This window comes from Mangrovicella endophytica (assembly GCF_002893625.1).
Taxonomy (GTDB): Bacteria; Pseudomonadota; Alphaproteobacteria; order Rhizobiales; family Rhizobiaceae; genus Mangrovicella; species Mangrovicella endophytica.
The window spans coordinates 1-57,671 of sequence record NZ_PKMZ01000003.1; the positions used below are offsets into that span (position 1 = coordinate 1).

Genomic DNA, 57,671 nt, shown 5'->3' on the forward strand with positions numbered 1-57,671 from the left:
TACCGACCTCAGAGCCTCTCGCAGACAATCCGCCGCCCACGCTTCTCTTTCTTCTCATATATGCAATTGTCAAAGATCACGGTCACAAACGTCACCGTCGGGGAAGCGAGACATCTCGCCCAGCTACCCCTTGCGAAGATCGCCGTTGCCGGCACTCTCTTCTGATTGTCTGCGGCTGGGCTGAACTCCGGAGCGAGCTTTTCTGCTCGCCGGCGGCGCCCTCGCCGTCGATGAGTGGCTTATAGGCCCTAGCTCGGATCGAAGTCAACACGGTTTTTCGAGAAAAATGCGGGAGGCCGATTTTTTCTCAGATTGACCCAAGCCGTTGATAACAAACGTCTCCTTGCGTCAGATATTTGTCTTACGCCCATGATCTGCAAGGCCTTGGCGCGAATCTTTACGCCGCCGGCACACCCCGCCGGAGCCCCTCATAGAGGCTACGAGGGACGCGCAAATTTTCCTCGCCGCAGAGCGTTGCCGTCTCTGCCGCCGCCGGTCGGACGAAGAATCAGGCGGTCATGAGGAAGTCGATCACCAGCTTGGCATTCAGGCCGACAATGAGCACGGCGATCAGGATCGCGAGCCCCAGCGCCCAGACCGGCGCCCGCAGCGCACCCATCTTCCGGCGGTCGGCGGAGAACAGCACCAGCGGCACCACGGCAAAGGGAAGCTGCAGCGACAGCACCACCTGGCTGAGGACGAGGAGCTCGGCCGCACCCGCATCGCCATAGAGGATGATGATGACGGCCGCAGGGATGATGGCGAGGCCCCGGGTGATCAGCCGGCGCAAGGCTACGGGGATCTTCAGCCGCAGGAACCCTTCCATGATGATCTGCCCGGCGAGCGTCGCGGTCACGGTCGAGGAGAGGCCCGAGGCAAGCAGCGCGACCGCAAAGAGAATTGGTGCGAGCGCCGTACCGAGGAGCGGCGCCAGCAGCGCATGCGCATCAGTCAGATCCTCCACCGTTCCGGTGCCCTGCCCGTGGAAGGCCGCCGCGGCGAGGATCAGGATCGAGGCGTTGACCAGAAGCGCGAAGCCCAGGGCCACCGTCGAGTCCACCGTGGCGAAGCGAATCGCCTCGCGGCGCCCGGATTCGTCGAGATCGTAGGCGCGCGTCTGCACGATCGAGGTATGGAGATAGAGGTTGTGCGGCATCACCGTCGCCCCGAGGATGCCGAGAGCGAGGTAGAGCATGCGCTCATCGGCCACGATCGCCGGCGCCGGGATCAGCCCCCCGACAATGGCGGCGATGTCCGGCTGCGCCAGGAGAAGCTGGCCGACGAAGCACATGGCGATGATGAGAATCATCGTGGCGACAAAGGCTTCGATCCAGCGAAATCCCCGGGACTGCAGGTAGAGAACCAGGAAGACATCGAGCGCCGTCACCACGACGCCCCAGGCGAGCGGCAGGCCAAACAGCAGCTTCAGCCCGATGGCGGTGCCGATGACCTCGGCAAGGTCGGTCGCGATGATGGCGAGTTCGGCCAGCAGCCAGAGGCCGATCGCCACCGGCTTGGGATAGGCGTCGCGGCAGGCCTGGGCGAGATCTCGCCCCGTCGCGATGGCAAGGCGGGCGCACAGCGCCTGCAGAAGGATCGCCATCAGCGAGGACAGGAGCACCGCGGCGAGCAGCGTGTAGCCGAACTCCGAACCGCCGGCGATGGATGTCGCCCAGTTCCCCGGATCCATGTAGCCGACCGCAACCAGGAACCCTGGACCGATGAAGGCAAGCAAGCGCCGCATGGTGCTGCCGCGATCGACACGGACACTGCGATGGGCGCCGGCCAGCGTCGCCTCGCCCCGGCCGTGGCGAAAGCCATCCGCCTGCAGCCCATCCTCGTCATGGCCGTATCGCATGCATCCGCCCCGCGTTCCCCGCACCAGGCAACCGGGCGGCTTCAGAGTAGCAAGCTAGAGGCGGTCCCCCATCACGTCAATGCAATTGCAAATCGTTTGCATCAAGAGCCGGCGAGCAAATGCGGTGTCGTGGCTGCCGACGAACGGACCGAATTGGCACGCTATCCGGCGTCGTCACCGGGACAGCGGTTGGGATCATTCGCGGAGAGCGCCCGCCTCTTCCGCCGGCAGCCGTGTCGTCACGCCTGCCTCGTCGAAAGCCTCGTCGGCGCCTCCGCGCTTGTGCTTCCGACAGTATGAGGATGGCACGCCTCACCGCGATCGAGCCGACTGGATGCTCGCCCGGCGTCTGGCTCTCCATCTTGCGAGGATCACGCTTCCGCACCGCGCCTTCGGGCGGCTAGACTGGCCGCATGACGGCGAATCGAAAGAAGCGGGATTATGAGGCTGAGCTGCGGGATGCGGGTGTTCGCATCACCCGGCCGCGCCGCACCATCCTCTCGATTCTGTCCTCGGGCGAGGACCATCCGGATGCGCTGGAGATCTATCGCCGCTCGGCGGCGCTCGATCCCAGCATTTCGCTGTCCACCGTCTACCGGACAATGAAGCTCCTCGAAGAGCGCGGCGCCATCCACCGTCATGCCTTCGAGGGCGGCCCGTCGCGCTTCGAGCAGGCCGGCGGCAGCCACCACGACCATCTGATCGATGTCGACACGGGGGATGTCATCGAATTCAGCTCCGAGCGCATCGAGGCGCTGCAGGAGGAGATTGCCCGCGAACTGGGTTACGAGATCGTCTCGCACCGGCTGGAGCTTTACGGCCGCAGGCGACAGTCGCCCTAGCGCCGGGAACTTGGCAGTCTGCCGGCCGACCACCGGCGAGGATCCTTGCGATCGAAGTGAGCTTCAGGCTTCATCATCGCTCGTGAGCGGCGCAGGCGGCGGGGAGGCATGGCGATGGACTGGCAGCTCTGGGTCGGCTTTGCCGTGGCGAGCGCGGTGATCGGCGTCGTTCCCGGGCCAGGCGTCCTCGGCATCGTCGGCTATGCCGTGAGCTCCGGGCGAACCGTTGCCCTTGCAGCGGTCGCGGGCATGGCCATTGGCAACGCCACGGCCATGACGCTGTCGCTCGCAGGCGTCGGGGCGCTTCTGGCCGCCTCGGCACTCGCCTTCTCCATCGTAAAATGGGCCGGGGCGCTCTACCTGATCGGGCTGGGGCTGATAACGCTCTTGCGCAGCCGCGGCACCGCAGCCGGGGCGACGCAGCAGCCGCTGCGACCTCGCGCCGCCTTCTTCGGCAGCGTCGCGGTCGGAACGTTTCATCCCAAGACGATCGTCTTCTTCGTCGCCTTCGCCCCGCAGTTCATCGCCGCCGACGGCGACTATGTCACTCAGGCGGCAATTCTGATCGCGACGTTCACCGGCATCGTCGCGATCACGGATGCGACCTATGCCGTCGCGGCCGCTCGGGCGGCGCGGCTGCTGAGGAGTCCGAGCGCCCGCCTGTGGTCGCGGCGGGCAGGCGGCGGTGCGCTGATCGCCTCAGGCCTTGCGACGGCGGCAGTGCACGGCTGATCGACGAGCACGGGGAGCCAAGAGGACGGCCTGCCGGAACAGCAGGCCGCCGCAGTCACTGGCTCAGACGAGCTTGGCGTCGAGCGTCAGCTTGATGGCGCCGAGCGCCTTGGAAACCGGGCAGTTGTCCTTGGCCTTGGCGGTCAGCTGCTCGAAAGTCGCCTGGTCGATGCCGGGCACTTTGGCCTCCAGCGTCAGGGCGCTGGTGGTGATGGAGAAGCCGCCGTCCGACGGTTCCACGGAGACGTCCGAACGCGCCTTCAGCTCCTCGGCCGGCGTGCCGTTCTCCGCCAGGAAGTGCGACAGCTGCATGGCGAAACAGCCGGCATGCGCCGCCGCCAGCAGCTCTTCCGGATTGGTGCCGGACTTGCCGCTCTCGTCCTCAAAACGCGCCTTGAAGGAGTAGCCATTGTCCTTCAGCGCACCGGACTGCGTGGTGATCGAGCCCGTGCCGGTTCCGAGAGCACCGTGCCACGTCGCCGTCGCGTGTCGTTTCATGAAAATTCTCCCTCTTGAATGGGTGCTGCGAGGGTATGGTCCCACCGCAAGCGCGACAACCCGCCACGACACGACCTTCTTCGGTCGGGCAACGAAGCGTTCATCGCGACCAAGCACTATCTAGGCGATGACGTGGCAGAATCGAACGAGGGATGGATGAGCGAGACGATCCTGATCAGTGCCTCGCGTCCGCTCCTCGACGAAAAGGCAGCGTGGCTGACCGCACTGGAAGCCGAACGGCGATCCAGCCCGCACACGCTGGCCGCCTATGAACGGGACCTCCGCCAGTTCCTGGAATTCCTGACCCGCCACCATGGCCGCCCGGCCGAGACCGGCGATCTCGCCGATCTGAAGCCGGCGGAGCTGCGCGCCTTCCTCGCCGCCCGACGACGCGACGGCGCCGGCACGCGCACCCTCGGCCGCTCGCTCGCCGGCGTGCGCTCCTTCATCCGCCATCTCGAGCGCAAGGGGCTCGCCTCCTCGGCCGGCGCCAAGGCGATGCGCGCACCCAAGCAGCCCAAGGCGCTGCCGCGCCCCTTGAGCGTTCCCGATGCGATGGCCGTCGCCGACGAGGGCGGCGCGCTGGCGGCCGAGCCGTGGATTGCGGCTCGCAGCGTTGCGGTGCTGACGCTGCTCTATGGCTGCGGCCTGCGCATCTCCGAAGCGCTCGGCCTGCCCGGCGATGCGCTGGCCGATCCACGGGCGCGATCCATGCCGATCGAGGGCAAAGGCGGCAAGACGCGCCTCGTGCCGCTGCTCCCGGCCGTGCTGGAGGCGGTCGCGGACTATCGGCGTCTCTGCCCCTTCCACCTGACCGCTGCCGAGCCGCTGTTTCGCGGCGCCCGCGGCGGCCCGCTGAGGCCGCAGATCGTCCAGCGCGAGATGGCGCGCCTACGCGGCGCGCTCGGCCTGCCGGACTCGGCGACACCGCATGCGCTGCGCCATTCCTTCGCCACCCATCTCCTGGCGGCCGGTGGCGATCTGCGCACAATTCAGGATCTCCTCGGCCATGCCAGCCTGTCGACAACGCAGAACTACACCGCCGTCGACGCCAACCGGCTTCTGTCCGTCTATGAGTCGGCGCATCCTAGGGCGCGTCGCAGCCGGCGCGCCGACGCGGCGTGAGATTGCAAGGCCTCCGCCCTGCAGCGCTCCGCGTCCCGGCTCCACGTCCCGAGGTGATTCGCTGATGCCAATTGTTTCCCACCGCCGCCGCCTTTCTTCCCGGTCCGTCCGGACGCTGCGCGGGATGGCGATCGCGCTTGCGGCCGTCGTATCCATGAGCGTAGCCGGCAGCAGCGTGGCGCAGAGCCAGATGCTGCCTCCCGCCGACGGCAGCCCGGCGGCAGCCGGCACAGTTTCACCGCCCGCCTGCACCGGCATCAACCTCATCGACGGTTTCGCCAGGGACGGCCGCCTGAAGACGATCGAGGCGGCCGCCGCCGCCATTCCCAATGGCGAGGGCAAGTTCTACCGCATCGAACGGGAGGGCGTTGCGCCTTCGTGGCTCTACGGCACCATGCACTTGAGCGACCCGCGTGTCCTGACGCTGCCGGAACAGTCGCAGCAGGCCTTCGATTCGGCCGGCCGCCTGGTGATCGAGACCACCGACATTCTCGACGAGGCGAAGACGCTGGCGGCGCTGTTCAGCCGTCCCGACCTGATGAACTTGCCGGGCGGTCAGACGCTGGAGACGCTCCTCTCGCCGGAGCAGAAGGCGAAGCTCGAGGCGGCGCTCGCCAAGCGCGGCGTGCCGATCGGGACCATCCACACGCTGCAGCCCTGGTTCTCCGGCGTAAGCCTGCTCGCGCCGGCCTGCGAGGCGGCACGAAAGGCGAGCGGCGTTCCCGTGCTCGATGCGAGCCTCGCCCTCACTGCCAAGGCAGTGCAGAAGCCGGTCGAGGGCCTGGAAACCGCGGTCGAGCAGCTGGAGGCGATGGCCTCGCTGCCGATGGACCTGCAGGTGGGGAGCCTGATCGCCACCGTCGAACTCGGGGATCGGATGCCCGACATCAACGAGACGATGCTGCAGCTCTATCTCCAGGGACGTATCGCGATGATCACCCCGACGATCGAAGCCGTCGCGCCCACCGGCGGCACGGCGGAGGAGTCGGCCAAGGCCTATGCCGAGTTCGAGCAGCGGATCGTCACTGCGCGCAACCATACGATGCTGGAGCGCATGCAGCCGATGCTGAAGGCGGGCGGCAGCTTCGTCGCGGTGGGCGCGCTGCATCTCCCCGGCGCTGACGGGCTGGTCGCCCTCTTGCGCACGGGCGGCTGGACGGTGACGCGGCTCGACTGAGGTCAGCGCGCAGGAAGCGAGCTCCGGCGCCGTGTCCGCGGCGACTCACGTGAAACGCCGCGGATGCCGATGGATGGCGGACGGGTGCTGCCGGCCGCCCTATCGTCCTACATATGGATCGGCTTGGCGAAGGTGGCGAGCGCCGCTTCGCGCACCGCCTCCGACATCGTCGGATGGGCGTGGCAGGTGCGGGCGAGGTCCTCGGACGAGCCGCCAAACTCCATCAGCACCGTTGCCTCATGGATCATCTCGCCGGCACCATGCCCGAGGATGTGGCAGCCGAGCACACGGTCGGTCTCAGCATCTGCCAGGAACTTCACGAAGCCGTCCGTATGCAGCATGGCGCGGCCGCGGCCATTGGCGGTGAAGGGGAACTTGCCGACCTTGTAGGCGACGCCGCTCGCCTTCAGCTCCTCCTCGGTCTTGCCGACCGAGGCGACCTCGGGCGAGGTGTAGACCACCGACGGGATGACCTCGTAGTTCACATGGCCGGACTGGCCGGCGAGGATCTCGGCAAGCGCGATGCCCTCGTCCTCGGCCTTGTGGGCGAGCATCGGGCCACGCACCACGTCGCCAATGGCGTAGATGCCCTCGACGCTCGTGCGGAAATGCTCGTCGATCTCGACGCGACCGCGATTGTCGACGGGGATGCCGACGGCCTCCAGGCCAAGCCCGTCCGTATAGGCGCGCCGGCCGGTGGAAACGAGCACGACGTCGGCGGCAAGCGTCTCCGCCGCACCGCCCTTCACCGGCTCGAAGGTGACGCTGGCGCCGCCTTCTGTTTTCGCAACCCCGGTCACCTTGGCGCCGAGCCGGAACTCGATGCCCTGCTTGACCATCAGCTTCTGGAAGGCGGTGGAGACCTCGATGTCCGTCAGGCCCAGCACCTTGTCGAGATATTCGACCACCGTGACCTTGGCACCGAGCCGCGACCAGACTGAGCCGAGCTCGAGGCCGATGACGCCGCCGCCGACGACGATCATCGATGACGGCACCTTTTCGAGCCCAATGGCGTGATCGGAGGAGATGATCGTCTCGCCATCGAAGCTAAGTTCGACGCCGGGAATGCCGGCAACCTCGGATCCGGTGGCGATGCAGATCGCCTTCGCCTGCAGGGTCTGCGTCGTGCCGCCCTCGGCTGTCACCTCGACGACGCCGGGCTTGGTGATCCGTCCCGTACCGGTGACGCCGGTGATCTTGTTCTTCTTGAACAGGAAGGCGACGCCGTCGACATTCGCCTTCACCGTCTTGTCCTTGTGGGCGAGCATCTTCGGCAGGTCGAGCCTGGGCTCCACGGCGATGCCGAGATCGGCGAAGCTGTGCGAGGCTTCCGCGAACATCTCGGAGGCATGCAGCAGCGCCTTCGACGGAATGCAGCCGACATTGAGGCAGGTACCGCCATAGGTCGCGCGCTTCTCCACCACCGCGACGTTCAGGCCGAGCTGTGCCGCCTTGATGGCGCAGACATAGCCGCCCGGTCCCGATCCGATCACCACGAGATCAAAGGTCGTGTTCGACATGGGAGCTTTCTTACCTTTTGGACTTCAGAAGAAACGGATGAGCATCAGCACGAGGCCGAGCGCCGCGACGAGCCAGACGAGGCTGCGGATATAGGGAATGCCGAAGAGGTAGAGCGGAATATAGACGATCCGCGCGATCAGCCAGACGATGGCGCCGATCTCGCCGATGCCGCCGGCGCGGCCGGTGACGGCAAGGCCGAGGGCCAGGGCGATGAAGGCCGGCCAGGTCTCCTGAAAATTCTTCAGTGCGCGTTCGGCGCGGCCGGCTTGAGGGCCGAGCGGCTTCTGCTCCTCATCGCGCGGACCGGCGTTCCAGGCCGAGCCGCGTTCCTTCGTCGCCAGCACGCCCTGCAGGCCGATATGGACGAACAGGAGCACGACGGAGAGGCCGAGGATGATGAGTTCGGTCGAGAGGGTCATGATCGTCGTCTCCACGCCGGCGCGCTGCGGCTTCTAGAGTCCGTCCTTCGGGCAATGGCCGGTCGCCTCTTCGAACGAGGCGTTGGTCTTCTCCAGCCTGCCCTTGACGATGCCGAGCGGATGGAAGGGTGGCTCGATCTGCGCGGCGGGCTGCACCTGCTTCAGCTGGTAGCAGCCGGCATAGACCGTCCGCTCGCCGCCGGTCACCATCGACTGCACGACCACCGGCACCAGCGCGTAGATCGATCCGGCAGCGCCTTCGCTCGTCCCCTTGCCGAGCTTGAGGCTGACCGCAGCGGTATCCTCGTAACCCTTGGCGAATGTCGCAAAATCCGGCCGATCCGGCCCGTCGTCGAAATAGGACCAGGCGCGCGTATATTCGTGGCGCGCCACGGCATTGTAGAGCGACGAGATCACCGCCTCCGGCGTCGACCGGTCGTCGCGATAATCCGGCGGCGTGATCGGCGTGACGGCAATGGCGGCTGAGGCGGGGCAGGCGACGCCGGCCAGCGCAAAGGCTGCACTCCTCCAGGCCCGAAGAACCGGCGACCAAAGGCTTCGGCGGTCGCTCTGATGTCGTTCTACGCGGCTCTGCATCATGTCGCTCTCGCCAGCCGTTCAGGGAAGAACGGCGCGGGCGCCGGACACGTCGAGGATGGCGCCGGAGGAATAGCTGGCCGCATCCGATGCGAGCCACAGGATTGCCCGCGCCACCTCTTCGGCCGTGCCGGGCCGCCGCATCGGCAGCGACGGCGCCATGGACGCAGCCCTGTCCGGAATGCCACCGGAGGCATGGATGTCGGTATCGATGATACCCGGCCGCACCGCGGCGACGCGAATACCATCCGCGGCGACTTCACGCGCAAGTCCGACCGTAAAGGTGTCGATCGCACCCTTTGCACTGGCATAGTCGACATACTGGTTCGCCGCACCGAGCTTGCTGGCGGCGGAGCCGAGATTGACGATGACGCCGCCCTGCCCGCCGCGCGAGGTCGCCATGCGGCGGATCGCTTCACGCGCGCACAGGATGCTGCCGATCGCATTGATGCGGAACATGCGCTCCAGCCGCTCCGCCGACATCTCCACGACCGGCTGGGCCGCATCGACGACGCCGGCATTGTTGACGAGGACGGCGAGGCGCCCGAGGCGGTCCGCCGCCTCGAATAAGGCAAGGATGTCGGCCTCGCGGCCAACGTCACCCGCCACGGCCTCGGCTCGTCCGCCATCGGCCGTGATCTGCGCAACCACGGCCTCGGCAGCGTCGCGACGCTGCGCGTAATTGACGACCACGGCATAGCCGGCTTGCGCGGCAAGGCGGGCGGTCGCCGCCCCGATGCCGCGCGAGCCGCCGGTGACGATCATCACCGGAGCCGCCGTATCGCTCCCGCCCGCTGCCGTCATGTCCGAGCCCCTGCCGATCAGAGGTCGAGCACGAGGCGCTCGGGATCCTCGAGGCTGTCCTTGACGCGCACCAGGAAGGTCACGGCTTCCTTACCGTCGACGATCCGGTGATCATAGGAGAGCGCCAGATACATCATCGGACGGATCACCACCTGGCCGCCGACGGCGACCGGCCGCTCCTGGATCTTGTGCATGCCGAGAATGCCGGACTGCGGCGCATTGAGGATCGGCGTCGACATCAGCGAGCCATAGACGCCGCCATTGGTGATGGTGAAGGTGCCGCCCTGCATGTCGGACATCGACAGCTGGCCGTCACGCGCCGCCTTGGCGAGGCGGCCGATCTCCTTCTCGACCTCCGCGATGGTCATCTGATCGGCGTCGCGCACCACCGGCACGACGAGGCCTTTGTCGGTGCCGACCGCCATGCCGATATGGGCATAGTTCTTGTAGACGAGGTCGGTCCCGTCGATCTCGGCATTGACGGCCGGGATCTCCTTCAGCGCATGGCACACCGCCTTGGTGAAGAAGCCCATGAAGCCGAGCTTCACGCCGTGCTTCTTCTCGAACAGGTCCTTGTACTTGTTGCGCAGGCTCATCACCGCGCTCATGTCCACCTCGTTGAAGGTGGTCAGCATGGCCGCGGTGTCCTGCGCGTCCTTCAGGCGCCGCGCGATGGTCTGGCGCAGGCGCGTCATCTTCACGCGCTCCTCGCGCGCCGCATCGTTCGGCGCGGAGGCCGGGCGCGCCGCGGCCGGCTGGGTGCGCTCCTGCGGTGCCGACGGGGCGCCACGGGCGATCGCCGCGAGCACGTCGCCCTTCAGCGCCTGGCCGCGCTTGCCCGAACCCTGAACGTCGCCGGCCGACAGGCCCTTCTCGTTCATCAGCTTCTGGGCCGACGGCGCCGGCGGCATGGAAGAGCCGCCCGCGGCAGCCTGACCATTGGCCTGGCCGCCCGCCTGAGCCGGTGCTGCGCTCCCGGCGGCGCCGCTGCCGTAGTCGGCAACGGCCGGGGCCGCGGCGTCAGCCTTGGCTTCGGTGCTCTTCGGCTTCTCGGTGGCCGCGACGGTGCCGCTGCCGGCGCCTTCACCAGCCGCGATCGAGCCGAGCAGCGCGCCGACGCCGACCGTCTCGCCTTCCTGAACCACGATCTCCTCGAGCACCCCTGCGGCAGGCGCGGGCACCTCGACGGTGACCTTGTCGGTCTCCAGCTCGGCGATCGTCTCGTCCTGCGCGATGCGCTCGCCAACCTTCTTGTACCAGCGGCCGACAGTGGCTTCGGTGACCGACTCGCCGAGGGTCGGGACTTTGATTTCGGTGCTCATCGGATCGTCAATCTCTTGAAGGATCAGGTCAGGATTGCGCGGCTCAGCCGGCCAGCGCGTCGTCGAGGAAGGCTGCGAGCTCGGACATGTGCTTCGACATCGTGCCGGCCGCCGGCGAAGCCGATGCCTGGCGCCCGGTGTAGCGCACCTTGCGCTTCTCGGCGCCGATATGGTCGAGCACCCACTCCAGATAGGGATCGATGAAGGCCCAGGCGCCCATGTTCTTGGGCTCCTCCTGGCACCAGACGATCTCCGCCTGCTTGAAGCGGCTGAGCTCGTTGATCAGCGCCTTGGCCGGGAACGGATAGAGCTGCTCGACGCGCAGGAGATAGATGTCGTCGATGCCGCGCTTTTCGCGCTCCTCGAAGAGGTCGTAATAGACCTTGCCGGTGCACAGGACGACGCGGCGGATCTTGGCGTCCTTGACGAGCTTGATCGGCCCGTCCTTCTTCATCTCCGCATCGTCCCAGAGGAGACGATGGAAGCTGGTGTCACCGGCGAGTTCGGACAGGTCCGAGACCGCCCGCTTGTGGCGCAGCAGCGACTTCGGCGTCATCAGGATCAGCGGCTTGCGGAAGTCGCGCTTCATCTGCCGGCGCAGGATGTGGAAGTAGTTCGCCGGCGTCGTGCAGTTGGCGACCTGCATGTTGTCCTGCGCGCAGGACTGCAGATAGCGCTCCAGGCGCGCCGAGGAGTGCTCCGGCCCCTGGCCCTCGTAGCCATGCGGCAGCAGCATCACGAGGCCGGACATGCGCAGCCACTTGGCCTCGCCCGACGAGATGAACTGGTCGACGACGACCTGTGCGCCATTGGCGAAGTCGCCGAACTGGGCCTCCCACAGCGTCAGCGCGTTCGGCTCGGACAGCGAGTAGCCGTATTCGAAGCCGAGCACGGCCTCTTCCGAGAGCATCGAGTTGATGACCTCGTACACCGCCTGCCCCTTGGAGAGATTGGCGAGCGGCACGTAGCGGGTCTCGTCCTCCTGGTCGTAGAGCACCGAGTGGCGCTGGCTGAAGGTGCCGCGCTCGGAATCCTGGCCGGACAGGCGAACCGGATGGCCCTCGGTCACCAGCGTGCCGAAGGCGAGCGACTCGGCGGTCGCCCAGTCGATGCCCTCGCCGGTCTCGATCGCCTTGGCGCGGTTCTCCATGAAACGCTGCACCGTCTTGTGGACGTTGAAGCCCTCCGGCACGCGCGTCAGCTTTTCGCCGATCTCCTTCAGCGTCTTCACCGGCACGCCGGTGGCGCCGCGGCGCTTCTCCTCGTCCTCCTCGGCGCGGCGCAGGCCCGACCAGGCACCGTCGAGCCAGTCCGCCTTGTTCGGCTTATAGGCCTGGCCGGCCTCGTATTCGGCCTCCAGATGCTCGCGGAACTCCGCCTTGCGCCGCTCGACCTCCTCCGCGGAGATCGTGCCTTCGTCGACGAGCTTCTTGGCATAGAGCTCCAGCGTCGAGGCGTGGCCGCGGATGACCTTGTACATCTGCGGCTGGGTGAAGCCGGGCTCGTCGCCCTCGTTGTGGCCGAACCGGCGGTAGCAGAACATGTCCACGACGACCGGCTTGTGGAACAGCATCCGGAACTCGGTCGCGACCTTGGCCGCATAGACCACCGCTTCCGGATCGTCACCGTTGACGTGGAAGATCGGCGCCTCGACGATCTTGGCGACGTCGGACGGATAGGGCGAGGAGCGCGAGAAGCGCGGATTGGTGGTGAAGCCGATCTGGTTGTTGATGATGAAATGCACCGTACCGGCGACGCGGTGGCCGCGCAGGCCCGAAAGGCCGAAGCACTCCGCCACGACGCCCTGGCCGGCAAAGGCCGCATCGCCATGGATCAGCAGCGGCAGGACGTTCTTGCGCACGTCGAGCGGCACCACCTCGGTGCGGGTGCGCCCGACCAGCTGGTCCTGCTTGGCGCGGGCCTTGCCCATCACCACCGGATTGACGATCTCGAGATGAGACGGATTGGCCGTCAGCGACAGGTGCACCTTGTTTTGGTCGAACTCGCGGTCGGACGAGGCACCGAGATGGTACTTCACATCGCCCGAGCCCTCGACGTCGTCAGGCTTGTAGGATCCGCCCTTGAACTCGTGGAAAATAGCGCGGTGCGGCTTGGCCAGGACCTGCGCCAGGACGTTGAGGCGGCCGCGATGGGCCATGCCGAGGACGATCTCCTTCAGCCCCATCTGACCGCCGCGCTTGATGATCTGCTCCAGCGCCGGGATCAGCGCCTCGCCGCCGTCGAGGCCGAAGCGCTTGGTGCCCTTGTAGCGCACGTCCAGGAACTTCTCGAAGCCCTCGGCCTCGATCAGCTTGTTGAGGATGGCGCGCTTGCCCTCCTGGGTGAAGGCGACGCCCTTGTCCGGCCCCTCGATACGCTCCTGCAGCCAGGCCTTCTCGTCGGGGTTCGAGATGTGCATGAACTCGACGCCGATGGTCGAGCAATAGGTCCGCGTCAGGATGTCGACCATCTCGCGCAAGGTCGCAAATTCCAGACCGAGCACGTTGTCGATGAAGATCTTGCGGTCGTAGTCGGCCTCGGTGAAGCCATAGGCCTTCGGCGACAGCTCGTTGTAATCCTCCTGCGGCTTGGCGATGCCGAGAGGATCGAGATTGGCGTGGAGGTGGCCGCGCACGCGGAAGGCGCGGATCAGCATCAGGGCACGCACCGAATCGCGCGTCGCCTGGTTCACCGCGTCCTGCGACAGGGCGACGCCGCCGGCGGCCGCCTTCTCCTTGACCTTCGAGCCGACCTTCGCCTCGACCAGACCCCAGTCGCCGTCGAGCGCCGAGACGAGCTCGCCATTGGCGACGAGCGGCCATCCCGGCTGCCGCCAGGACGGACCTTCGGCGTTCTTCAGGACCGCGTCGCGCTCATCCTTCAGCTCGCGGAAGAACGAGGCCCACTCGTCCGCGACCGAGGACGGGTCCTTCTCGTAGCGGGCGTGGAGCTCCTCGATATAGTCGGCATTGCCGCCATAGAGGAACGAGGTTTCGGAGAAGAAATCGTTCGCTTGATCGCTGCGCGCCATGGATCCGTTGCGGCGCCAGCGGACGCCGCCTCCTCGATTTGGGTCGTGAGGCCCGGCGGCCCATCGCGCGCCGACCTCGTCTGTCTCTGCCTTAAGCGTCCTGTTCGCCCCTTATATGGCGATCCAGGACCGTCCTGCCTTGCCGCATCACGCTGTCCTGATCGCCTCAGGACGCCGGGAGCGGCACGACTGCCGGTCCCGAAAGTTGCCGGGGCCCGCGCATCCGACGGGCTCCTAGCCGGGGAGGCTGGCCTCAGCCTTTCAGGACCTCGGTCAGGGTCGTGCCGAGGCGCGCCGGCGAGGGCGATACCTTGATGCCGGCCGCCTCCATCGCCGCGATCTTGGATTCCGCGTCGCCCTTGCCGCCGGACACGACGGCGCCGGCATGGCCCATGGTGCGGCCCTTCGGCGCCGTGCGGCCGGCGATGAAGCCGACCATGGGCTTCTTGCGGCCGCGCTTGGCCTCGTCGATCAGGAACTGCGCGGCATCCTCCTCGGCGGCACCGCCGATCTCGCCGATCATGATGATCGACTGGGTCGCCTCGTCGGCGAGGAACATCTCGAGGACGTCGATGAACTCGGTGCCCTTCACCGGATCGCCGCCAATGCCGACGGCCGTCGTCTGGCCGAGGCCCTCATTGGTGGTCTGGAACACCGCCTCATAGGTCAGCGTGCCGGAGCGCGAGACAATGCCGACATTGCCCTTCTTGAAGATCGAGCCGGGCATGATGCCGATCTTGCACTCCTCCGGCGTCAGGATGCCGGGGCAGTTGGGGCCGAGCAGGCGCGACTTCGACGTTTCCAGCCGGCCCTTCACCCGCACCATGTCGAGGACCGGAATGCCCTCGGTGATGCAGACGATGAACGGGATCTCGGCTTCGATCGCCTCGATGATGGCGTCGGCGGCACCGGCCGGCGGCACGTAGATCACCGAGGCGTCGGCGCCGGTGCGCTCCTTGGCCTCGGCGACGGAGGCGAAGATCGGCAGGGTCTCGCCCTTGGCGCCGGTCCAGGTCTCGCCGCCCTTCTTGGGATGGACGCCGCCGACCATCTGCGTGCCGTGATAGGCGAGCGCCTGCTCGGTGTGGAAGGTCCCGGTCTTGCCGGTCAGGCCCTGCACGATGACCTTGGTGTTCTTGTCGACGAGAATGGACATTGAGCGGACCTTGTGAGCTTACGCTAGGAAGTCTTCTTTGAATGGATTGCACACACGGACAGAACCGTAGAATTGCCCGTGATTGAGGTCTTCGGTGTAGACGAGATCGAGGCCGGCTCGCGCCGCAGCAACGATGATCAGCCCGTCCCAATGCGAGATGTCGTGACGGCGGGCGGTCTCGAGCGCTTCGACCACATCCGACGGCGACAGGGTCACGACGTCATCGTCCTGTAGCGCGCGGACCCACTGGATCGCGGCATCCACGCCGTAGTCGAGCTTGGTGCGCATGACGCTGTAGAGCTCCATCATCACCTGCGTCGAGGTGGTGATCGATCTCGAATACATCAGCTGCCGCGCCTGATCGCGCTTACGCGTATCGGCCGCAGCGGTGTCGGCCGCATAGGCGATGATGTTGGTATCAAAGAAGGCCGCGTTCACGCATGACCTCCTCATAGAAGGAGCCGCGATCAAACAGCGGCTCGCCTTCGCACGAATGCCGCGACCGCCGTTCGACGTCCGTATCAGCGGCTTCGAACAGGCGCGTCCACTTCTCGGCCCGGGCCGAAAGTTGCGCCTCGCGCCTCACCTCTCGATCCAGAAAATCCCGCACCATCGCGTTGACGCTGGTGCGCTTCATCGCGGCGAGCACGCGTGCGCGGTCGAGAAGATCATCATCTATCGAAAGGGTAAGGTTCTTCACCATGGCCGATCCGAACACGGGTTACGTGTTACACATAACCCGTGTTGAAATGTCCTTCAACGTCAGCCGATCGCCGCGACGATCTTCTTGGCGGCGTCGTCGAGGTCGTCCGCGGCCGTGATCGCAAGGCCGCTCTCGTTGAGGATCGCCTTGCCCTGCTCGACATTGGTGCCCTCGAGGCGCACCACCAGCGGCACCTTCAGGCCGACCTCCTTCACCGCGGCGACCACGCCCTCGGCGATGACGTCGCAGCGCATGATGCCGCCGAAGATGTTGACGAGGATGCCCTCGACGCGCGGATCGGCGGTGATGATCTTGAAAGCCGCCGCGACCTTTTCCTTCGAGGCGCCGCCGCCGACGTCACAGAAGTTGGCGGGTTCCTTGCCGTAGAGCTTGATGATGTCCATCGTCGCCATGGCGAGGCCCGCGCCGTTCACCATGCAGCCGATATTGCCGTCGAGCGCGACATAGGCGAGGTCCCACTTGGAGGCCTCGATCTCCTTCTGGTCCTCTTCGGTCTCATCGCGCAGCGCCTTCATGTCCTCGTGGCGGAAGAGCGCGTTGCCGTCGAAGGAGACCTTGGCGTCGAGGACGCGCAGATGGCCGTCCTTCATGACGATCAGCGGATTGACCTCGAGGAGCGCCATGTCCTTCTCGGTGAAGGCCTTGTAGAGGGCCGGGAACAGCGACTTGCCGTCCTCCGCGGCTGCGCCCGAAAGGCCGTAGGCCTTCGAGATGGTCGCGACATCGGCCTCGGTGACGCCCGCCGCCGGGTCGATCGCAACGGTGACGATCTTCTCGGGCGTGTCGTGCGCGACAGCCTCGATGTCCATGCCGCCCTCGGTCGAGACGACGAAGGCGACGCGGCCGACCGAGCGGTCGACGAGCAGCGACAGGTAGAGCTCGCGATCGATGTCGGCGCCGTCCTCGATATAGAGGCGGTTCACCTGCTTGCCGGCTTCGCCGGTCTGCGCGGTGACCAGCGTGTTGCCCAGCATCTCGCGAGCGTTCGTGACGACTTCCTCGACCGACCGGGCGAGGCGCACGCCGCCCTTGGCGTCCGGTCCCAGCTCCTTGAACTTGCCCTTGCCACGGCCGCCGGCATGGATCTGGCTCTTCACGACGTAGAGCGGGCCGGGCAGCTGCCTGGCGGCGGCCTCAGCCTCGTCGGCGGAGGTGATCGCGACGCCGGAGGCGACGGGGGCGCCGTAGCCCTTCAACACCTGCTTGGCCTGATATTCGTGGATGTTCATGAGGGGTCTTCCCGCTTCGCTCGGGTGAGATCGGAAAGGGGCCGCTCGGTGGCGGCCCCCATTTTGATCAAAGGATCACTTCAGGTTCGGCGCGATGCCCTGGCAGGCTTCCATCAGCCCTTGCACGGAGCCGACCGACTTTTCGAACTGCGCCTTCTCGTCGGCATTCAGCTCGATCTCGATGACGCGCTCGACACCTTCGGCACCGATCACGCAGGGCACGCCGACATAGAGGTCCTTCAGGCCGTACTCGCCCTTGAGGGCGGCGGCGCAGGGCAGCACGCGCTTCTTGTCCTTCAGGTAGCTCTCCGCCATGGCAATGGCGGAAGCCGCCGGCGCATAATAGGCCGAGCCGGTCTTCAGGAGGCCGACGATCTCGGCGCCGCCGTCGCGGGTGCGCTGGACGATCTCCTCCAGCCGCGCCGCCGAGCACCAGCCCATCTTCACGAGGTCGGTCAGCGGGATGCCGGCAACGGTGGAGTAGCGGGTCAGCGGCACCATCGTGTCGCCATGGCCGCCGAGCACGAAAGCGGTGACGTCCTCGACCGAGACGTTGAACTCATCGGCGATGAAGTGGCGGAAGCGCGCCGAGTCGAGAACGCCGGCCATGCCGACGACCTTGGCCTTCGGCAGGCCGGAAAACTTCTGCAGCGCCCAGACCATCGCGTCGAGCGGATTGGTGATGCAGATCACGAAGGCGTTCGGCGCGTATTTGGCGATGCCGGCGCCGACCTGCTCCATCACCTTCAGATTGATGCCGAGGAGGTCGTCACGGCTCATGCCAGGCTTGCGCGGCACACCGGCGGTGACGATGCAGACGTCGGCGCCCTCGATCGCAGCATAGTCGTTGGCGCCCGAGAGGCGCGCATCGAAGCCTTCCACCGGACCGGACTGGGCGATGTCGAGGGCCTTGCCCTGCGGCGTGCCCTCGGAGATGTCGAAGAGCACGATATCGCCGAGTTCCTTCAGGCTCGCCAGATGGGCGAGCGTACCGCCGATCATGCCAGACCCGATGAGTGCGATCTTCTTGCGAGCCATGCTGTCCCTCTCGATTCTCGATGTCACGACGCCGGCGGGCTGGCCGGCCTGCTCTCATTGACGATGATCGTAGCGGCCTGCTCCGACGAGCATGTGACGCGCTGCGATGGGCTCGGACCGGCTGCGAGGCGTGATGTGAGGCCAAAGCTGCCCGCCCGCATATAGCTATGGCGCAGCAAACTCAAGCCGAACCCGCCACTTAGCTTAGACGTGGTGAGTAGTTTCAATCGGTTAGCTTATGTGGGACTTACGTAAACGTAATAGCGTTTTCTGAACTCTCTCAAGACTCAAGAGCGGGGAGAGCAGCGGTCCGGAGCACCTTGCATTTTCCATATCGCCGCCATGGTCGGTTGGCTGCAGTCATGGCAGCAAAGGTTGATTAACCCCGTTTCTCCTCATTGGCCTGCTCACAGTTCCGTCATGAAGCGCAACCTCGGTCCGCGCGTTGCCCGCCAGATATCGCCGGCCGGAGAAACGCACGCTCATGCTCCCCCTGCCTGACAGCCAGTTGCCATTCGGCGATCTGGTCACGGTTCTCCTGAACGGCCTCGGGCTGATGACCCTTGTCGCAGTGGCCTATGGCATGCTGCAGCGCCGGCCCCTGCGTCCCCTGGCGCGCTCATTGGCTCAAGGACTGGTCTTCGGTGTCGGCGGCATCGGCGCGATGCTGTCTGCCTCCGAGATCGCGCCCGGCATCCTCGTCGACACCCGCTACATCATGATCGTTCTGGCGGCGGTCTTCGCCGGCCCGCCGGGCGCCGTCGTCGCCGCGGGGCTCGTTGCCGGCTACCGGGTGTCGCTGGGCGGCAGCGCCGTCTGGCTTGGCAGCGTGATGCCCTTCGCCGTCGCCTTTACCGGCCTGGCCTGGCGCGCCCTCGTGCCGGCTCGTCACCGTCAGAGCCTGTCGGCCTTCGCGCTTCTGGGCGGGCTGCTGTCGGCTCAGATCCTGACGCTCTTCATTCTCTCCTCGCGCCTTTCGGCTGAGCAGATGTTGACGACCTGCGTCGTCGTTCCGGCCGGCTGCAGTGTCGCCACGCTTCTGCTCGGCCACCTGATGCGACGCGAAAACATGCTGATCGCCCGCGAGCAGGCCCTCGAGACCTTCGCCTTCAGCGACCCGCTCACCGGCTTGTCGAACCGCCGCCGCTTCGACGCCGCGCTGGCGCGCGAGCTTGAGCTCCAGCGTCGCGGCGGCAAGCCGTTCTGCCTGGCCTTGATCGATGTCGATCGCTTCAAGGCGGTCAACGACACCTATGGCCATCATACCGGCGACGCGGTGCTGACGCGCGTCGCCGCAGCCATGCAATCGGCGCTGCGCAGTCGGGACGTGCTCGCCCGCTACGGCGGCGAGGAGTTCGCGCTGCTTCTGCCCGACTGCGACGCACGGGCAGCGCTGGCGCTCGCCGAGCGGCTGCGCGCCGGCGTCGGGGCCGAGCCGATCGCGGTCGGCGACCAGCATCTGGCGGTGACGATCTCGCTCGGCGTCGTTGCCTCGAACGGACGCTGGAGCGCCGAGGCCCTGCTCACCCTTGCAGATGACGCCCTCTACGATGCCAAGGCGAATGGCCGGAACCGCGTGGAGATCGCCTGCGAGCCGACGGCGGCCGCGGCTCCTACGGAGGCGGTCTCTCGGGCCGCAGCCGGGCTGGGCGGTGCCGGCGAGAGCTTCGGCTATCTCGCTTCGGGCGAGCCGGCCCTGGCGAGGTAGTCACGCGAGCGCATCTCGGTGAGGCGGGAAACCGTCCGCTCGAATTCGAAGGCCTCCGTGCCGTTCCGGCCGGCATAGATCTCCTGGGCCGGCGCGGCTGCGGAGATGACCACGCGGCGACCGGCATCGTAGAGCGCGTCGATCAGCGTGATGAAGCGCTTGGCCTCATTGCGCTCCGCCTCCATCATCACCGGCACATTCTCGATGACGATCGTGTGGAAGCGCTTGGCAAGGGCGAGAAAATCCTGCGCGCCGAGCGGGCGCCGGAGCAGGTCGTCGAAGGTGAACCGCGCCGCGCCGTTGCCCGAGCGCGGCACGCTGACGGTGCGCCCCTTCACCGACAGCGCGGCGGCATGTTCGCGCGCACCCGACAGGAGCGCCGACCAGACCTCGTCCATCTGCTGCGCCGTTTCGGGCCCAAGCGGTGAAATGTAGAGCCGGTCCTCGCCGATGCCGATCAGCCGGTAGTCCTCAGCCGCATCAAGGCGCACGACGTCGACATGGTCCTTCAGGATGGCGACGAAAGGCAGGAACAGCGCGCGATTTAGGCCGTTCGGATAAAGGTCGTCCGGCGCGACATTGGAGGTCGCGACCAGCACCACGCCCTCCTCGAACAGCGCCTTGAACAGGCGGGACAGGATCATCGCGTCGGCAATATCGGTGACGGTGAATTCGTCGAAGCAGAGGAGCCGCGCTTCACGGGCAATCTCGGCGGCGACCGGCGGCATCGGATCGTCGCCCGACGCCGTGCCCGCCTTCACCGCCTCGCGATGTCGGCCGATCCGCTCGTGCACATCGGCCATGAAGGCATGGAAATGGACGCGGCGCTTGGCTGGAATCGAGCTCTGGCGGAAGAACATGTCCATGATCATAGTCTTGCCGCGGCCGACCGCACCATGGATGTAGAGGCCGCGGACCGGCTCGGGCGCATTGCCGCGGCCGAACAGCCAGCCGAGCGCGCTCTTCTTGGAGGCCAGGCCTGCGGCGGAGAGACGGCGATCGAGTGCGTCGAGCCGGTCGGCAAGGCTGCGCTGGGCCGGATCGGCCTCGATTTCACGCGTGGCGATCAGATGCTCGAGCGCGGTTCGCACCGTGCCGAAGCGGACGGGCGCAGCCGGCGCAGGCCTGCCGCTCGTCGTGATCCACGTATTCTTGGCCATCGGCGCCCCCGGACCGCCCCGCGGCCGGCACACCGGCGCAGCGAAGGGCGGCAGGACCTCGTCACCCCGACAGGGCCGGTCCGGCGGGCCGCGGCGAGGGAGCGCCGCGGCTCTGGTTTCCTTAGCGGTAGAGGCTGATCGACTGGCCGCCGGTCGTCTGGCCGTCGTAGCGGCCGGCGCCGGACGAGTTCAGGCTGGCGACGGTGTCGCCGCTGGAGCTCTTCAGCACCACCTGGCTGCCGGAGACGTCCCAGGCCGAGACGTCGGCGACCTGGCCCGGGCAGCCGCGCGAGGCGGCGCGGTAGCCGCCCGTCCATTTCGTCAGCGCCATGAAGATCTGGCAATTGCCGCCGCCCGACGACACCTTCCAGGCGCCGACGAGACCTTCGCGGGAGACCGGCGCTGCGGACGCCGTCTGCACGGGCTGACCGCCGGCGGCGGGCGGCGTGGGTGCTCCAGGCGCACCGGGCGTCGGGGAGGTGCCGGCCGCATTTTGATCAGTGACGGAGGCCATCGCCGGCTCTGGCGGCGGCGGGGGCGCCGGCGGCGGCGGCAGCTGGGTGGCCGAGACGCGTCCGGTCGGGGCTGCTTCCAGCGGCGCGGGTCCGCCACCGCCGTAGCCGCCATAACCCGCCGACGGCATGCTGCTCTGGCAGCCGGCCGTCGCGACAAGCGCCGCCAAGGCCGCACTCGTCATCATCATTCGCGTCATCAGAGCATTCCCCGACCTTGAGCTCACCACGGCCGGGCGCACTCCGCCGCACGGGTTCACCGGCCATTCCTGCTTTAATGCGGTCGATCCGCCCGGCCCGCAAGGCAAAACCGTTCAAATTGTCACGAATATGCGCCGCTGGTGTTGCCGATCCGCACGCCCGCGCCGGCATCGAGGCTTGGCCGCACCGTCGATCCATCCTATGCCGCCGCTCGTCCTCATCTCGGAATTCTCATGCGCAGACCAAAGCTCGACGGGTTCGTCCTCGCCCTCGCCGCCGCCGTGTTCCTTGCCATCCTGTGGCCGGAGCCCGGTCGCAGCGGCGGCTTTCTCCATCTCGACTGGATCACCGGCTATGGCGTCTGCGGGGTCTTCTTCCTGTACGGCCTGACCCTCGACCCGGAGAAGATGCGGGCGGGCTTCTGGCGCTGGCGCACCCATCTCGCCATCCAGCTGACGACCTTCGCCGTCTTTCCCGCAGTCGTTCTCGCCTTCGAGGCGCTGGTGCCGGGTGCCCTCGGCGAAGCGGCATCGGTCGGCTTCTTCTATGTCGCCGCCCTGCCCTCGACCGTCTCCTCTTCCGTGGCGATGGTGTCGCTGGCGCGCGGCGACGTGCCGGTGGCGATCTTCAACGCAACGCTGTCGAGCCTGCTTGGCGTCATTCTGACGCCGCTCCTGATGAGCTGGTACCTGCAGTCGACCGGCGCCCCGGTGCCGCTCGGCCCGACCGTCCTCAAGGTGGTGCTGCTCGTGCTCGTGCCGATCGGCATCGGTCAGATCGCCAGGCGGTGGCTCGGCGGCTGGGCCAGGCGCAACAGCGCGATCGTGAAACTCGTCGACCGCTCGCTGATCATCGCCATCGTCTACGGCGCCTTCTGCGATTCCGTCGCCGAAGGGGTCTGGACGCGCAATGATCCGCTGCTGGTGGCGGAGATCGCTGTGCTGACGATTATCCTGTTCAGCCTCGTCTATCTCCTGACGATGCTCGGCGCTCGGCTCATCGGCCTCTCGCGGGGCGACCGCATCTGCCTGCAGTTCTGCGGCTCCAAGAAGTCGCTGGCCACCGGCGTGCCGCTGGCGCCGGTGATCTTCGCCGGGCGCCCCGATGTCGGCCTCATCATCCTGCCGATCATGCTGTTTCACTTCTTCCAGCTGTTGATCGTCAGCGCCATTGCCGGCCGCTACTCGCGCGACGCCGCCGCGGCGGAGATCCCCTTTGCGCCATCGCCGTCGCCGACGGCGCGCTGAGCATCGCCGAGGCTGAGCCGGCGAGCGCCGTCGCCTGGAGGCCGGTCTCAACGACCGGCCGAAGGGTCGTGCTCGTCAGGCGCGGCGGTTGCCGGAGGGATAGGACAGGCGCCGCATCTGCACCATCGCCATGGGGTGTTTCAGGCTCTCGGCGTCGGTCTCCAGCGTCAGCTCGTCGGCGCCGCGCTTGGCGGTCCGCGCCAGGATCTCGAACACCGCGGCGGTCGTCGACTGCAGCGCCTTTTCCCCGCCGATGCCGGACAGGATGCGGGCGAGAAACACGGCGGAGGTGAGATCGCCGAGGCCGTGCGGGGCGTTCTCGACCAGGCGATGCTCGGCGAGCAGTGCCTGCTCCGCCCCGACAAGGAGGTTGCCGGTGCCGCCGCGCAGCAGCGGATAGGCGGAGGTGACCATCACCGTCTCCGGCCCAAGCGCAGCCGCCGCCTCGATCAGATGGTTGTTGTCGACGAGATCGAGCCCGGTCAGCACCTCCAGCTCGAAACGGTTCGGCGTTGCGACGTCGGCAAGCGGCAGCAGCCGGTCGCGGATCTCCGCCACCAGCGCCTGCGGCTGGTAGAGGCGGCCGCCATCGCCGATGATGGGATCGCAGACGACGACCGCCTTGGGATTGGCGCGGCGCACCGCCGCCACCAGCCGTGCCGTCGGCTCGACCTGATCGACCGCGCCGAAATAGCCGGTGATGACGCCGCCGATCTCGCCGAGCCAGGGGGCCCGCTCCAGATCCGCCATCATCGCCGAAAACTCCGCGGCCGGCGGCACCAGTCGCGTGGCCGGACCGTGGCCGGGATGCCAGGGCAGCGTCACCGTCGGCACCGACCAGACGGGAAAGCCGAGCGATTCCAGCGCCAGCACGATGGCGCGATTGCCGACCGTGCCGCGCACCACATGGCTCGAGATCGACAGGATGGCGGGCTTGTCCTTGACGGCGCTCGGTGAGGCTGAACTCATGGAGCCCCGTCAGAACTGGCTGAGCTGCATGACGAGCAGCAGCGCAAGGACGATGAAGCCGACGACGCCGAGGATGCGCCCGATGCGGGTGCCGAGAACCTCCACCCGGTCGGCCGGATCGACATCGGCGGCGCTCAAGTGCGCCCGCGCACGGGTGAGGATATGCTCGACACCGGCACCGAGCTGCGGCTCCGTTTCCTGGCGCACCCGCTCCAGGATCGCCCGCGCTTCGCGCTGGTTGCGCTCGTCTTCGTCCCGCCGGTCCATCGGCGCCAAGGCTTTACCGAAATGCCGTCCGAGGGCAACCGGGAAAGATGGCCGCTCATCTGTTTGCCGGCGAGCAATGCGCTAGATTGCTCCCCGCCGGCGCCTTGCCGGCCCGCTCGATCGGTTCTTCACCGGCGTCCACGGAGCCTTCGATGAATCTTGCAGCCACCCGCAACCTGCGCGTTACCGGCAACGCTCTCCGCCAGACGGTCGTCATCGCCGCGCTGGCGCTGCTGATGCCGCTCCTGTCCGCCTGCGGCATCAACAATGTTCCGACCTATGAGGAACAGGCCAAGGCTGCCTGGGCCGAGGTGCAGAACCAGTACCAGCGCCGCGCCGACCTGATCCCGAACCTCGTCGAAACGGTGAAGGGCTACGCCCAGCAGGAGAAGGACGTGCTGACCTCGGTCGTCGAGGCGCGCGCCAAGGCGACGCAGACGACGATCACGGCGGACCAGCTGACCGACCCGGCCGCGGTGCAGCGCTTCCAGGCGGCGCAGGACCAGCTCTCCGGCGCCCTGTCGCGCCTTCTCGTCACGGTCGAGCGCTACCCCGACCTGAAGTCGAACCAGAACTTCCTGGCGCTGCAGAGCCAGCTCGAGGGCACCGAGAACCGCATCGCGGTTGCTCGGCGCGACTATATCGACACGGTGCGGGTCTATAACACCGAGCTGCGGACGATCCCGGGCCGCTGGATCGCCGGCTGGTTCTATCCCGACGCCAAGCCCATGCAGGCCTTCGAGGCGGCAGCCGGCAGCGAGGCGCCGCCGAAGGTCAACTTCGGGAACTGACGCCTTGCCCGACGTGGCAACAGCCGGGCGCGGCGGCGTCGCGGCACCCGGCCGGCACGCCGGCAGAGGGGTGGCACGCCTTGCCGGCGCCGTGCTGCTTGCACTTCTCTGCATCGTCGGGGTCGCCGCGGCGCAGACCTTCCCCGCCCTCTCCGGCCGCGTCGTCGATACGGCCGGCCTCATCGATGCCGCCACCCGGAGCTCGATCGAGGCGCGGCTTGCAGCCTACGAGCAGCGCTCCTCCGACCAGATCGCCGTCGCCACCGTGCCCGACCTTCAAGGCTATGCGGTGGAAGACTATGCCAATCGCCTCGCCCGCGAATGGCAGCTCGGCCGCAAGGGCGAGGACAATGGCGTCCTCCTCCTCGTCTCGAAGGGCGACCGCAAGGTGCGCATCGAGGTCGGCTACGGTCTCGAAGGCACGCTCACCGACGCGCTGTCGCGTGTCATCATCGACAACGACATCCTGCCCGCCTTCCGCTCCGGCAATTTCGCCTACGGCATCTCCAAGGGCGTCGACGGCATTCTCGCTGTTCTCTCCGGCAACGCCGCCGAGCTGGAGGCACGGGCCAAGCGCAATGAAGGCTGGCAGTCCGTCGATGCGGGCGATGTCTTCGATCTCGTCTTCTTCGGCATCGTCATCCTCTTCATCGTCGGGCCGATCGTCTTCGCCATGCTGGCGCGCATGTTCGGACGGAAGGTGGGACCAAACCGCTACCGATGGCTCGGCATGAACAGCGGCCGGTCCGGGCGGCGGGGCGGCGGCACCGTGTTCCTGCCCGGCGGCTTCTCCGGCGGCAGCGGTGGCGGCGGCTTCTCCGGCGGCGGCGGCTTTTCAGGCGGCGGGGGCTCGTTTGGCGGTGGGGGCGCGTCTGGCGGATGGTGAAGCAGTTGGCCTTCTCGGCCGCCGATCACGCCCGCATCGCCGAGGCGATCCGCGCCGCCGAACGGCACACCAGCGGTGAGATCTTCGCGGTCTTTGCACGGGCAAGCGACGGCTACTTCTTCGTGTCCGGCTTCTTTGCCCTCGTGCTGTCGATGGGGGTGGCGCTCCTGGTGGCCATCGGGCTCACCATCGCCGACGTCGCGCTGCCGCCGCTGGCGCTGGAGACGGCCGAAGTCGCGAGCGCGGTCCTGCTCCTCATCCTCCTGCGGCTGTCGGCACCGTTCCGGATGCTGTTTGTCCCTGCCGCCATCCGGCACGAGCGGGCGAGCCGTCTCGCCCGGCTGCAGTTCCTGGCGCACAACCTCCACGCCACCGAGCAGCGGACCGGCATCCTGATCTTCGTCTCGGAGGCGGAGCACTATGCCGAGGTCATCGCCGACAGCGGCATCAGTGCCAGAGTTCCGCAAGACGCCTGGAACGGCATCGTTGCCGCGCTGACGGCGGCGGCGGCGCAAGATCGGCTCCCCGACGGCTACTGCGAGGCGATCGCGACGGCCGGCGCCCTCTTGGCGCAGCACTTCCCCGTCGATGAGCGCGATACCAACGAGTTACCGGATCGGCTGGTGGAGATCTGAGCCGATCCCGGCGGGCCTGAAGCCGTGGTCATGTAGCCGTCAGCTTCCTGTGGCTAAACAGAACGGCAAGAAGGGCAGCAGAGGGAGGATCTGATGAGCCTGAGCGACGTCGAAAAGAACGCGATCATCCGTCGCGTGATTGCCGAGCTCGGCACGGCAGGCGGCTCTGAGGCGCGACTCGCCCCGCTCCTGTTCGAGCGCCCGCCCTCGGAGGACCTGAAGGCGCTGCCGACCGCGGCGCTTGCCGCGGCGGTCCGCACCGCGGCCCTTGCGCTCGCCGCCCATCGGCCGGGCGAGCCCGTGGTGCGCGTCGAGCAGCCGGACGGTTTCACCGCCGCCGACGGCGGCCCGCTGCAGCTCATCGACGTCGTCAATGACGACGGCCCGTTCCTTTTCGATTCGGTGATGGCGGAGATCGCCGACACCACCACCGCCATCCGCTACATCTCACATCCCATCCTCGACATCGCCCGCGATGTCGGTGGCAGCGTTGCCGATTTCGGCGCACGAAGCCCCGGCGATGCGAACGCTAATTCCGGTGACGGCGGACGCGTCAGCCTCATCCAGGTCGCCATCGCGCCGCTCGGCGATGGCGAGGCGGCAGAAGCGCTTGCCGAGCGCATCCGCCTCGTTCTCCGCCATGTCCATGATGCCACGGCCGATTTCGCCGCCATGCGCCAGCGGGTTGGCGAGGCCGGTAACGCCATGCGCAAGCGCGCCGCCGCTGCCGGCAGTGCCGAGCAACGCGACCTGATCGAGGAGGCCGCGCGGCTGCTCGAATGGCTGCATGACGACAACTTCATCTTTCTTGGCTGCCGCGAATACGATCTCGTTGGCAACGCTGGCGACGAGGCCCTGGAGCGCCGCGAGGCCGGGGGCCTCGGCATCCTCGGCGATCCCAACGTGCCCGTGCTGCGGCGTGCCGGCCGCCCCGTCTCGATGACGCCGGAGATCCTCGCATTCCTCAGGGCCGGCGATCCGCTGATCGTCACCAAGGCCAATACGCGCTCGCTGGTGCACCGGCGCGGCTACATGGATTATGTCGGGGTCAAGGAATATGACGAAGCGGGCGAGCTGAAGGGCGAGCTGCGTATCGTCGGTCTCTTCACCTCGACCGCTTACACCCGCTCCATCCTCACCATCCCCTATCTCCGGCTGAAGGCCGAACGGGTGATCGCGCGTTTCGGCCTCCGGCCGGGATCGCATTCGGCCAAGGCGCTCCTCAACACGCTGGAAGCCTATCCGCGCGACGACCTCTTCCAGATCGACGCCGAGCGGCTGGAGGACGTCGCTGCCACCATCATGGAGCTCGGCGAGCGGCCGCGCATCCGCGTCCTGCCGCGCGTCGACCGCTTCGACCGCTTCGTCTCCGTGCTCGTCTTCGTCCCGCGCGACCGCTATGATTCGCGCCTGCGCGAGCGCATCGGCCTCTTGCTCGCACAGCGCTATGACGGCCACGTCTCCGCCTACTATCCAGCCTTTCCGGAAGGCATGCTGGCGCGCGTCCACTTCATCATCGGTCGCAGCGAGGGCGCGACGCCAACCGTCGATCCGGCGGATCTGGAGCGGGCGATCATCGATCTCGCCCGCATCTGGGAGGACGACTTCGTCGATGCCGTCGCAGCGGCCGGCCATCCACGTGCACTGACCGCCATCGCACCGGGCATGCCGGAAAGTTATCGCGACGTCGTGCCACCGGCGGAAGCGGTGCTCGATGCGGCACGGATCGGCGAACTGGCCGACACGCAGCCGCTGGAGGTCGACTTCTATCGCCGCGAGGGCGACGCAGAAGAGCTGGTGCGGCTGAAGATCTACCATCTCGGGCAAGCGGTGGCGCTGTCGACCCGCGTACCGATCCTGGAAAATATGGGCTTCCGGGTCGTCTCCGAGCGCACGTTCGCGATCCTGCGGCCGGGTGGCGAGACCGTCCACCTCCACGACATGGACCTGACGAGAGCACGCGGTGGTGTGATCGCGCTCGGCGACACGGGAAGGGAGCTGGAGGCGACCTTCACCGCCGTCTGGGCTGGTCGCATCGAGAATGACGGCTTCAACGCCCTTGTCCTCGAGGCCGGTCTCGGCTTCCGGCAGGCGAACGTGCTGCGGGCCTATGCGCGTTATCTGCGCCAGGCCGGCCTCGGCTATTCGCAGGATTATCTGTCGGACGCGCTGCTGCGCTACCCGGACATCGCGGCGGCGCTGTGGGAGCTCTTCGCCACCGCCTTTGATCCGGATGCCGAGCGCGCCAGCCCATCGCCGGAGAGGGCCGCGACGGCGGAACCCGGTGCCGGCCCCTCTGCGGTGGAAGCACCGGACGCAGCGCTCGCCGCACGCGCGGCGGCGCGGGGCGGATCCGCCATTCTGGAGCGCGTCCTGGCGCGGCTCGACAGCGTCGACAGCCTCGACGATGACCGCATCCTGCGCCGGTTCCTCGGCACGGTGCTGGCGACGCTGCGCACCAACTACTTCGCCGTCGACGGCATCTCGGCCGATCCGGCCGCCGCGCCCGGCGCCGTTGCGCCCGCGCTCGCCTTCAAGCTCGACTCGGCCGCGGTGGAAGGGCTGCCGCAGCCGGTGCCGTTCCGCGAGATCTTCGTCTTCGACGCGCGCGTCGAAGGCATCCACCTGCGCTTCGGCAAGGTGGCGCGCGGCGGCCTGCGCTGGTCCGACCGGGCGCAGGACTACCGCACCGAGGTGCTCGGCCTCGTCAAGGCGCAGCAGGTGAAGAACGCCGTCATCGTGCCCGTTGGCGCCAAGGGCGGCTTCTACCCCAAGCGCCTGCCCGACGCCTCCGCCCGCGAGGCCTGGTTCGAGGCGGGCCGTGCCGCCTATGTCATCTTCGTCGACTCGCTTCTCTCCGTCACTGACACGATCGACGGCGACGCGGTGGTGCCGCCGCAGAAGGTGGTGCGCTACGACGGCGACGATCCCTATTTCGTGGTGGCGGCCGACAAGGGCACGGCGACCTTCTCCGACACCGCCAACGCCATCGCGCAGTCGCGCGGGTTCTGGCTCGACGACGCCTTCGCATCGGGCGGTTCGGCTGGCTATGACCACAAGGCCATGGGCATCACCGCGCGCGGCGCCTGGGAGGCGGTGAAGCGGCACTTCCGCGAGCTCGGCCGCGACGGCGGCGCCTGGGACATTCAGGCCGAGCCCTTCACGGTTGCCGGCTGCGGCGACATGTCGGGCGACGTCTTCGGCAACGGCATGCTTCTGTCGAAGACGACAAAGCTCCTCGCCGCCTTCGACCACCGCGACATCTTCATCGATCCAGACCCCGAACCGGAGGCTGCCTTCGCCGAGCGCCGGCGCCTTTTCGACAAGCCCCGCTCGTCCTGGGCCGACTACGACAAGGCGCTGATCTCCAGGGGCGGCGGCGTGTGGTCGCGGCGCGACAAGCAGATCCGCCTCTCGGATGAGGCTGCCGCGGCGATCGGCTGGGACAAGCGGACCGGCACGCCGGCGGAGGTGATCGCCGCCATCCTGCGCGCCCCGGTGGACCTTCTCTGGTTCGGCGGCATCGGCACCTATATCCGCGCCGCCAGCGAGACCAATGCCGATGTCGGCGACCGCGCCAACGATGCCGTGCGCATCACCGGTGCAGAGATCCGCGCCAGGGTCGTCGGCGAAGGTGCCAATCTCGGCGTCACGCAAAAGGGCCGCATCGAGTATGCCGCCAAGGGCGGGCGCATCAACTCCGACGCCATCGACAACTCCGCCGGCGTCAACACCTCCGACGTCGAGGTGAACATCAAGATCGCCCTGAAGAGCGCCATGGCGGAGGGGCGGCTGGAGCGGCCCGCCCGCAATAGGCTGCTGGCCTCGATGACCGACGAGGTCGCGGCGCTGGTCCTTGCCAACAACTACCACCAGACGCTCGCCATCTCGCTGGAGCAGGCGCGCGGCGCCGCCGCCCTGCCGCTGCAGGCCCGCTTCATGGCCGTGCTTGAAGAGGCCGGCCGACTGGATCGGCAGGTGGAGATGCTCCCCGGTGACGGGGCGCTCGCCGATCTGAAGTCACGTGGCCGTGGCCTGACGCGGCCGGAGATCGCCGTTCTTCTCGCCTATGCCAAGATCGTCCTGTTCGATCAGCTGGTCGACAGCAGCCTGCCCGATGATCCCTACCTGCAGGCGCGCCTGTCGCACTACTTCCCGGCGCCGATGCGGGAGCGCTTTGCCGGCGACATCGCCGCGCACCGGCTGGCGCGCGAGATCGTCGCGACCGACCTTGCCAATGCCGCCGTCAACCGCCTGGGTCTCACCTTCATCCTCGAAGTGCGCGAGGCGACCGGCGGCTCGCCGGCCGAGGTCGTGCGCGGCTTCGTTGCCGCCTATGACGCGCTGGGCGCCGAGGCGCTGTACCGCAGCGTCGATGCGCTTGATGGCACGATCGCCGGCGGCACCCAGAATGCGCTCTATGGCGAGATCGGCGAGACGCTGCGCCTTGTCACACGCTGGTTCGTGCAGAACGAGGCCTTCCCCAATGGCCTTGCGCCGGTGGTTGAAGCAGTCGCGGCCTGCGTCGCGCAGCTGGAAAGTCGCCTGTCGGAACTGGCCTCCGACCGGGCCCGGGAGGAGGCCGCCAGCCGCGAGACGCGCTGGACCGATCTCGGCGTCCCCGCCGACATCGCGGCAACGATCGCCCGCCTGCCGCTGCTCGCTCTCGTGCCCGATATCGCCGCTGTCTCACGTGAAACAGGCGAAGCCTTGGATACGACGGTTTCGGCCTATTTCGCGCTCACCCGGCTGTTCCGTATCGGCCGGCTGGAGACGGCGCTGCGCGACCAGCAGCCGAACGACTACTACGAGACGCTGGCGCTGGAACGGGCCGGCAGCCAGATCTCCGCGGCGCGGCGGCGCATCACCGCAGCGGTGCTGCGCCAGCATGGCAGTGCCACCGAGCCGGTCTCGGCCTGGGCGGACGAGCGCCGCTCCGCTGTCGATCGCATCACCGGGCAGATGGCGAGCCTTGCCGGCAGCGGCGAGACCTCGGTGGCGCGGCTGACGATGGCAGCGGGGCTGTTGTCGGACTTGGCGGTGTAGAGGAAGCGTGGGGCCGCTGCCCCGCGGGCTTGCGTCATCCTCGGCCCGCAGGGCTGGGGATCGATGCCTCCGCCTTCCACCGCCACTCCGGCTCCGACAAGTCATCGGGTGCAAGACAACAGGATGCACGCCTCGGCGGCCAGCGGCTTCTCGAGGTTACCGGCTCCCCGGCACGGCCAATCTCAACCGCCTCTGCCACACCACGGCATCGATCCCCGTGCTGCGCACGGGGATGACGACGTGGTGTGAGTGGCCCGCCGGCGCCTTCGGAATAACGATCGCCGCCCTTGCGGCGCCGGCCTACAGCGCGTTGGCAAAGCGCGTGAGGTCGGCCGCCAGCGCCTCGTCGCCGGCCTTCGACGCCGCGCGCTTCGCTCGTTCCCGCAGGATCGAGGACTCCGCCGGCATCAGGATCTGCGCGATCTTCGGCGCCGCGTCAGCCGCAGCCTTTGCCCGCTCGCGCCGCCACTCGATCGGATAGTCCGGCGCCGCGATCCCCTGCAGGATCGCCGCGAATGTGTCCCTGATGCCCTTGCGCATGTCGAGCGTGCCCTTCTCGACATCCTCCAGCTGCTGCGCGGTCGCGTTGGTGCGGAAACTTGCCATGCCTTCGGCATAGGCGCCCTGCAGATGGGCGGTGAAGTCGTAGACCCGGCCGATCTCCGGCGCGTAACCGACGATATTGGCGTCGATCTTGCGCGCCGTCGCGGCGTCTCTCGGCAGCTGCGCGGGCTGCGAAGCGCCGGTCCCGGCGAGCATGTAGAGGAACAGGACGCGCGAGCCGTTCACCGCAAGCGGTGCGGTGTCGCGAATCTCGTCCAAGGTCAGCGGCGCATCACCGAGCGCGCTGGCGTCGAAGATCCTGTCGAAAAGCGCGCTGACCTCCGATTGCGCGAGGCGCGGCGGCTGCGCGCCCTTGCCGGACTGAGCCACCAGCTCGTCCACCGCAGCCGTGGACGCCGCGATCTTGTCGCGATCGATCTCGGCAGAGGCCGGCAGCGAGGGCAGCAGCATGAGGCTGGCCAGCATCAGCGACCGGAAAGAAGAGAAGCGGCTCATCGAATGGGATCCCATATGGGTGTGCAGACGCTCTTCGGTACGCTTGAACTGGCGGCCGCGGCGACGATCTGAGGCCGGTGCCCGGCCCTTTGTGAGGCCTTGTACCGCGATCGTGGCCGCGGAATGGCAGCCACCTGCGCGCGGCGGACGGACGGCGTCGTCGCGTCGTTGAAGCGCGGCAGAGCTCGGGCAGATGCGGTATGGCCGTATCCGAGGCGCTCCGGACCCGTCCGGAGCGCGGTACCGAAGCGGGGACGGGCCTGGCTGGCGCGGCTACTTGGCCTTGGCGCCACCCTTGTCGCTTGGCGCGAACTTGCCCGGAACAGTCGCCGCCGCTGCCGGCTTCGCCTTGTCCTTCTTCGGCTTGCGCACTTCCTTGTTGCTGCGAAGCTGACCCTTGGCCATGGACGTCCTCCTCTGGAATGATGGTGCGCGGCATCTAGCGCGCCGCATATCATCGTGTAGCACGCCAAAGGCCGAACTGCGGCAGAGAGTTGCATCGCTGATCGCGCCTCGGAGGCGCGGCATGACGGCTTCTTCGTCTGGTCTGTTGCCTCGCTCCGCGGGACAGCGCCCGTCCGTGCGTCTCTCCCCGTGAGGTCCGATGTCGTCCGAGCGGTTGGACGGCAGCCGCCTTGCCAGCAGCCTCGTCACAGCTATGGTCGCGCCACCATGGAGAGACCCTGCCCGATGACCCGCGATGACAGGCCGCCCTTCCGTCATCCGCTGCGCCAGCGCGCCGTCTGGGGCTGGATGACCTTCGACTTCGCGGCGCAGCCCTTCTTCACCGTCGTCCTCACCTTCGTCTTCGGCCCCTATTTCGTCTCGACCCTGGCGCCTGATCCGGCCACGGGCCAGGCCTGGTGGAGTGGCGCAGCAACGCTCGCGGGCATCTTCGTCGCCGTCCTCTCGCCGCTTCTCGGGTCGATCGCCGACCGCGCAGGACCGCGCAAGCCGTGGATCGCCGCCCTTGCTGTCGTTAAGATCGGCGCGCTGGCACTGCTCTGGCAGGCAGCGCCCGGCTCCTCCCTTCTCGTCGCCGCGGCGCTGATCATCGGCGCGACGCTCGCCGCCGAATTTTCCATCGTCTTCAACGACGCCATGCTGCCGCGGCTGGTCGCGCGGGAGGCGATCGGGCGCGTGTCGAACGTTGCCTGGGGTCTCGGCTATGCCGGCGGCATGATCGTCCTCTTCGCCGTGCTGACCCTGCTCGCGGCCTCGCCGCAGACGGGCCTGACGCTGGCCGGCCTGCCGCCGCTCTTCGGCCTCGACCCGGCGACCGGCGAAGGCGCGCGGGCAACCGGGCCGCTGGCCGCCCTCTGGTATCTGGTCTTCGTCCTGCCGATGTTCGTCCTGACGCCGGATCGACCGCGCCTCGAGGGGATCAGCCGCGCCGTCCGCGACGGCGTCAAGGATCTGGCGGCGACCTTCCGCGAGGTGCGGGCGCGCCGGCCGCTGTTCCGCTTCATGATCGCGCGGATGATCTATCAGGACGGCGTCAATGCCCTGCTTGTCCTTGGCGGCGCCTTCGCAGCCGGCATGTTCGGCTGGTCGATCACCGAAAGCGGCCTGTTCGGCATCATCCTCAACATAACCGCGATCATCGGCTGCCTGATTGCCGGCCGCCTCGATGCCCGGCTCGGTTCGCGCGCGGTGATCCTGATGGCGATCGCAACGCTCGTGGTCGCGACGCTCGGCATCGTTTCGACCGCCCCCGGCTCGACGCTGTTCGGGCTGATGCCCCTGGCCAGCGACGATGCCGGCGGACTGTTCGCGACGGGCGCGGAGCGGGCCTATCTCGGCTGGGGCCTGCTGATCGGCCTCGCCTTCGGGCCGGTGCAGGCTTCCTCCCGCTCCTGGCTCGCCCAGTCAGTAAACGAGGACGAGGCGGGGCGCTATTTCGGCTTTTATGCCCTCACCGGCCGCGCCACCTCCTTCGTGGCAACGGCCGCGGTGGCGGGCGTCACCGCGGCAGCCGCCGGGACCACGGACCCGGTGACGGCATCACGCGCCGGCATGGCGGCGCTGATCCCCTTCTTCGTCATCGGTGGCCTCGCCCTTGCCACGACGCCGGCGGCGCGGCGGCAAGGTGTCGAAACCACCAATGAGTGGAACACCCCCTCTTGATGGTCTTCATATCGCTACCGCTTTCGCAGCTAATTCCGACTAGACCCAATAACTGGAACTCCGGACCCCATTAAGGGGAACTCGGATATCGGCATTTCATCCGGTCCTAAGAGGCGATCCGGATTCTTCCGATCATCCTAGGTTCTCCTTGGCCGCCGCTCGCCTCCGCGCAAGGAAGACCACGGCAAGCTGCCTTCATCTTCCCAGCGTCCGAGCATACCTCCATCCCCCTCCAGCAGCACCGCATTTCCGGAGCCCGCCGACAGCGCGGCGTAAAAGCGATTCTTCGCATCGAGGACTCGCTCGGCGTCGTCTTCGGCGTGCGCGGCATACAAGTCCGCGAGGGTTTCCTTCAGCTCGTCGCGCTTGCTCTCGTCCGCGTTTTTTCGCGAACAGCGCGGGCGCCAGACCCTCGAATTCGATGCGGACGACGTAGATCCGCATCGCCTCTCCTGAGAGAGTGCGGTGACGGCGATCCCGCCAAGAGCAGCGGACCCAGGAGCCGTTCCGGCTCAAGCGGACGCCGACAAGTCGAACGATAGCGTCATCGTTGGGAAAGAGGCCGACGTGCGTTGCAGACTCTTCCTGCAGCGCGATGAAAGGGTAGTGGATCGTCGGCGACACTGCCGCCAAGCTACACCGCGCATCGGGACGCCGGGCGCGTCCGGTGAATCAGAGTCGCTAAGGCGACAGGATGCGCCATTGTCAAGTTATAGCTTGACAGAGTACATATTCGTTGGTATTCGCCTACGCTATGTAGGGCGCTAGGTATCAGTACTTGACTCGTATATTAAAGGCGGGTTAAGAGCGAAATTGGATAGGTAGTTACCGCGCCAACGAAAAGGGCCGGACGATTGCTCGTCCGGCCCTTGGTGTGATGTCGATCCGCCTTGAAAGCGGTTTGGCTTCGCCAGCGGAATCGCTTCATCCCTAGCAAGCTGAAGCTAGTCCGTTCCAAGGGGGTTATCAACGCCCTTAGAGGACTGCTGTCTAAATGTCTGCCTACCTGACCTTCTATCCGCTCGGAAACGCGGACACGACCCTGATCCGTCTCGCGAACGACGATCTGGTCCTGATGGATTACGCCAACGTGCGGAATGCGCAGGATCCGAGCGACAAGCGCATCGACCTGCCGAACAGCCTTCGCGACGCGATGGACGACGCCGATCGAGACTCTTTCCGCGTCGTGGCCTTTACCCACCTCGATGACGATCACATCCGAGGAGCGGGAGACTTCTTCTGGTTTGAGCATAGCACGAGCCGTCAATCCTCCGATCGGGTAAGGATGGACGAGATGTGGGTGCCGGCCGCCGCCGTGACGGAGACCGGACTCGATGACGACGCTCGAGTAATCCGTCAGGAAGCGCGTCACCGGCTCAAGAACGGGAAAGGGATCAAGGTCTTTTCTCGACCTGAGAAGCTCGCTGGGATCCTGGCGACGTGGGGCCTCACTGTCGAGCAGCGTCGCTCCTGCATCGTGAATGCAGGGGAGGTTGTGCCGGGGTTCTCGCTCTCGGCCGCAGAGCGTGCGGAGTTCTTTGTCCACAGCCCTTTCGCCTGGCGGACGGACGACGGATTGGAGGACCGCAACCAGAATTCGATCGTCGTTCAGTTGACCATGCGCGAAGGCATCAGTGAGAGCTGCGCCCTCCTCGGCGCCGACATTGACCACGAGACGCTGTCTCAGATCGTGCAGACGACCAAGAAGCACGGAAACGAGCGCCGGCTGCACTGGGACATCCTGAAGCTCTTCCATCACTGCTCCTATACGGCGCTCTCGGATGAGAAGGGTCTGGACATCACCGATCCAGTCGATGACGTGAAGTGGCTCTTCGAGGACCTCGCGCGTGACCGGGAGATCATCGTCTCGCCAAGCCGCCCTATCCCGCAGAAGGCGACGGCGGAAGACCGCGATCCGCAACCACCTCATCGCCAGGCCGCGAATTACTACAAGAAGGTTATCAAGGACTCGGACGGCCAGTTCATCACGACGATGGAGCATCCCACCGCCAACTCCCCCAAGCCGATTACGCTGAAGGTTGCGGCCACGGGGGTGGCAGTCATGCTGACAGGTGCTCCTACCGTCGCCGCTGCCGCGTCTTCGAACACCAGCCGAGCTGGCTGAACATGTGGCAGCCTGAAGGCAGCGTGCAGGTCCAGTTGCCCGACCTGCACGCGAAGCTTGCGAGGGCGTTCGCAATCTACGTGGCGGACAATTGCACCGCCTTCGCGCAGATGCGGGAATGTCGCCGCATCATGGGGTCCGGCTACGAGATCGTTTCCTTCGACCTCAGGATCGCCGTCCCACAACGACCCGTGTATTCAATAAAGCCGATCGAGACCATCTCGGTCGGCTTCCACCCCGAGAACGAAAGGGCTCCACAGGTCGTCGTCACCCGCCCCGACTTCCCGGACACCCCGCATCAGAATATCGTCCCGGAGGGAGAGCCGAACGTCCTCTGCATCGATGACCGGCCATGGCAGGACGCTCGCGCCGACTACGCCCCGTCCGAACTCATGACCCGCATCATCAGATGGTTCGACAAGGCGTGCCAAGGCGAACTGCATGGTGCAGATCAGCCGTTCGATCCGGTCTTCGCCTATAGCACCAGATGTCAGATCATCCTCACTAAAAGCGCCGAGGCGGCCACGGAGGTCGGTCAGCCTCTGGATGTATGGCTTGCTGATGAGAAGCGGCGCTTCCTGATCGTCACCGCAGCCGATCCTAACGTGACCGGCTCCCAATCCGGGGTAGGGTTTCAAGCGATCTATGCGGATGTGAAGCCCGAAGCGATGTTGCGGATCAGGCGAACGCCTGGGAACCTAAAGCGGCTCATCGAGGTGATGGGTGAGCGGGGCTTGGATCTACTGCCATTGCTTCAGCAGGCGGTACTCGACTGGCTAGAGTCATCAAGGACAAGCGGGGACAGGATCTCATGTTTCTGCATCCTCATCACCCTGCCTCAGATACATCCTCTGACGGGGGAGATCGAGACAGCGCCGCCCACAGCTTTCCTCTGCGATGCAGCCAGCTGCGATATCGGCGTCGCCTTGGGACTGCTCTCAAAGAATGTTAGCGGCGCAGCCAACAGTGTCGGCTACGTCCGGTTGTTCGCGATCAATCCAGACTGGCAGGCTCTTGAGCGCATTAGGGTGGATGTGGCGGCGCTCCATCATGAACTGGACGCCGCACGGGCGGGACTCTTGTCCGGGAACGAGATCCCAGACAAGCGGCGCGTCGCCATGATCGGCGCCGGATCACTCGGATCCAGTCTCGCCGAAGTGCTCGTGCGAGAAGGGCTTTATCGCTGGACGATCATCGATGACGACGCCCTCCTTCCGCACAATGTCAGCAGGCACACGCTGACTCGAGAAGATTTCGGCCAACCGAAGGTCAGCCGTCTGGCAAAGCGCCTGTCATCGATCCGTATCGACGCCGAACCCGAGCCGATCCAGGAAAACGTGTTGCACCTCGGACCTGAGAATAGGGCCGGCAAGGCGATCGATGACGCCGACTTCGTCATTGACGCATCGGCGTCCGTGCCCGTTTCACGGTGGCTCGCCGATCGTCCCGGCACCCCGCGGGTGATCAGCGCCTTCTTCACGCCCAGCGGACAATCTGCAGTCCTGATGTGCGAGTCATCCGACAGACGAGTGACACTGCGGGACGTGGAGGCCGCCTATGTGCGAGAAATGCTCGTCAACCCCGCCCTTCAGGATCACCATCAGGCCGGACAGCAGATGCGCTACACTGGCGCATGCCGAGCCCTGACAAACCGGATCCCGACTTCTTCCGTCGCCATTCTGAGTGGTCTCATCGCCGGCGCATTGCCTGATGCTGCGAATGCAAGCGAAGCCTCGCTCAAGATATGGACCATGAGCCACAGCGGGGGCATCGACTGCATCAACGTCCCGGTTACCACCCGTCGAGCTGCATGGGAGGATTGGACCATATTGCTCCCGACCTCATTGGTCGACGAGCTTGCAGCCAAACGGGAACAGGCACTGCCCAACGAGACAGGCGGGCCTCTGATGGGACTGATCGATCATGAAGCCAAGTTCATCTCGATCGTGCACACCCTCTCCCCGCCGAAGGACAGTGCGGGAACACCTACAGGCTTCGAGCGGGGCAAGCGCGGTCTTCACCGTAGCATCGTGGAAGCGCAGGTCAGATCCGGTGGATTGAGCCGATACATCGGCGAATGGCACTCACACCCGGCCGGTCATTCGGCAGCTCCGAGTTCTGTCGACATGAAGCAGATCGAAGAACTGTCGGTGGCGCTGGAGATCGACAGCCTGCCTGCCGTCTCTCTGATCATGGGCGAGGGGGAGATCCGCTTGCTTATCGGAGAGGCGCGCCATGGGTGAGGTCGCGCAAGAGTCTCCGCCGAGAATCGGCCTCGCACTCTCAGGTGGAGGGATCCGCGCTGCAGTCTTCCACCTCGGCGTTCTTCAGCATCTGGCAGGAGCCGGCCTCCTGGAGAGCGTGTCGCACATATCAACCGTGTCCGGCGGGAGCCTTGTGACCGGGGCGATCTTCGCCTGCTCGGGGAACCGGTGGCCCACCTCCAGCGAGTTTCTGGAAACCGTCTACCCTTCGATCCGGACCACCCTGACCACCGGAGATCTGCTCAGCTTCCGGGCGCTGGGGATAGGCGGGATCCTCCGCGAAAACATCAGAATCGCCTCCCACCGGGCTCACGTTCTTTCTGGACTTCTACGTCGGCGCTGGGGTGTTGAGATGAAGATCTCCGATTTGCCGGGGACCCCCGTGTGGTACATCAACACGACCTGTGTGGAGACCGGGAAGAACTGGCGATTCAGCCAGCGGTCCATGGGGGACTGGCGGTTCGGTACCCACTACTCTCCAGGCGTCGCGGTTTCCGATGCCATCGCCGCGTCCGCGGCTGTGCCCTACGCCATTGGTGCTCTGACGTTGACCCTGCCCCTGCATGGATGGTGGGAGACCGACCCTGCGACGAAGGAGCCGATCAAGGAGATCAAACTACCCCGTCGGAAGGTTCACCTCTGGGATGGCGGCGCCTACGAGAACATGGCTCTCGAGGCGCTCTACAAGCCCACCGGCGGCCTGCAAGGTTGCGACATCCTAATCGGTAGCGACGCCTCGGGACCTCTGGGCGAGCCCAAATCGATGTTGCGGTCGCTGGCAACGGGACGACTTGCCTCACCGCGCCTCTTCGACATTGCCAGCGACCAGATCAGGTCCCTTCGATCACGGATGCTGATGAAGGCCATCGAGGGCAAGGAGATCGAGGGCTATCTCATCCGACTGGGGGCTCCAGCGCGCAAATTCGATCGGAAGCTCGCGGAGGCAGGGGAATACCTGACGGACGAGGCATCCAAGACCTGCCTTTACTACCCGACGACCTTGACCAAGATCGAGACCAGCGATTTCGACCTCATCGCTCGCCACGGCTCCGAAACCGCTCGGCTGACCATTGGCACTTACTCCACCAATCCACATCTCAGATCGCGGACGATCGCTCACCCACTCCATAACCAACAGGAGCCGTGATGAGCATTGAGATCAAAATCCACGACGTCGGTCATGGTGCCTGCGCCGTCATTACCTGCGACGACGGATACCGCATCATGATCGACTGCGGACGAGACGATCGATGGTCGCCGTCGTCGCACTACCCCTTCGGATCCATACACGCGCTCCTGATCAGCAACCTTGATGAAGACCATCTCGCAGACTTCGATGCAGTATCGAGTCATGTTCAGCCCGGCATGATTGTCGCGAATCCAACGATAACCTTCGACGCATTGACACGCCTGAAGAGCGCATCCGGAGGAATGGGCTCGGGTGTTTCCGCATTCGCGGAAATGCTCCGATGGCGTCTCCCGGGAATATGGCGTCATAACACTCGCTTCGTTGGAGAGCCCTCCCGGGTACAGATTACATACGGCTGGAATTATGAAGCCGCTTTCCCCAACAACACAAACAATCTGAGCCTCTTGACCGTCGTCCAGCATGGCACCTTCAAAATCGTGTTCGCCGGCGATCTGGAAACTGCCGGATGGCGTAACCTTCTGGTCAATGCAACGATCAAAGAAGCGCTAGCCGGTACGAACGTGCTGATCGCTTCGCACCACGGGCGAGAGAACGGACAGAGCGATGAAGCGATGACGTTGATGAACCCTAACGTCGTGATCTTCTCGGACTCGCGCATGCAACATGATTCGCAGGAGACGAACGAGTGGTATCGCTCTCACGTACCTGGCATCCGGGAAATCACGACCTTTGGGATCGAACCGAAGCGGCGGCACGTATTCACCACCCGGCGAGACGGAACAATCACGATCGAAGCGGACACAACCGGTGTTTATGACCTGTTTCCAGGCGGCGAGAACAGGGTCTTTCGGTATCGCTGGGATCCTGGAGCGTTCAGCAACTCTTGGGACTATAAACAGCTCATGCGAATGATGGCGGCTAAATACAGCCCTTGATACTCGCCGAATACGGGCGTCTTGAAGCTAAGACACCCGCTCCGCCGTCCACCTTCTCGACGGCACCCGCCTCCGGCTTATCTCGCCCTTGATCCGGCGTGATCTGCCCAGCCGTGTCCACCTCCGGGCCGGCTCTTCGTCAGGTTCCGCCGGCACCGCCGAGCGCTGCCCCTTCGCGTCGCGCAGCACCTCCGTCGCCAGCCTCGCCTTGGCGTTCCGGATTTCACTCTGATGCTCGAGCGACTCCGCCCGAGTCCGCCGCGTAAGCACGACGTCCTCGGGATCGATTGCATTCAGATCCAGCCCCTCGGCCAACTGCCGCGGGTAGAAGGTCGCGTGGAACTCGACGGGATCGAAGACCGGCGGAATTCCGGCCGCCTCCATGATAGCCTTCATCCGCCGGAAGTGGACGCCATGGTGCTTCGCCAACGCATGTAGGGCGATGTGTTCATGCATGAAACGATCGACACTCTCCTCGGACGCGGCGACCTCCTCGCTGCGCTTCACCGGGTTGCGGACAACATGAAGATCGAAGATCTGCCGCTCGAAAAGCATCTGCACCGGCTTCTGGGTCAGGCCAGTGCGCCGCTGCACACCGATCCTGGTGAGGCCGGGCGCCTTCTCCCGCGTGGTAAGCATCGTCACTTCGGCCGTGGGAACAAGAATTGCATCAAGCCCCTCGGCACCTTGCAGGTAACCTATCCAGGACAGCCCGCCTTCGAGGACGAGCTTCAAGACTTCGGAGAAAGTGCAGATCGCGGCATGGCGTGCATCGGCAAGGGTCGACATGCCTGAAGGTATCTTGTCAACGACTTCGCCACCTAGAAGCGTTTCCATGGTCCCGTCGACGTTCTTCGCGGTGAAGCGGTGCTGGGCGTTGTAGACCTTGCCGGCGGCGGTGACACTGACGAAGCCACCAGCCTGGACGATCGCCTCGATGTGACGACGCGTCAGGCCGGTCCTCTCCATAACGCCTGGCAAGGTCAGGATCTCGTCATCAAGAGTGGCCACGAGGGCGCGTACCTTGTCCGTGTCGACCATCGAGCGGCTTGCCCGGAAGTCGGCCTTGGCGGACATGTAGCGGTTACGGACCAGAATCTTCTTCAGAAGAGGCACGGTGGTGCCGACTTCCCGGGCAAGCGAGCGCAGGTTCCAGACCCGCCGGGTGCCGACCGGCTGTCCGAGCACCTCGACGTCGGGCTCGAGCGGAACCTCGTCCACGACGACTCCGCGTATGTACTCGACCGCTGGTGCGTAGCCGGGATCACACTTCCGCGCATCAAGGAAATCATTGATCCGGCCGATCGCGAGCTGCGGGCCCCAGACGCCCTTCCCGTTTTGTGTCTCACGGATCAGGCGGATCAGGAACCGTCGGATGCCCGCGTGGCCTTCGGCGAGCACGGCATAACCGGCCGCTCCTGCCTCGACGCGCTGGACAGGCGTGAGCTTCGTAACCCGCACCTTCTTTCCGTGAAGGGCGACGGCGCCGAAGACCTCCGACAAGTCCGCGGCGGCATGGAAGGAAAGATCATCGAGCCACGACTTCTTCTTCGTCCCGGATAGGAGCCGGTCGGTCAGATAGGCCTCGAGCGGCGACGACCTGGGGCGCTCGGCCTCGGCCGACAGCCGGCCCATTTCCGGTACCATTGCCAGAACCGTCCGGGCGAAGTCGTAGGGCGCGAAGAACTCGCGCTCCGGGGAGGCTGTGGTCAGCACCAGGCCGTGCTCGGAGCAGGTCCGAAGCGCCGAGACCGTCCACTCTGCGCGCATGTAGGGACCAGTCCGGCCGCCGGCTTCGATGTCCGCCGCGATGCAGGCCGGGCAGAACCGGAAGAAGGTCCGCTCGATCTGTCCGGCGCCCATCTCCTGCCCGTGCAGGAGCCAGCCGCCGGTGTGATCTCGGCGAGGCGACCAACGGGCGAGCGAACCGTGACCCATCCCGCACATGCCTGCCATCGTTCGGATCGCCGCCTCGCTGCCGAGATCGATCTGCCGGACGTCGATGCCGGTCTCGGTCTTCATGTCCGGGATCAACCGTCCATGGAGGAAGGCGAGGCGTGAGAGGTAGCTGCCGGCGGTCTCCCGCGGCTTCGGCTCCGGCCTGACGCCGAAGATGCTGCGACTTTGTGCACGGCGAGTCGCTGGGCTCCTGCGGGCCATATCAGTCCTCCTCGGGGATGATGAAGGAACCCGGATCCAGGTTCTCCCAGTGGGCGGCGAGAAACGGGTTGTAGTCCCGCAGGCCGCGGGCATGCGAATGCTGGCAGTAGCCCTGGACGAAGTCGTTCACGGTCAAGCAGTCGGCATCCCGCTGCAGGGCGGCTCGGATCGCATAGCGGACGATCTGGGCGATGCGGCCGATCTGGTAGTTCGCCGCATGGGCAAGCCGATCCAGCATCTCGGAGCCCGTGATGTTGGACACGTCCAGCCCGGCCTTCGCGCCGGCGAGACGTTCGACGATCTCCCTCACGACGGCGCGGTCGCCCGACTGCTCCATGTCCAGCGACGGCAGGGCGAAGAAGAAGCTCCGCCGCTCGATCTGCTCGTCGACCTGCGAGATCACGTTCGCCAGCGGAATGCCGGACATGATGAAGCTCACGGGCCAGGTGTCGCTCTCAACGAGGTCCTTCAGCGCGTTCGCCACGGCCTGCTGTTCGTTGACGCTCTTCAGGGTGCGGGCGAGGTGCTGGGCCTCGTCGATGTGTACGATCTTCACACGCCGGCTCCGGGCGAAGCGACCGAGGCGCTCCCAGATCCGGTTCTCGGGCAAGTCCGGCTTCGGGTTGTCGCCCATGGCCACGAGGATCCGCAGCCCGAGACGCTGCAGCGTGCACGGGCTCGGCGCCCGGACGGAGACCACCGGGTTGATGACGCCCTCCTTCAGGACGATGGGCGCGAACTCCTCCGACCGCTCGAGGTAGCGGCGGACCATGAAGGTCTTGCCCGCTCCGCTCTCGCCGGTGACGAAGAAGAGGAAGCCTTCCGGCTTCTCCAGCCGCGGCCGGTTGCCGGCACCTGACGGCTCCCCGAAGTCGTCCTGCGTCCGCCGACGCGGCTGGATCAGCATCTCGTCGACGGCCGCCTCGAACTGCTCGGCGAAACGGTTGTCACGGCTCGAGCGGACGTGGGTGAACTTCACCTCGGCCAGCACCTCCGTGATGCGACGTCGCTTTTCGCCGCGGCGGGAGGCGATGATCGCGTCCACGTCGACGCCGGCGAAGGGATCGTCCATCGCGATCTCATGCCCGCTGCGTCTTCCAGCCATCACTCGCCTCCTATCTCGCTCTCGTCGTTGTCGATGCGCGGCTGCAGCGGCCGCGCCTTTCCAGTGCGGGGCTTCGTCGGCGCAGTGCGCCTGCGGGCGGGAGCGTCACCTTCGAGCGGGGTGGCCGACGCCCGGCCGACAAGGGTGCCGAACGGCTCGTCCGCAGCTCGGTCCGGCTTGCGGTCGGCAGGATTGTTCAGGGCGGCACGCTCCAGCTGTCCCAGATTCTTGAGCAACCGGTCGAAGTCCTTCTGCGTGAACCCGTGCGTCGGGATGTTCGCCCGGACCATGGCATCGAGTCCGCCCGCATAGAGATCGGCACGCGCCGCGATACGGAACGGACGCCCCTCCTTCTCCTCGGCGTCGGCTATCTCCCGTATTCCGGCGCGGAGTGTCGACCATTCCGCCAGGGTGAACTGCGTTCCGCGCTCCTTCAGACCGACGCAGTCGACCTTCACGTACTCGACGCCCTGGAACCGTTCGTGCCCGCGAACCTCCTTCGGAACGATCATGAAGGCAGTCCGCAGATCCTCGGGATCGATACGCAGCTGGACCGTGCGACTGCGGCTGTTCCGAAAGAGGTAGGCGACGTCGTCCGAGACATAGTGCAGGTGGTCGAACTGGATTCCATCGGAGCGGATGGTTGCGGTGTGACCAAAAGAGAAGGTGAACCTGTGCTCCTCCGGGTTGTCGGGGATCTCGGGTGCATGCGCGCCGTTCAGTCCCTGCATCCAGCGGCCGTACGGCGTTCGTCCGCCCAGACCCGCGTGGGGTTGGTTGTGGTAGAAGTCTACGATCCAGCGGATAAGCGCGAACCGCAGCTCGTCGAAGGTCAGGCTGGCGTTCTCCTCCGAAAGGTAGTCGCCTCGCTCCAGGACGTTGCGCCCGGTCCGCCCGGAGAAGTTCGTGACGAACTCTCCCCCAAGGGTGCCGAAGAACGCCTCGATGTGCGGCCGCTTGCGCGGATCCTTCTCGGGGACACAGCGCTGGATCTGCGCTCGTCGTGTGATGTCAACGAAGTCGCCACCGAAGGCGGGACCCCCGTCCGTGACGATTTCGAACGGCCGGCCGATCATCGGCCAGTCGCGACCACATCCGGCCTCCCGTCGCAGGAAGTCCTTGTCCGAGACGATGGAGCGGATGGCACCGATGGAACCGGCGACCGAAGGCGCATGCGGGGACAGGTTGAAGCCGACGATTGCCCGGGAGAGACAGTCGATCGCGCAGGTCAGGGTACAACGGACCTTCGGAGCTGCCTTTCGCTCCTCTGCCGACATCTGGTCGCGCTCTTCGGGCGTGCAGACGAGCGCAAAGAGATCGAACTCCCAATCATCGACTTCCACACGCTCGAGCAGCCGAGCCACTCTCGCACCTTCGCCGACGATCGCGAACTTGCGCAGCGCCTTGTCAGGACCTTCGCGGGCCGCCGTTTCCTCGAACGGCGAGATGCTATCGAGGAACTGGCGCACGGTTCGCTCCGAAATCGTCGGAAGTGAATTTTCGGGGTTCGCAAGGTTGAAGAGATGGATGGCGTCCTCGACGTTCCGGACGATCGTTGCCTTGGATGGGCCACGCATATCGAGATAGACGTCCCGCTGGCGCAGGAGCATCGCACGAACCTCCGGCCGAAGCTGATTGCGATTGCCACTGTTCTCGCGGCGGCTGCGTAATGCGCCGATCATGAAGCCTCCGTCTTCGAACGTCCTCAGCCAGCGGTACAGGGTCGAGGCGGAGGGCTCAGAGGGAAGCTGCAGCGCGTTCTTGCCCGACAGGATGTCCGCAAGGTCCGACCGGACCTGACCGACGACTTCCTCGCGAAGGCAATCGATCGCCCTGCCAATGGCCGTGAGGGAGCGACCTGTCTTCGGACGACGATAATGGCCGTTCTCGCCTTCGAGCTTCAGGAACGCGCAGACCCAGTGATAGCGCCAGTACAGCTCCATGCGTTGGTGGTCGGACAAATCGTCGATGACCGACGTGTCGAAGCGGGCCCGGAGTCGGACCTCATGCTGAGTGAAATAGGCGCGGGAGCTGCTGAAGGTCGACAGCTTCCATGCTTCGGTGATCTGGCGATCATCGAGCGTGACGATGTGGGTGTCGACAAGGTCGCCGACGAGCCGTTGAAAGAGGTGCTTCCTGTTTTCACGCCCGAGATAACGGTAGTGCGTGTTCTTGTACGTGATCCGGTCGTACTGGCCGAAGCGCCAGCGCCGAGGCTCGCGTGGAACGTGAATATTCAACTTTCATGTCCTCTGTCGATCAGGTGGTCAGGTGGGAGTGCGGAAAGGCGAGGCGCCTTTCCGCACTCCTATCGGGCTCTGGACAAGCCGTTGCGGACCTCCAGATCGGGGTCGATGCGATGGCCGGACGGGATGACGACCGCACCGGACGGAACCAGGGCGACTGCAGCATGGTAACCGCGGAGTTCTGGGCCGATCGCAGCGCATGCCTCGCCGATGCGGAAGTGCTCCGGCGCCGACTGCAACCACTGGCTGACGGCCTCCTGCCCTTCCTGGTCGGCTATGCGGGCGCAGGCGAGCACCAGACGGGCGTTGCCGACGGTGATACCGTCCACATGGCGCTCCGTCATGATCCTGAACTCATCCGCAAACGGGACGTTACGCGGATCGTGCGCGCAGCGGGCCAGCGTCTGACGGGCGCACAGCGCGATCACCTGGCGCAGACCGGTCTTCTCCACGTCGCGCACGTACTTCACGGCGATCGCGCTGCGACGCCCGTCCGCCAGCGTGACGACGAAATCGAAGATGTGGGTACGCTTGAGACCGTCCTCATCGAGATAGGAGAAGCGGACCTGCTCCTCGACGCGGACCACCCCGGGGCTAGTCACGAGAACCATCGCCACGTCGCGTTCAAGGCCGCTGTAGACCCTGATCTGCTGGTGACGGAGAACGTCGATGACGTGGCCGATGCTGGACCCGCGGTTGCGAGGAGGCACCGTCGGGGCGTCGGATTCTTCGGTCATGAGAATCCTCCTGGAACGAGGGGCGCCATGTGACTGCTCCGTGTTTTTTGGCAGCCCGCTACCCCGCCCACGACATCCGCGGCATCACGGGCATTGCCAAGTTCGCGGTAGTGGCGATGGTCGGCTTCCGGCAGTGCTGCTCTGAAGTCGAAGCGCATGGAGGGGCCTCCTTTCGGCGAGAGGACACGAAGGCTCGATCGCCGGCAGCGTGGCCGTCGGCGGGATAAGAAGACGCAAGGGGAGTGGTCACCGGCGCCGGGGGACGGCGCAGGTCAGGCGGGAGTTTTGATAGACACCGTCCGCCTCAGGCGGCTACGGGCGTCACTTCGACTTGAAGGGGTGGATGCTTCGAACGAAACCGAACCCGACGACCACCAGCGAGGTCGCAGTCGGTGCGACTTTGATCCGCATGAGGTTGTCCGGGTGAATCATCGTCGACGATCTCTTTCCGTCTTTTGGTTCCGGCCGTGAGGCAGGAAAGGCAGATTGGCACAAAATACCTAATGCTCCGCCCTTCCTGAGACGGAGAATTCTAATCAATCCGCGGAGACAGCGGCAAAACAGCCCGCACCTCCGGCGCAAAGAACATTTCAGGAACCGTCTGCGGGAGTCAACATCGGGGGTTGCACCCTTCGTTCGAAGATTGCACCTCGTGCGGACGCATCCCGCCGCCGGAGGATCTCCGATCTTCGCGGGTGGTCAACCATCGGTACTGATTCAGAAATTTCCGTGGCTTCATGCCGGCGCGGCGAGCACGTCCTCCTCTAGCGACATTGCCTCCCGATTGCACAGGCTGTCCTCCGTCTGTCGCTAGGCGCGGCCGCTGTAGCTGATCCTTGCGACAGCAGTTCGATCTCCGCGGCGGCGCACTACGTCGCTAGCTCAGCTCCTGACCCCGAGGCCCAAGGTCGAGATGTAGTGGCCGCAGATCTTCGATGTGTCTGGCAAACTGGCGACCCGAAACCAGATCCCTCCGAGTAAGCGGTCGCGAATGAGCGGATCCTCGTTGAAGTCTGGGTCACCGATTTTGCGAGATGGCCCTCGAGCGGACGTTCCTCGATCATGTGCGACATGGCTGTTCCTCTGCTTTCGCCTGGAACGTTTGCATCCGAAGGAGAAAAGCCGAGATCGAACCCTTGCCGCTTTCATAACGGCGCCGTTCAATTCGATTATTGTGAAAGTCGTTCTCGTTTATGCTGCAAGGACGATTCGGAGTATCATGAGTTGAAGACATCGATGCAGGCGATCGACCTTTACTGTGGCTGCGGGGGCATGTCGACGGGAGCCGCAATGGCGCTTCCCAACCTCGAAGTCAGATGGGCGCTGGACATCAACAAGTACGCCACGGAGACGTTCAAGAAGCGCCATCCGAACGCAATCGTTGAGTGCCGCAACGTCGCCGAGGTCTCCGCCGCCGGAATCCTCGAGAAGGCGGACATCTCCGCCATCGACTGGTTCTTCGCCGGGCCAACCTGTCAGGCCGTCAGCACAATGGGCATCTTCCATCCGGGGGATCCGCGGAACGCGCTCTTCGTGCACTTCGCCCGCCTACTCGACGGCTTCATCGATCTTGGGCTTAAACCTCGCAACATCGTCCTCGAGAACGTCCCGGGGATCGTCTACGGCAACAACCTCGCTATCGTCAGAGAACTGTTCCAGTTCCTCTCCGGCCGCGGGTATCAGGTGGCGGCCGATGTCGTCAGCTTCGCCGACTACGGTCTTCCCCAACTCCGCAACCGGTTCTTCCTCGTGGCGACGACCTCAGATGCCCCGATCAGCTTTCCTCGCCCGATGTTCTCGGAAGACGGAGCCGACGGCCTACCCCGCTATAGAACAGTGGGAGAGGCGATTGAGGATCTCTATCCGCTTCCTGCTCGGCGGGACAACCATCCACCTCTGCCATATCCGTCGGAGCCACTCAGCGACTACCAAACGGCGCTCCGCAGTGAGAGCGGCGAACTGCAGAACCACACTTGTTCGCAAATCAGCGAGTTGAACCGGGCGCGGATCGCGACGGTGCCCCAAGGCGGTAGCTGGAAAGACATCCCGCAGGATATTCTGCCGGAGCGATTTCACCGCGTAAGGATGACGGACTACGCGACGCTCTATGGTCGACTGCACGACAGGGCCCCATCCTATACCATCTCGGCTGGCTTCGCCAACATCACGTCCGGCTGCTTCACCCATCCTCACGAGGATCGGGCGCTGACCATTCGTGAGGGCGCGCGACTGCAGGGATTTCCTGACGATTTCGTCTTCACGGGCCCCAAGACGGCGCAATACCGGCAGGTCGGCAACGCCGTGCCGCCGTACGGCTTCGCACAGGTCGTCCGACATCTCGCATCCGGTGCAGAAGGCCGGCCGCCCCGCCTGACGATCGATGCCGTCAACGCGAACAAGGGACTGCCGAAGGCAGTGCGTCGCTTCATGGGACGCAAGACGAATTCCGATCTGGGCAAGGATGGCTACGGCGGAGGCACGTACTGGCCCAAGGGCTGGGGGCCGGAGATGGAACGAGCCGAGATCGCAAGAAACGGGCACCGCAAGGACGACGGGCCGCTGCGCTACCCGCGCCGTGAACGTCGGGCCGTCAAGGACGGAGTTGCTCTGCAACCTCTGACGAGCCTGTTCCGAAGCGATGACGAGGACCGGAAAGGTATCGCCCGAGCCCTGATGCCGGCTTCAGAGGACGTCACGTTCTCAGTTGCGATCGTCGCCGGACCGGCGAAGAAGCTGGATCCGCTGGACTGCTCGATCGTCCGCTTGCTGTCCGCTATGTCTGAAGTCGACGGGCACTTTGTTCTTGACGTGCCGTTCGCCTATGTCCGCGGGCGAATAAAGCTGATCGCAGCTCTCCTGAAGGACGAGGAATGCGCCGGCGCGCCTGTCGAAGTCTTGTCAGACGAAGATAGTCGCTCTGTGGAGATCCGATGGTCCGGCCGCCGCAGGACCGACATGATCCTGGGCTTCGACGGCCATGCGAAGGAACCTGGCACGGCCTGTCTCACCGTGACTCGCATCGCCCCCGCCAAGAAGCCACTTCGGGAGGGAAAACGAGCCCCCCGGAAACAGAAAATTGGCTGAACCGCCCGTCGATCCTCGCCGCAGCGAATTGATGAAGCGAGTCCGTCGGCGCGACACCACCCCCGAACTGATAGTCCGTCGCGCCCTGCGGCGCCTTGGTGTCCACTACCGCCTGCAGGGTAAGGACCTGCCTGGCAACCCGGACGTCGTGAACCGGCGCAGAAAACTCGCCATCTTCGTTCACGGTTGTTTCTGGCACCGGCACCCGGGATGCCGCCTTTCCTCAACGCCGAAGACGCGCACCGAATTCTGGAAAGCGAAGTTCGCGCGAAACGTCGAGCGAGACCGACGCGCCGAGATGATACTCACCGAGCACGGGTGGTCAGTCGTGGTCGTCTGGGAGTGCCAGACGAAGGATTTCGACCGGCTGCTAAAGGAGTTGAGAGAATCGCTTTCTACAACCATAGTAAGTAAGGCGACCGATCGGGGATAGGTCACACACGCTTAGGGGGAAGCAGATGCCGTCTGCGGTCGAATGGGAGGATTGGTGTCTCGAAACCTTCTTCCTCAATGCCGCGGTCAACGGCCGAATCGACGCGATCGAGGTCGATGACGGGAAGATCATCGAATACTCCGGGGCCGCGAATCTGGAAGGCGCTCACCGCCAATTCCTTTCGGTGCTCCCGACGATGCTGGACGACTATCTAAAGGGCGAAGTCAGTCCTTCGTTTCGGACAGTCGGCAAGGCAGCATCTCGCTCGCTTGCGCAGAGCGAGGCGCGACCGAACTTCGTTCGGGTTCTCATTTTCTTCCTCTGGCTGCAGATCACCGTCTCAAAGGACGAGGACGAGGGAGACATCAGAAGAATGGCGACGGCCGCCCTTGGACGGCAATCGCCGCAGGTCCTCGTTGGGCTCCACAACATGTGGATCGCATTGGCACGATGGCTCAAGGAGTATCGGGACATTGTCTTCGAACTCCCAGATCATGGCAACGAGACGCATGTCGGAATCACCAAGCGCCTTGCCTTCCCAACCAAGAAGGATCTTGATCTCCTCCGCCGAGTTCGAGACGATGGATACTCACGAACCGACCTCCGGTCGATCAGCCGGCGAATCGCCGGCGACAGCTACTTCGACCGCACATCGCCGGCGTTCCGCCGCGCCTTCGAATCCTGGCAGACCGCGGGAAACGTCGATGAGGAGGCCGCGAGAGAACTTCCCTTCATGAGCGCCTGGGCGCGAGTACTGGCGGAGAAGGAAATCGGCACGAGCATTGTATTGTCCTCGGACGAGTTCGGGGAGATCGAAGCTCAGAAAATCCTTGCTGACGGGAGATCACGAACGCTCCAGTCCGATCTAGAACTTCAACAGGAATGCAATAAGCTTCGTGGTGAGATCGCCAAGGCTGCGAGGGTCGGCATGCTGACGCTCCAACGATCCGGCTCGGCGTCATGGATAATCAGCGAAGGAAATCGCACGGGCGAATGCCTAATCTCGAAATCCGCCCTTGGGAGATTAACGCCGCTCGTGCGGAGCAAAATTCAGATACGTGGCGAAGTTCGCTATTTGTCCTGGCACCTGTGCAATGTAGGACAGCCTACGGAAATCGGGAGCAACGCCCCGCAGAGCCCATCCCTTCGCTTCGTGGACAAGGTTCGTGTCGGCGCTCGGGGAACGTATCTGGGGCGGTGGCCGATGACGCCACATATCGTCTATCCAGGAGGCCGACAGCCCGTCCTTGTGATCGAGGGGCAATCGTACGAGAGCACGTCGATCGGTGCCCGAATCGCGAGCTTCCCTCAAGGGGTGTGGAATGGGCCCGTAAGCGCACAGGCAGGAAGTCAGGTAACGACTGTCACGCTCCGGGGAGACGCGTATCCCCATGCGGACGAGGACATTCGCTACTTCGATCGGTCGTTGCATCTGCCAGAAGACGGCGTTTTCCACGACTCGCAGCCAGAAGATCCAGATCTCCTGACGATCGGATCTTCCAAACCAGGAATTGAACCGGACCCTCGACTAATTGCGCTACAGGAAGCCCTGTACGCCCGCAGCGCACGAACCATGACACTTCAGGCGGCGGTGGACTTGGCCTCGCGAGTCGCCTCTACCGACGGTGCACCCGACGTGTGGTCATTTGTCCGGCTTTTCGTCGACAGCGGATGGTTCGACATCCCGTACGTGTCGCAGGTGCCTGCGCGAACGCTGGTGCAAAGACGCCCCAGCTATCGTTCCCGAAAGAAGGCCGGTTTCGAAGGTGTCTCCATCGAGGGGCCAATGCCGGTCCTGCTGGAGGAGGCAATCCATCGGAAGGCGGAAACTTTCGGCTTGTCTTTCGAGCGGCATCTTGGGTGCACGGCGTGGAGTCTCCCGAAGCTCTGGGTCGGCTCGAGCGACAAGGATGCCCTTCAGGCGTTCCTCAAGTCCAGCGATCTCGAAGAACCTCGGGTTGCGACAGTTCTGAAAAAGCCGAACGAGTGGTCGGACATCGGCGTCAGTGACGACTTCGAGCGGACCGGCACCTGGGGTTCCGCGGAAGTCCGATTCGGCGGAAGCTACGCAGCCGAGCCATGGCCAAAGTTCGTGCGGATGGACCGCTCTGCCAGAGACACCAACGCACGATACGTGGTCGAGCACGATGCGGGCCGGCGGGAAACGTTTGGCTCCGCGAACCTCGCTCTCCTTCGATATCTGGACTTGCGAAAGATTACTGCCTTCGAGGCCTCCGGAGACAAGATCCGGACGATGCACCACCGCTACCGGCTTCCGTCGGCATGGGCGCGGTGGCTGGCCACCGTCCATCTCCGCAATTGCGCACTCGAGCCAAGTGACGACGGATGGGCATGCATCTATCCGGCCTCTCCGAACTCGGCGCTCATACTCTCGAGTATTTATCCCGCACTGCGTGTGAAATCCGCTTCGCAGTCAACCGAATCAGGCATTCTTCCATGGATGGAACGGACACGGGTCCGCCTCGCAAGAGATCGTCGTCCGATCTGGCACGACGGGAAATTGAGGGCGATCCACGATCTCTCAGGCTTGCGGACATGCTCACGAGAACCCCGCGAAACAAGATGATCTGTAGGCTCCGGGATCGCGCAGGCTTCGACGCCGTGATCATCGAGCCGATCCGCGCGTCGGACGCGTCCGGCAACGAGCACGGTCTCATGCCCTCGAGTCCCTTCACGGTTCGATCCGCGGCCCTGCAGAACGAAAGCCCCGGAACCTTCTGGGACATCGAACTCGACGCCGAGAAGAAGCCTTCCGTCGAACATACTGTTTCTGACGCTTCGGTTCTGCTTGCGCGGCCAGGAGGAACGCAGCATTTCCACTCGTCGGTCTCGCTGCCGACGACGTCTTTCGCACTCCCCGACGGCGGTCCGACTCGGACAGCCCGCAGCGTCTCCAGACTCGTCGTCGCGCTCCTCCCCGATCGCTCCGCGCAGAGCCCGGCCTCGGTGCTGCGGCTCGACGGAATCTTGGCCCCTTCCGCGATCGAGGCAGACTTCTTCGGGATCGGCCCTGACCTCTTTGTGAGACGCGACGCCCTGACCATTCAGTCGGGCCGACATTTCGCGCCGGAGCGGCAGGCGGGCCGATTCCCTGCGTTCACTCTATCCGGACGACATCACGACATCGTCCTGTCCGGCAGAAGTCTGCGGATCTTCATGGACGATCCGAGCATCCAGAGCCGCCCCGTGGACATCAGAACCGGAGCGGAAAAGGATCAGGCGCTTCGCGATCTTCTGGAGAAGGCGGCTTCCTCCGGGCGACTCGACGCGGGGGACCGAGAGATACTGGCGCGAGCCGCGCACCTGGTCGACGCGCTTTCGTCGGACGGCCTCGCCGCCGAAGAGTTGGAGGTCGCAAGAGCGACCTTGGCAGACATCGTAGACCGCACCCCGATCATCGAAGCGCTGCCCAAGCTTCTACGTGAAGACCCCGCCTTCTCCGAAGACCTCAGGTCGTCCACGGAAAGGGCCCGGCAGGAATTGATCGAGAAGATCGAGGAGGAGTTCACCGGCCCCCGGCGGGAAGCCGAGACGGAACTTGCCGACGCCCGGCGGGCTCTGGAGGAAGCGAAACGCGAACTGTCCCTCGCAGCGGAACGAAGCCGAGCCTATGCCGACGCCACGGCATCGGCCATGGCAGAGATGAAGGCGAGCATCGAGGAAGCCGTCATCGCGTTCCTCGGCGAGAGCGCGATGGATCTCGCGACCCGCGTCTCCTCTCTCGAATCCGGCAGTACGCAGCGGGAGACGGCTCCCGACATCGACCTCATAGTCGACCGTCTTCTCGACGCTCCCGCCTCGCTAGCGCGAGTCGCGTCCGCGCTCGCCTCGGCGACAGCCGAAACAGAGAGAACGGAGCGCGGATCTCGGCCGAAGGCCTCGAGCCCTCAGGACCGGGCCGGAAGTCTGAGAATGTGGGCGTACGACGCTCATATGCAGTTTTCCGACCTGATGATCATGTTCGTCGCGTCGATAACCTGGCGTGTCCCGATGTTGGCCGGACCTCACCGGGACGCCGCCGCAGAAGCGATCTGCAACGCCGTCGGCGGTGGAGAACACTACGTCGTGCACTGCGATCCGACGATGGTTTCGTTCGCCGACTTAGTGGGCCGGAAAGGTGATTTCTTCACCCCCTTCAGCGATGCGATCGAGGAGGCGGCGGAAAATTCCGACATTCTCGTTCCGGTCCTGCTGCGCAACATCAACTACGCGCCGTGTCAATTCTGGCTGCAGGCGCTCGCTGATCGCAAGGACGGCTATCCCCTTCCGCGAAACCTTGTGGTGATTTCCACACTGGCCGACGACGGAGGAAGGGTTGGGATCCCCGAGGCGCTCTGGGACCATCTGGTGCCGATTACGGCAAGCCGGCCATCCGGAGATGCTCCCACATCGGCGCTGCCAGACGCCCAGGCCTACAAGTCGATGCAGTGGGCGCGCGCGAAAGCCGGAACTGGTCCCATCCCGGAAGGGCTGATGCAGGCAGCGCAGCGTGCTTGTAGAGCGGCGTGCGGCGCGACTTTCGACACGTCGATCGCTCAAGACGGCCATTTGCTCCTGACGACTGCGGCCGCGTACCTCGACCTGGATCCCGACGACATCAGACTCGGATTCGAAGCCGCACTCCGTTGGAAGCTGCGGGCGGAACGGTCGGACGACGAACTGATCGCGAAGACGATCGACATCCTGAAAGGCTGAAAACCGATGTACGATCCGATCGGCGGCTTCGAGCGCTCGAAACAATTTCTTGTCTCCTACATCGAGACCGCCTTCCGGATCGATGATCCCGAGGTGTCACGAATCCGCCGGGAGATCCTGGAAAAGCCGGGCACGCTTTCGCTGGATCCGATTCTTGAGATGGTTCCGCGATACAGGGCGGCCGACACTCGGATCGACGAACTCGTCGGACCGGCCGGCGACCGGTACCTCGGTGACATGCCGCTCGCGCATCGGCGCGCTTTCGTCGATCTCGTCCTCTCCGGACTGTTCGAGAGTTTGCTCGACGAGAAAGGCCGGCGGGTGGGCGCCTATGCGCCATATGCGCACCAGTTGCAGATGCTGGCGAGAGGACGGATCGACGGTCATCCGGGCATCGTGACGTCCGGTACCGGCTCGGGAAAGACCGAGTCTATGATATTGCCGGTCTTGGCGCAAATCGCGTCGGAAGCGGTCTCGTGGAAGGCCCCGTCTCGCGAACTGGGGACGCGCTGGTGGGAAGACGGGAACAAGTTCGCCTTCCAGCGCGCCGGCGAACGACGTCCTGCCGCCGTCAGGGCTCTCGTCCTCTACCCGATGAACGCGCTGGTCGAGGATCAGTTGACGCGTCTGAGGAAAGCCTTGGATTCGCCGGCCGCCCGCTCGGTCCACGAGGCCCATTTCGCAGGCAACCGGATCTACTTCGGCAGATATACCGGAGCGACCCCGGTCACCGGGTTCCTCGATCACCCGCGCCCGGCGGAAGACTTCGAGAAGAAGCGGAAGGATCGGAAGGTCAGGGAGCTTCGCGCGAAGCTTCAGGAGATCGACACGCTCCAGACGAGGGTCCGTGAGGACGACGAGAACCGCCTCGCGGCCGATCCCGGCGCCGACGAAAACCGTTACCTGTTCCAGTCGCTCGATGGCGCGGAGATGTACAGCCGGTGGGACATGTACGCGTATCCGCCCGACATCCTCGTGACCAACCAGGCGATGATGAGCGCCCTGCTCACGCGTGAGATCGACCGCAGCATTCTCGACAAGACGCGCGAGTGGCTGCACGGGAACGCCGACGCCAGATTCTTCCTTGTCATGGACGAACTGCATCTGGTCCGCGGATCGGGCGGTGCCGAAGTGTCCGCGCTCGTCCGGATCCTTCTGCAAAGGCTCGGTCTGGACGACCCGAAGCACCGCCACAAGCTTCGTATCCTCGCGTCGTCGGCCTCGCTGCCTGTCGATGAGGACGCGGTCGCCGAGCGCAGCCTGAAGTACCTGACGGACATGTTCGGCTCTTCCGGAACTCACGGACGAGCGGACAAGGCGACGTCCATCCAAGAGATCTGGAAGGAGTCGATCGTGAAGGGTGAGGCGATCAAGCCGTCGAGCCCGACCACGGCCAAAGTCGATGTCCCGTCTCTGGTGGAACTTGCGGTAGAGTTCGATCGGGAATTTGTCGAATTGGCACGATGCGGTGCCGCAGTCACGACCGCTGCCGAACGTCTTTCGGGCTTGAAGGGGCGGGCCGCCTTGGAGGCCGCCGTAACGGCAGCCGGCCAGCTTCTCGGCGGAGCCCTGGCTGAACGACCTGCTCCCGTGACGGAGATAGCGAAGAAGGTCTGCGGATCGGACGATCCTCGCGTCATACGCGGATTGATGCTGCTTCGCGCGATCCCGGACATGCCGAACCCGATCGTGCCGGAAGCGCTGAGGCCGTCCAAGCGGCTCTTCGCTGAGCTTCCCAGCTTTCGGGGGCATTTCTTCTTCCGAAGCCTGGAGGGGCTGTTCGGGTCGCTGACCGTGAGCGAAGAGACGGGCTTTAGATGGGCCAGTCCCGACGTCGAGCGAGGCGTAGGTTTCGACACGGGAGAAGGAGCCGAGCGACTTCGCCGCTTCGAGATGCTTTATTGCGAAGCTTGCGGCACGCTCCTCGTCGGAGGACGTCGCGGCGGTGACGGAGCGAAGACCAACAGGGTCTCGCTTCTTCCGACACCGCAGGCGCTGGAAAGCCTCCCGGAGACGGCATCGACCGGGCGGTTCG

Annotated in this window: 44 protein-coding genes (1 of these 44 running past the window's edge); 20 read left to right on the forward strand and 24 right to left on the reverse strand. The window is 65.5% G+C overall.

The features are described 5' to 3' along the window. Positions 1 to 508: 508 nt before the first annotated feature. Positions 509 to 1,858 (reverse strand): Nramp family divalent metal transporter, encoded by a 1,350-nt coding sequence (locus C0R46_RS08945; RefSeq protein ID WP_102959290.1) that lies wholly within the window; start codon positions 1,856 to 1,858, stop codon positions 509 to 511. A 413-nt stretch (positions 1,859 to 2,271) separates the two neighbouring features. Here C0R46_RS08945 and C0R46_RS08950 point away from each other — a divergent pair, with 413 nt between their 5' ends. Then, positions 2,272 to 2,700, forward strand: a complete 429-nt coding sequence (locus C0R46_RS08950) for a Fur family transcriptional regulator (RefSeq protein WP_102959291.1) — start codon at positions 2,272 to 2,274, stop codon at positions 2,698 to 2,700. Positions 2,701 to 2,814: 114 nt separating this feature from the next. After that, the gene (locus tag C0R46_RS08955) at positions 2,815 to 3,432 is read left to right on the forward strand and encodes a LysE family translocator (RefSeq protein ID WP_102959292.1); all 618 of its coding nucleotides are present in this window, start codon (positions 2,815 to 2,817) and stop codon (positions 3,430 to 3,432) included. A gap of 63 nt (positions 3,433 to 3,495) precedes the next feature. On the opposite strand, the gene C0R46_RS08960 is transcribed toward C0R46_RS08955, so the two are convergent. Beyond that, positions 3,496 to 3,930: an OsmC family protein gene (locus C0R46_RS08960; RefSeq protein WP_102959293.1), complete on the reverse strand. Its 435-nt coding sequence runs from the start codon at positions 3,928 to 3,930 to the stop codon at positions 3,496 to 3,498. Between the two features lie 156 nt (positions 3,931 to 4,086). Between C0R46_RS08960 and C0R46_RS08965 the strand changes: the two genes are divergently transcribed. Together C0R46_RS08965 and C0R46_RS08970 are read left to right on the forward strand one after the other, a co-directional pair. After that, positions 4,087 to 5,055, forward strand: a complete 969-nt coding sequence (locus C0R46_RS08965; protein ID WP_102959294.1) for a tyrosine recombinase XerC — start codon at positions 4,087 to 4,089, stop codon at positions 5,053 to 5,055. Positions 5,056 to 5,179: 124 nt separating this feature from the next. Continuing rightward, positions 5,180 to 6,232 carry a TraB/GumN family protein gene (locus tag C0R46_RS08970; RefSeq protein ID WP_245413496.1) on the forward strand — a complete coding sequence of 351 codons (1,053 nt, stop codon included), beginning with the start codon at positions 5,180 to 5,182 and terminating at the stop codon, positions 6,230 to 6,232. Positions 6,233 to 6,339: 107 nt separating this feature from the next. Here C0R46_RS08970 and lpdA read toward each other — a convergent pair whose 3' ends face one another. The 11 genes from lpdA to mdh form a co-directional block, all read right to left on the reverse strand. Beyond that, positions 6,340 to 7,752, reverse strand: coding sequence for a dihydrolipoyl dehydrogenase (gene lpdA / locus C0R46_RS08975; protein WP_102959295.1), 1,413 nt, complete (start codon positions 7,750 to 7,752; stop codon positions 6,340 to 6,342). A 24-nt stretch (positions 7,753 to 7,776) separates the two neighbouring features. Further along, entirely contained in the window at positions 7,777 to 8,187 is a 411-nt protein-coding gene (locus C0R46_RS08980; protein WP_102959296.1) for an MAPEG family protein, read from the reverse strand. Between the two features lie 18 nt (positions 8,188 to 8,205). Next, on the reverse strand, positions 8,206 to 8,772 hold the full coding sequence (locus C0R46_RS08985) for a hypothetical protein (protein ID WP_102959297.1): 567 nt from the start codon (positions 8,770 to 8,772) through the stop codon (positions 8,206 to 8,208). Positions 8,773 to 8,790: 18 nt separating this feature from the next. Beyond that, positions 8,791 to 9,573 carry an SDR family oxidoreductase gene (locus C0R46_RS08990; protein ID WP_102959298.1) on the reverse strand — a complete coding sequence of 261 codons (783 nt, stop codon included), beginning with the start codon at positions 9,571 to 9,573 and terminating at the stop codon, positions 8,791 to 8,793. A gap of 17 nt (positions 9,574 to 9,590) precedes the next feature. Beyond that, positions 9,591 to 10,895, reverse strand: a complete 1,305-nt coding sequence (gene odhB / locus C0R46_RS08995; RefSeq protein ID WP_102959299.1) for a 2-oxoglutarate dehydrogenase complex dihydrolipoyllysine-residue succinyltransferase — start codon at positions 10,893 to 10,895, stop codon at positions 9,591 to 9,593. 43 nt (positions 10,896 to 10,938) lie between these two features. Continuing rightward, entirely contained in the window at positions 10,939 to 13,926 is a 2,988-nt protein-coding gene (locus tag C0R46_RS09000) for a 2-oxoglutarate dehydrogenase E1 component (protein ID WP_102959300.1), read from the reverse strand. Between the two features lie 253 nt (positions 13,927 to 14,179). Next, entirely contained in the window at positions 14,180 to 15,082 is a 903-nt protein-coding gene (gene sucD, locus C0R46_RS09005; RefSeq protein ID WP_102959301.1) for a succinate--CoA ligase subunit alpha, read from the reverse strand. A gap of 18 nt (positions 15,083 to 15,100) precedes the next feature. Continuing rightward, positions 15,101 to 15,520, reverse strand: a complete 420-nt coding sequence (locus C0R46_RS09010) for a PIN domain-containing protein (protein ID WP_157944601.1) — start codon at positions 15,518 to 15,520, stop codon at positions 15,101 to 15,103. Then, positions 15,501 to 15,785: a DUF6364 family protein gene (locus C0R46_RS09015; RefSeq protein WP_157944602.1), complete on the reverse strand. Its 285-nt coding sequence runs from the start codon at positions 15,783 to 15,785 to the stop codon at positions 15,501 to 15,503. The genes C0R46_RS09010 and C0R46_RS09015 overlap by 20 nt, the downstream gene beginning before the upstream one ends. A gap of 59 nt (positions 15,786 to 15,844) precedes the next feature. Beyond that, positions 15,845 to 17,035, reverse strand: a complete 1,191-nt coding sequence (gene sucC / locus C0R46_RS09020) for an ADP-forming succinate--CoA ligase subunit beta (protein WP_102959304.1) — start codon at positions 17,033 to 17,035, stop codon at positions 15,845 to 15,847. Positions 17,036 to 17,110: 75 nt separating this feature from the next. Beyond that, positions 17,111 to 18,073, reverse strand: coding sequence for a malate dehydrogenase (gene mdh / locus C0R46_RS09025; protein ID WP_102959305.1), 963 nt, complete (start codon positions 18,071 to 18,073; stop codon positions 17,111 to 17,113). Between the two features lie 484 nt (positions 18,074 to 18,557). Between mdh and C0R46_RS09030 the strand changes: the two genes are divergently transcribed. Beyond that, positions 18,558 to 19,781, forward strand: a complete 1,224-nt coding sequence (locus C0R46_RS09030; RefSeq protein ID WP_102959306.1) for a diguanylate cyclase — start codon at positions 18,558 to 18,560, stop codon at positions 19,779 to 19,781. Here C0R46_RS09030 and zapE read toward each other — a convergent pair. Continuing rightward, the gene (gene zapE / locus C0R46_RS09035) at positions 19,745 to 20,941 is read right to left on the reverse strand and encodes a cell division protein ZapE (protein WP_102959307.1); all 1,197 of its coding nucleotides are present in this window, start codon (positions 20,939 to 20,941) and stop codon (positions 19,745 to 19,747) included. The two genes, C0R46_RS09030 and zapE, sit on opposite strands and share 37 nt — an antisense overlap. Before the next feature lie 121 nt (positions 20,942 to 21,062). Continuing rightward, positions 21,063 to 21,653, reverse strand: a complete 591-nt coding sequence (locus C0R46_RS20770; RefSeq protein ID WP_157944603.1) for a protease inhibitor Inh/omp19 family protein — start codon at positions 21,651 to 21,653, stop codon at positions 21,063 to 21,065. A 234-nt stretch (positions 21,654 to 21,887) separates the two neighbouring features. Between C0R46_RS20770 and C0R46_RS09050 the strand changes: the two genes are divergently transcribed. Next, positions 21,888 to 22,901, forward strand: coding sequence for a bile acid:sodium symporter family protein (locus C0R46_RS09050; protein ID WP_102959740.1), 1,014 nt, complete (start codon positions 21,888 to 21,890; stop codon positions 22,899 to 22,901). 75 nt (positions 22,902 to 22,976) lie between these two features. Here C0R46_RS09050 and pdxY read toward each other — a convergent pair whose 3' ends face one another. Both pdxY and C0R46_RS09060 read right to left on the reverse strand, forming a co-directional pair. Further along, positions 22,977 to 23,870, reverse strand: coding sequence for a pyridoxal kinase PdxY (gene pdxY, locus C0R46_RS09055; RefSeq protein WP_102959310.1), 894 nt, complete (start codon positions 23,868 to 23,870; stop codon positions 22,977 to 22,979). A gap of 9 nt (positions 23,871 to 23,879) precedes the next feature. Continuing rightward, positions 23,880 to 24,137 (reverse strand): hypothetical protein, encoded by a 258-nt coding sequence (locus C0R46_RS09060; protein WP_102959311.1) that lies wholly within the window; start codon positions 24,135 to 24,137, stop codon positions 23,880 to 23,882. A 152-nt stretch (positions 24,138 to 24,289) separates the two neighbouring features. On the opposite strand from C0R46_RS09060, the gene C0R46_RS09065 reads away from it, so the two are divergent. The 4 genes from C0R46_RS09065 (at position 24,290) to C0R46_RS09080 (ending at position 31,495) form a co-directional block, all read left to right on the forward strand. Then, a complete protein-coding gene (locus C0R46_RS09065) occupies positions 24,290 to 24,928 on the forward strand; it encodes a LemA family protein (RefSeq protein WP_102959312.1) in 639 nt (212 codons plus the stop codon). 4 nt (positions 24,929 to 24,932) lie between these two features. Further along, complete coding sequence (locus tag C0R46_RS09070) at positions 24,933 to 25,814, forward strand: TPM domain-containing protein (protein ID WP_245413497.1); 882 nt, start codon at positions 24,933 to 24,935, stop codon at positions 25,812 to 25,814. Then, a complete protein-coding gene (locus tag C0R46_RS09075; protein WP_102959314.1) occupies positions 25,808 to 26,449 on the forward strand; it encodes a TPM domain-containing protein in 642 nt (213 codons plus the stop codon). Before C0R46_RS09070 ends, C0R46_RS09075 begins: the two co-directional genes overlap by 7 nt. Positions 26,450 to 26,542: 93 nt before the next feature. Next, positions 26,543 to 31,495 (forward strand): NAD-glutamate dehydrogenase, encoded by a 4,953-nt coding sequence (locus tag C0R46_RS09080; protein WP_102959315.1) that lies wholly within the window; start codon positions 26,543 to 26,545, stop codon positions 31,493 to 31,495. A gap of 300 nt (positions 31,496 to 31,795) precedes the next feature. Here the strand turns inward: C0R46_RS09080 and C0R46_RS09085 are convergent, their stop codons facing one another. Continuing rightward, positions 31,796 to 32,554: a hypothetical protein gene (locus C0R46_RS09085; RefSeq protein WP_102959316.1), complete on the reverse strand. Its 759-nt coding sequence runs from the start codon at positions 32,552 to 32,554 to the stop codon at positions 31,796 to 31,798. A gap of 273 nt (positions 32,555 to 32,827) precedes the next feature. Further along, positions 32,828 to 32,959, reverse strand: coding sequence for a hypothetical protein (locus C0R46_RS21270; protein WP_280953017.1), 132 nt, complete (start codon positions 32,957 to 32,959; stop codon positions 32,828 to 32,830). Between the two features lie 285 nt (positions 32,960 to 33,244). On the opposite strand from C0R46_RS21270, the gene C0R46_RS09090 reads away from it, so the two are divergent. Continuing rightward, positions 33,245 to 34,681 (forward strand): MFS transporter, encoded by a 1,437-nt coding sequence (locus C0R46_RS09090; RefSeq protein WP_102959317.1) that lies wholly within the window; start codon positions 33,245 to 33,247, stop codon positions 34,679 to 34,681. Positions 34,682 to 34,818: 137 nt separating this feature from the next. On the opposite strand, the gene C0R46_RS21340 is transcribed toward C0R46_RS09090, so the two are convergent. Then, entirely contained in the window at positions 34,819 to 35,157 is a 339-nt protein-coding gene (locus C0R46_RS21340) for an FCD domain-containing protein (RefSeq protein ID WP_114348388.1), read from the reverse strand. Positions 35,158 to 35,675: 518 nt separating this feature from the next. Between C0R46_RS21340 and C0R46_RS09095 the strand changes: the two genes are divergently transcribed. Genes C0R46_RS09095 through C0R46_RS09110 form a run of 4 tightly spaced genes read left to right on the forward strand, consistent with a single transcriptional unit; the run spans position 35,676 to position 41,155 of the window. Further along, positions 35,676 to 36,806: an anti-phage 6A-MBL system MBL-fold protein gene (locus C0R46_RS09095; RefSeq protein ID WP_102959318.1), complete on the forward strand. Its 1,131-nt coding sequence runs from the start codon at positions 35,676 to 35,678 to the stop codon at positions 36,804 to 36,806. A 2-nt stretch (positions 36,807 to 36,808) separates the two neighbouring features. After that, entirely contained in the window at positions 36,809 to 39,049 is a 2,241-nt protein-coding gene (locus C0R46_RS09100) for an anti-phage 6A-MBL system cap2_3 protein (protein ID WP_102959319.1), read from the forward strand. Next, positions 39,042 to 40,217: a patatin-like phospholipase family protein gene (locus C0R46_RS09105; RefSeq protein ID WP_102959320.1), complete on the forward strand. Its 1,176-nt coding sequence runs from the start codon at positions 39,042 to 39,044 to the stop codon at positions 40,215 to 40,217. Before C0R46_RS09100 ends, C0R46_RS09105 begins: the two co-directional genes overlap by 8 nt. Then, the gene (locus C0R46_RS09110) at positions 40,217 to 41,155 is read left to right on the forward strand and encodes a ComEC/Rec2 family competence protein (RefSeq protein WP_102959321.1); all 939 of its coding nucleotides are present in this window, start codon (positions 40,217 to 40,219) and stop codon (positions 41,153 to 41,155) included. Before C0R46_RS09105 ends, C0R46_RS09110 begins: the two co-directional genes overlap by 1 nt. 27 nt (positions 41,156 to 41,182) lie before the next feature. Here C0R46_RS09110 and C0R46_RS09115 read toward each other — a convergent pair whose 3' ends face one another. The 4 genes from C0R46_RS09115 to C0R46_RS09130 all read right to left on the reverse strand — a co-directional run bounded on the left by C0R46_RS09115 (position 41,183) and on the right by C0R46_RS09130 (position 47,403). Next, positions 41,183 to 43,408 carry a TniQ family protein gene (locus C0R46_RS09115; protein WP_102959322.1) on the reverse strand — a complete coding sequence of 742 codons (2,226 nt, stop codon included), beginning with the start codon at positions 43,406 to 43,408 and terminating at the stop codon, positions 41,183 to 41,185. Continuing rightward, positions 43,317 to 44,420, reverse strand: a complete 1,104-nt coding sequence (locus tag C0R46_RS09120) for an ATP-binding protein (RefSeq protein ID WP_102959323.1) — start codon at positions 44,418 to 44,420, stop codon at positions 43,317 to 43,319. The genes C0R46_RS09115 and C0R46_RS09120 overlap by 92 nt, the downstream gene beginning before the upstream one ends. Next, positions 44,420 to 46,660 (reverse strand): Mu transposase C-terminal domain-containing protein, encoded by a 2,241-nt coding sequence (locus C0R46_RS09125; RefSeq protein ID WP_102959324.1) that lies wholly within the window; start codon positions 46,658 to 46,660, stop codon positions 44,420 to 44,422. The genes C0R46_RS09120 and C0R46_RS09125 overlap by 1 nt, the downstream gene beginning before the upstream one ends. Positions 46,661 to 46,728: 68 nt before the next feature. Then, positions 46,729 to 47,403, reverse strand: coding sequence for a PDDEXK family nuclease (locus tag C0R46_RS09130; protein ID WP_102959325.1), 675 nt, complete (start codon positions 47,401 to 47,403; stop codon positions 46,729 to 46,731). Positions 47,404 to 48,639: 1,236 nt separating this feature from the next. On the opposite strand from C0R46_RS09130, the gene C0R46_RS09135 reads away from it, so the two are divergent. The 5 genes in view from C0R46_RS09135 to C0R46_RS09155 are tightly spaced (at most 35 nt apart) and all read left to right on the forward strand, a layout consistent with a single transcriptional unit that may run on beyond the window. After that, complete coding sequence (locus C0R46_RS09135) at positions 48,640 to 50,487, forward strand: DNA cytosine methyltransferase (RefSeq protein WP_157944604.1); 1,848 nt, start codon at positions 48,640 to 48,642, stop codon at positions 50,485 to 50,487. After that, on the forward strand, positions 50,480 to 50,920 hold the full coding sequence (locus C0R46_RS09140) for a very short patch repair endonuclease (protein WP_245413499.1): 441 nt from the start codon (positions 50,480 to 50,482) through the stop codon (positions 50,918 to 50,920). Before C0R46_RS09135 ends, C0R46_RS09140 begins: the two co-directional genes overlap by 8 nt. Positions 50,921 to 50,945: 25 nt before the next feature. Beyond that, on the forward strand, positions 50,946 to 53,507 hold the full coding sequence (locus C0R46_RS09145; protein ID WP_102959328.1) for a hypothetical protein: 2,562 nt from the start codon (positions 50,946 to 50,948) through the stop codon (positions 53,505 to 53,507). 35 nt (positions 53,508 to 53,542) lie between these two features. After that, a complete protein-coding gene (locus tag C0R46_RS09150; protein WP_157944605.1) occupies positions 53,543 to 55,636 on the forward strand; it encodes a hypothetical protein in 2,094 nt (697 codons plus the stop codon). Between the two features lie 6 nt (positions 55,637 to 55,642). Continuing rightward, on the forward strand, positions 55,643 to 57,671 hold the beginning of the coding sequence (locus C0R46_RS09155; protein ID WP_102959330.1) for a DEAD/DEAH box helicase. Its footprint extends 3,830 nt past the window's final position; the window shows 2,029 of its 5,859 coding nt (coding positions 1-2,029); its start codon is at positions 55,643 to 55,645; the stop codon falls past the right edge of the window.

What these genes read in the sequence shown, in the direction of transcription:
- C0R46_RS08945 (WP_102959290.1), bottom strand. Translation starts at nt 1,858, where the DNA reads ATGCGATACGGCCATGACGAGGATGGGCTGCAGGCGGATGGCTTTCGC.
- C0R46_RS08950 (WP_102959291.1), top strand. Translation starts at nt 2,272, where the DNA reads ATGACGGCGAATCGAAAGAAGCGGGATTATGAGGCTGAGCTGCGGGAT.
- C0R46_RS08955 (WP_102959292.1), top strand. Translation starts at nt 2,815, where the DNA reads ATGGACTGGCAGCTCTGGGTCGGCTTTGCCGTGGCGAGCGCGGTGATC.
- C0R46_RS08960 (WP_102959293.1), bottom strand. Translation starts at nt 3,930, where the DNA reads ATGAAACGACACGCGACGGCGACGTGGCACGGTGCTCTCGGAACCGGC.
- C0R46_RS08965 (WP_102959294.1), top strand. Translation starts at nt 4,087, where the DNA reads ATGAGCGAGACGATCCTGATCAGTGCCTCGCGTCCGCTCCTCGACGAA.
- C0R46_RS08970 (WP_245413496.1), top strand. Translation starts at nt 5,180, where the DNA reads ATGGCGATCGCGCTTGCGGCCGTCGTATCCATGAGCGTAGCCGGCAGC.
- lpdA (WP_102959295.1), bottom strand. Translation starts at nt 7,752, where the DNA reads ATGTCGAACACGACCTTTGATCTCGTGGTGATCGGATCGGGACCGGGC.
- C0R46_RS08985 (WP_102959297.1), bottom strand. Translation starts at nt 8,772, where the DNA reads ATGATGCAGAGCCGCGTAGAACGACATCAGAGCGACCGCCGAAGCCTT.
- C0R46_RS08990 (WP_102959298.1), bottom strand. Translation starts at nt 9,573, where the DNA reads ATGACGGCAGCGGGCGGGAGCGATACGGCGGCTCCGGTGATGATCGTC.
- odhB (WP_102959299.1), bottom strand. Translation starts at nt 10,895, where the DNA reads ATGAGCACCGAAATCAAAGTCCCGACCCTCGGCGAGTCGGTCACCGAA.
- C0R46_RS09000 (WP_102959300.1), bottom strand. Translation starts at nt 13,926, where the DNA reads ATGGCGCGCAGCGATCAAGCGAACGATTTCTTCTCCGAAACCTCGTTC.
- sucD (WP_102959301.1), bottom strand. Translation starts at nt 15,082, where the DNA reads ATGTCCATTCTCGTCGACAAGAACACCAAGGTCATCGTGCAGGGCCTG.
- C0R46_RS09015 (WP_157944602.1), bottom strand. Translation starts at nt 15,785, where the DNA reads ATGGTGAAGAACCTTACCCTTTCGATAGATGATGATCTTCTCGACCGC.
- sucC (WP_102959304.1), bottom strand. Translation starts at nt 17,035, where the DNA reads ATGAACATCCACGAATATCAGGCCAAGCAGGTGTTGAAGGGCTACGGC.
- mdh (WP_102959305.1), bottom strand. Translation starts at nt 18,073, where the DNA reads ATGGCTCGCAAGAAGATCGCACTCATCGGGTCTGGCATGATCGGCGGT.
- C0R46_RS09030 (WP_102959306.1), top strand. Translation starts at nt 18,558, where the DNA reads ATGCTCCCCCTGCCTGACAGCCAGTTGCCATTCGGCGATCTGGTCACG.
- zapE (WP_102959307.1), bottom strand. Translation starts at nt 20,941, where the DNA reads ATGGCCAAGAATACGTGGATCACGACGAGCGGCAGGCCTGCGCCGGCT.
- C0R46_RS20770 (WP_157944603.1), bottom strand. Translation starts at nt 21,653, where the DNA reads ATGACGCGAATGATGATGACGAGTGCGGCCTTGGCGGCGCTTGTCGCG.
- C0R46_RS09050 (WP_102959740.1), top strand. Translation starts at nt 21,888, where the DNA reads ATGCGCAGACCAAAGCTCGACGGGTTCGTCCTCGCCCTCGCCGCCGCC.
- pdxY (WP_102959310.1), bottom strand. Translation starts at nt 23,870, where the DNA reads ATGAGTTCAGCCTCACCGAGCGCCGTCAAGGACAAGCCCGCCATCCTG.
- C0R46_RS09060 (WP_102959311.1), bottom strand. Translation starts at nt 24,137, where the DNA reads ATGGACCGGCGGGACGAAGACGAGCGCAACCAGCGCGAAGCGCGGGCG.
- C0R46_RS09065 (WP_102959312.1), top strand. Translation starts at nt 24,290, where the DNA reads ATGAATCTTGCAGCCACCCGCAACCTGCGCGTTACCGGCAACGCTCTC.
- C0R46_RS09075 (WP_102959314.1), top strand. Translation starts at nt 25,808, where the DNA reads ATGGTGAAGCAGTTGGCCTTCTCGGCCGCCGATCACGCCCGCATCGCC.
- C0R46_RS09080 (WP_102959315.1), top strand. Translation starts at nt 26,543, where the DNA reads ATGAGCCTGAGCGACGTCGAAAAGAACGCGATCATCCGTCGCGTGATT.
- C0R46_RS09085 (WP_102959316.1), bottom strand. Translation starts at nt 32,554, where the DNA reads ATGAGCCGCTTCTCTTCTTTCCGGTCGCTGATGCTGGCCAGCCTCATG.
- C0R46_RS21270 (WP_280953017.1), bottom strand. Translation starts at nt 32,959, where the DNA reads ATGGCCAAGGGTCAGCTTCGCAGCAACAAGGAAGTGCGCAAGCCGAAG.
- C0R46_RS09090 (WP_102959317.1), top strand. Translation starts at nt 33,245, where the DNA reads ATGACCCGCGATGACAGGCCGCCCTTCCGTCATCCGCTGCGCCAGCGC.
- C0R46_RS09095 (WP_102959318.1), top strand. Translation starts at nt 35,676, where the DNA reads ATGTCTGCCTACCTGACCTTCTATCCGCTCGGAAACGCGGACACGACC.
- C0R46_RS09100 (WP_102959319.1), top strand. Translation starts at nt 36,809, where the DNA reads ATGTGGCAGCCTGAAGGCAGCGTGCAGGTCCAGTTGCCCGACCTGCAC.
- C0R46_RS09105 (WP_102959320.1), top strand. Translation starts at nt 39,042, where the DNA reads ATGGGTGAGGTCGCGCAAGAGTCTCCGCCGAGAATCGGCCTCGCACTC.
- C0R46_RS09110 (WP_102959321.1), top strand. Translation starts at nt 40,217, where the DNA reads ATGAGCATTGAGATCAAAATCCACGACGTCGGTCATGGTGCCTGCGCC.
- C0R46_RS09115 (WP_102959322.1), bottom strand. Translation starts at nt 43,408, where the DNA reads ATGCCCGCGGCCTGCGGGACTACAACCCGTTTCTCGCCGCCCACTGGG.
- C0R46_RS09120 (WP_102959323.1), bottom strand. Translation starts at nt 44,420, where the DNA reads ATGGCTGGAAGACGCAGCGGGCATGAGATCGCGATGGACGATCCCTTC.
- C0R46_RS09130 (WP_102959325.1), bottom strand. Translation starts at nt 47,403, where the DNA reads ATGACCGAAGAATCCGACGCCCCGACGGTGCCTCCTCGCAACCGCGGG.
- C0R46_RS09135 (WP_157944604.1), top strand. Translation starts at nt 48,640, where the DNA reads ATGCAGGCGATCGACCTTTACTGTGGCTGCGGGGGCATGTCGACGGGA.
- C0R46_RS09145 (WP_102959328.1), top strand. Translation starts at nt 50,946, where the DNA reads ATGCCGTCTGCGGTCGAATGGGAGGATTGGTGTCTCGAAACCTTCTTC.